This window comes from Streptomyces griseus (assembly GCF_001715295.1).
Lineage (GTDB): Bacteria > Actinomycetota > Actinomycetes > Streptomycetales > Streptomycetaceae > Streptomyces > Streptomyces griseus_G.
Map to the genome: position 1 here is coordinate 290994 of NZ_MDKB01000005.1, position 56408 is coordinate 347401.

The 56408-nt window shown below is 72.6% G+C and carries 54 protein-coding genes (2 of these 54 cut by a window edge); 29 read left to right on the forward strand and 25 right to left on the reverse strand.

Annotated elements, in window-relative coordinates; all coding sequences use genetic code 11:
* On the reverse strand, positions 1 to 95 hold the 5' portion of the coding sequence (locus BA175_RS26080; protein WP_069173963.1) for a cation-translocating P-type ATPase. Its footprint begins 2611 nt before the window's first position; 95 of the gene's 2706 nt are visible here — the first part of the coding sequence; it begins with the start codon at positions 93 to 95; the stop codon falls past the left edge of the window.
* Between the two features lie 437 nt (positions 96 to 532).
* Between BA175_RS26080 and BA175_RS26085 the strand changes: the two genes are divergently transcribed.
* On the forward strand, positions 533 to 1117 hold the full coding sequence (locus BA175_RS26085) for an Rv1733c family protein (RefSeq protein ID WP_069173964.1): 585 nt from the start codon (positions 533 to 535) through the stop codon (positions 1115 to 1117).
* Positions 1118 to 1180: 63 nt separating this feature from the next.
* Complete coding sequence (locus BA175_RS26090; protein ID WP_069173965.1) at positions 1181 to 1834, forward strand: CBS domain-containing protein; 654 nt, start codon at positions 1181 to 1183, stop codon at positions 1832 to 1834.
* A gap of 139 nt (positions 1835 to 1973) precedes the next feature.
* On the opposite strand, the gene BA175_RS26095 is transcribed toward BA175_RS26090, so the two are convergent.
* Positions 1974 to 2867, reverse strand: coding sequence for a universal stress protein (locus BA175_RS26095; RefSeq protein WP_069173966.1), 894 nt, complete (start codon positions 2865 to 2867; stop codon positions 1974 to 1976).
* Positions 2868 to 3147: 280 nt separating this feature from the next.
* Between BA175_RS26095 and BA175_RS26100 the strand changes: the two genes are divergently transcribed.
* From BA175_RS26100 to BA175_RS26110, 3 genes are read left to right on the forward strand one after another with little or no spacing between them, the layout of a single operon-like run.
* A complete protein-coding gene (locus BA175_RS26100; protein ID WP_069174277.1) occupies positions 3148 to 4509 on the forward strand; it encodes a nicotinate phosphoribosyltransferase in 1362 nt (453 codons plus the stop codon).
* A gap of 50 nt (positions 4510 to 4559) precedes the next feature.
* Entirely contained in the window at positions 4560 to 5465 is a 906-nt protein-coding gene (locus BA175_RS26105) for a universal stress protein (RefSeq protein WP_069173967.1), read from the forward strand.
* Entirely contained in the window at positions 5465 to 6460 is a 996-nt protein-coding gene (locus BA175_RS26110; RefSeq protein ID WP_069173968.1) for an Acg family FMN-binding oxidoreductase, read from the forward strand. Before BA175_RS26105 ends, BA175_RS26110 begins: the two co-directional genes overlap by 1 nt.
* A 150-nt stretch (positions 6461 to 6610) precedes the next feature.
* Here the strand turns inward: BA175_RS26110 and BA175_RS26115 are convergent, their stop codons facing one another.
* The 3 genes from BA175_RS26115 to BA175_RS26125 all read right to left on the reverse strand — a co-directional run bounded on the left by BA175_RS26115 (position 6611) and on the right by BA175_RS26125 (position 11186).
* Complete coding sequence (locus BA175_RS26115; RefSeq protein ID WP_069173969.1) at positions 6611 to 7300, reverse strand: helix-turn-helix domain-containing protein; 690 nt, start codon at positions 7298 to 7300, stop codon at positions 6611 to 6613.
* Between the two features lie 255 nt (positions 7301 to 7555).
* Entirely contained in the window at positions 7556 to 10249 is a 2694-nt protein-coding gene (ppdK, locus tag BA175_RS26120) for a pyruvate, phosphate dikinase (protein WP_069174278.1), read from the reverse strand.
* 61 nt (positions 10250 to 10310) lie between these two features.
* Complete coding sequence (locus BA175_RS26125; RefSeq protein ID WP_069173970.1) at positions 10311 to 11186, reverse strand: universal stress protein; 876 nt, start codon at positions 11184 to 11186, stop codon at positions 10311 to 10313.
* Positions 11187 to 11453: 267 nt separating this feature from the next.
* On the opposite strand from BA175_RS26125, the gene BA175_RS26130 reads away from it, so the two are divergent.
* Positions 11454 to 11909 carry a universal stress protein gene (locus BA175_RS26130; protein WP_069173971.1) on the forward strand — a complete coding sequence of 152 codons (456 nt, stop codon included), beginning with the start codon at positions 11454 to 11456 and terminating at the stop codon, positions 11907 to 11909.
* 42 nt (positions 11910 to 11951) lie between these two features.
* On the opposite strand, the gene BA175_RS26135 is transcribed toward BA175_RS26130, so the two are convergent.
* The 3 genes from BA175_RS26135 to BA175_RS26145 all read right to left on the reverse strand — a co-directional run bounded on the left by BA175_RS26135 (position 11952) and on the right by BA175_RS26145 (position 15533).
* Positions 11952 to 12623, reverse strand: a complete 672-nt coding sequence (locus tag BA175_RS26135; RefSeq protein ID WP_069173972.1) for a CBS domain-containing protein — start codon at positions 12621 to 12623, stop codon at positions 11952 to 11954.
* Positions 12620 to 13534, reverse strand: a complete 915-nt coding sequence (locus BA175_RS26140; RefSeq protein WP_069173973.1) for a universal stress protein — start codon at positions 13532 to 13534, stop codon at positions 12620 to 12622. The genes BA175_RS26135 and BA175_RS26140 overlap by 4 nt, the downstream gene beginning before the upstream one ends.
* A 259-nt stretch (positions 13535 to 13793) precedes the next feature.
* Entirely contained in the window at positions 13794 to 15533 is a 1740-nt protein-coding gene (locus BA175_RS26145) for a GAF domain-containing sensor histidine kinase (RefSeq protein WP_069173974.1), read from the reverse strand.
* 191 nt (positions 15534 to 15724) lie between these two features.
* Here BA175_RS26145 and BA175_RS26150 point away from each other — a divergent pair, with 191 nt between their 5' ends.
* Positions 15725 to 16423 (forward strand): response regulator, encoded by a 699-nt coding sequence (locus BA175_RS26150; RefSeq protein ID WP_069173975.1) that lies wholly within the window; start codon positions 15725 to 15727, stop codon positions 16421 to 16423.
* 45 nt (positions 16424 to 16468) lie between these two features.
* Here the strand turns inward: BA175_RS26150 and BA175_RS26155 are convergent, their stop codons facing one another.
* From BA175_RS26155 to BA175_RS26175, 5 genes are all read right to left on the reverse strand, one after another.
* Complete coding sequence (locus BA175_RS26155) at positions 16469 to 17539, reverse strand: alcohol dehydrogenase catalytic domain-containing protein (protein WP_069173976.1); 1071 nt, start codon at positions 17537 to 17539, stop codon at positions 16469 to 16471.
* A 210-nt stretch (positions 17540 to 17749) separates the two neighbouring features.
* A complete protein-coding gene (locus BA175_RS26160; RefSeq protein WP_069173977.1) occupies positions 17750 to 18148 on the reverse strand; it encodes a DUF302 domain-containing protein in 399 nt (132 codons plus the stop codon).
* A gap of 298 nt (positions 18149 to 18446) precedes the next feature.
* Positions 18447 to 19214 carry an FAD:protein FMN transferase gene (locus tag BA175_RS26165; protein WP_069173978.1) on the reverse strand — a complete coding sequence of 256 codons (768 nt, stop codon included), beginning with the start codon at positions 19212 to 19214 and terminating at the stop codon, positions 18447 to 18449.
* Positions 19207 to 19635 (reverse strand): FMN-binding protein, encoded by a 429-nt coding sequence (locus tag BA175_RS26170; RefSeq protein WP_069173979.1) that lies wholly within the window; start codon positions 19633 to 19635, stop codon positions 19207 to 19209. Before BA175_RS26170 ends, BA175_RS26165 begins: the two co-directional genes overlap by 8 nt.
* A gap of 11 nt (positions 19636 to 19646) precedes the next feature.
* On the reverse strand, positions 19647 to 21011 hold the full coding sequence (locus BA175_RS26175) for a ferredoxin reductase family protein (protein WP_069173980.1): 1365 nt from the start codon (positions 21009 to 21011) through the stop codon (positions 19647 to 19649).
* Between the two features lie 173 nt (positions 21012 to 21184).
* Here BA175_RS26175 and BA175_RS26180 point away from each other — a divergent pair, with 173 nt between their 5' ends.
* Both BA175_RS26180 and BA175_RS26185 read left to right on the forward strand, forming a co-directional pair.
* Complete coding sequence (locus BA175_RS26180; protein ID WP_069173981.1) at positions 21185 to 21919, forward strand: response regulator transcription factor; 735 nt, start codon at positions 21185 to 21187, stop codon at positions 21917 to 21919.
* Positions 21916 to 23340, forward strand: a complete 1425-nt coding sequence (locus BA175_RS26185) for a sensor histidine kinase (RefSeq protein ID WP_069173982.1) — start codon at positions 21916 to 21918, stop codon at positions 23338 to 23340. The genes BA175_RS26180 and BA175_RS26185 overlap by 4 nt, the downstream gene beginning before the upstream one ends.
* Positions 23341 to 23451: 111 nt before the next feature.
* Here BA175_RS26185 and BA175_RS26190 read toward each other — a convergent pair whose 3' ends face one another.
* Positions 23452 to 24786, reverse strand: a complete 1335-nt coding sequence (locus tag BA175_RS26190; protein WP_069173983.1) for an MFS transporter — start codon at positions 24784 to 24786, stop codon at positions 23452 to 23454.
* Between the two features lie 262 nt (positions 24787 to 25048).
* On the opposite strand from BA175_RS26190, the gene BA175_RS32040 reads away from it, so the two are divergent.
* The 6 genes from BA175_RS32040 to BA175_RS26215 all read left to right on the forward strand — a co-directional run bounded on the left by BA175_RS32040 (position 25049) and on the right by BA175_RS26215 (position 28770).
* Positions 25049 to 25222 (forward strand): rhodanese-like domain-containing protein, encoded by a 174-nt coding sequence (locus BA175_RS32040; RefSeq protein WP_254667988.1) that lies wholly within the window; start codon positions 25049 to 25051, stop codon positions 25220 to 25222.
* The gene (locus BA175_RS32045; protein WP_254667989.1) at positions 25219 to 25359 is read left to right on the forward strand and encodes a rhodanese-like domain-containing protein; all 141 of its coding nucleotides are present in this window, start codon (positions 25219 to 25221) and stop codon (positions 25357 to 25359) included. The genes BA175_RS32040 and BA175_RS32045 overlap by 4 nt, the downstream gene beginning before the upstream one ends.
* Before the next feature lie 104 nt (positions 25360 to 25463).
* Complete coding sequence (locus tag BA175_RS26200) at positions 25464 to 26855, forward strand: MBL fold metallo-hydrolase (protein WP_069173984.1); 1392 nt, start codon at positions 25464 to 25466, stop codon at positions 26853 to 26855.
* A 116-nt stretch (positions 26856 to 26971) separates the two neighbouring features.
* The gene (locus tag BA175_RS26205; protein ID WP_079159814.1) at positions 26972 to 27556 is read left to right on the forward strand and encodes a rhodanese-like domain-containing protein; all 585 of its coding nucleotides are present in this window, start codon (positions 26972 to 26974) and stop codon (positions 27554 to 27556) included.
* Complete coding sequence (locus BA175_RS26210; protein ID WP_069173985.1) at positions 27553 to 28455, forward strand: sulfite exporter TauE/SafE family protein; 903 nt, start codon at positions 27553 to 27555, stop codon at positions 28453 to 28455. Before BA175_RS26205 ends, BA175_RS26210 begins: the two co-directional genes overlap by 4 nt.
* 51 nt (positions 28456 to 28506) lie before the next feature.
* The gene (locus BA175_RS26215; protein WP_069173986.1) at positions 28507 to 28770 is read left to right on the forward strand and encodes a metal-sensitive transcriptional regulator; all 264 of its coding nucleotides are present in this window, start codon (positions 28507 to 28509) and stop codon (positions 28768 to 28770) included.
* Between the two features lie 358 nt (positions 28771 to 29128).
* Here BA175_RS26215 and BA175_RS26220 read toward each other — a convergent pair whose 3' ends face one another.
* Together BA175_RS26220 and BA175_RS26225 are read right to left on the reverse strand one after the other, a co-directional pair.
* Positions 29129 to 29839, reverse strand: coding sequence for a B3/B4 domain-containing protein (locus BA175_RS26220; RefSeq protein ID WP_069173987.1), 711 nt, complete (start codon positions 29837 to 29839; stop codon positions 29129 to 29131).
* A 421-nt stretch (positions 29840 to 30260) separates the two neighbouring features.
* Positions 30261 to 30536 carry a hypothetical protein gene (locus BA175_RS26225; protein ID WP_069173988.1) on the reverse strand — a complete coding sequence of 92 codons (276 nt, stop codon included), beginning with the start codon at positions 30534 to 30536 and terminating at the stop codon, positions 30261 to 30263.
* Between the two features lie 465 nt (positions 30537 to 31001).
* On the opposite strand from BA175_RS26225, the gene BA175_RS26230 reads away from it, so the two are divergent.
* Entirely contained in the window at positions 31002 to 32396 is a 1395-nt protein-coding gene (locus BA175_RS26230) for an MFS transporter (RefSeq protein ID WP_069173989.1), read from the forward strand.
* Between the two features lie 61 nt (positions 32397 to 32457).
* On the opposite strand, the gene BA175_RS26235 is transcribed toward BA175_RS26230, so the two are convergent.
* The 4 genes from BA175_RS26235 to BA175_RS26250 all read right to left on the reverse strand — a co-directional run bounded on the left by BA175_RS26235 (position 32458) and on the right by BA175_RS26250 (position 36075).
* Positions 32458 to 32937 carry an NUDIX hydrolase gene (locus tag BA175_RS26235; RefSeq protein WP_069173990.1) on the reverse strand — a complete coding sequence of 160 codons (480 nt, stop codon included), beginning with the start codon at positions 32935 to 32937 and terminating at the stop codon, positions 32458 to 32460.
* Positions 32938 to 32946: 9 nt separating this feature from the next.
* Positions 32947 to 34569, reverse strand: a complete 1623-nt coding sequence (lnt, locus tag BA175_RS26240) for an apolipoprotein N-acyltransferase (protein ID WP_069173991.1) — start codon at positions 34567 to 34569, stop codon at positions 32947 to 32949.
* A gap of 74 nt (positions 34570 to 34643) precedes the next feature.
* On the reverse strand, positions 34644 to 35219 hold the full coding sequence (locus BA175_RS26245) for a hypothetical protein (RefSeq protein ID WP_069174280.1): 576 nt from the start codon (positions 35217 to 35219) through the stop codon (positions 34644 to 34646).
* Positions 35200 to 36075, reverse strand: coding sequence for a glutamate racemase (locus tag BA175_RS26250; RefSeq protein ID WP_079159841.1), 876 nt, complete (start codon positions 36073 to 36075; stop codon positions 35200 to 35202). The genes BA175_RS26245 and BA175_RS26250 overlap by 20 nt, the downstream gene beginning before the upstream one ends.
* 58 nt (positions 36076 to 36133) lie before the next feature.
* Here BA175_RS26250 and BA175_RS26255 point away from each other — a divergent pair, with 58 nt between their 5' ends.
* A complete protein-coding gene (locus BA175_RS26255) occupies positions 36134 to 37315 on the forward strand; it encodes a glycosyltransferase (protein WP_069173992.1) in 1182 nt (393 codons plus the stop codon).
* An 18-nt stretch (positions 37316 to 37333) separates the two neighbouring features.
* On the opposite strand, the gene BA175_RS26260 is transcribed toward BA175_RS26255, so the two are convergent.
* Both BA175_RS26260 and BA175_RS26265 read right to left on the reverse strand, forming a co-directional pair.
* Complete coding sequence (locus tag BA175_RS26260; RefSeq protein ID WP_069173993.1) at positions 37334 to 38611, reverse strand: TerD family protein; 1278 nt, start codon at positions 38609 to 38611, stop codon at positions 37334 to 37336.
* Positions 38612 to 38990: 379 nt separating this feature from the next.
* Positions 38991 to 39704, reverse strand: a complete 714-nt coding sequence (locus BA175_RS26265) for a hypothetical protein (protein ID WP_069173994.1) — start codon at positions 39702 to 39704, stop codon at positions 38991 to 38993.
* Positions 39705 to 40743: 1039 nt separating this feature from the next.
* Between BA175_RS26265 and BA175_RS26270 the strand changes: the two genes are divergently transcribed.
* The 4 genes from BA175_RS26270 to BA175_RS26285 all read left to right on the forward strand — a co-directional run bounded on the left by BA175_RS26270 (position 40744) and on the right by BA175_RS26285 (position 45629).
* The gene (locus BA175_RS26270; protein WP_069173995.1) at positions 40744 to 41229 is read left to right on the forward strand and encodes a DUF6643 family protein; all 486 of its coding nucleotides are present in this window, start codon (positions 40744 to 40746) and stop codon (positions 41227 to 41229) included.
* A 46-nt stretch (positions 41230 to 41275) separates the two neighbouring features.
* Positions 41276 to 42100 (forward strand): MOSC domain-containing protein, encoded by an 825-nt coding sequence (locus BA175_RS26275; RefSeq protein WP_069173996.1) that lies wholly within the window; start codon positions 41276 to 41278, stop codon positions 42098 to 42100.
* Between the two features lie 249 nt (positions 42101 to 42349).
* Positions 42350 to 42967: an Rv1733c family protein gene (locus tag BA175_RS26280; protein WP_069173997.1), complete on the forward strand. Its 618-nt coding sequence runs from the start codon at positions 42350 to 42352 to the stop codon at positions 42965 to 42967.
* Positions 42968 to 43193: 226 nt separating this feature from the next.
* The gene (locus BA175_RS26285; protein WP_069173998.1) at positions 43194 to 45629 is read left to right on the forward strand and encodes a right-handed parallel beta-helix repeat-containing protein; all 2436 of its coding nucleotides are present in this window, start codon (positions 43194 to 43196) and stop codon (positions 45627 to 45629) included.
* On the opposite strand, the gene BA175_RS26290 is transcribed toward BA175_RS26285, so the two are convergent.
* Positions 45599 to 48007 carry a hypothetical protein gene (locus BA175_RS26290; RefSeq protein WP_069173999.1) on the reverse strand — a complete coding sequence of 803 codons (2409 nt, stop codon included), beginning with the start codon at positions 48005 to 48007 and terminating at the stop codon, positions 45599 to 45601. The genes BA175_RS26285 and BA175_RS26290 overlap by 31 nt on opposite strands.
* Before the next feature lie 241 nt (positions 48008 to 48248).
* Between BA175_RS26290 and BA175_RS26295 the strand changes: the two genes are divergently transcribed.
* Together BA175_RS26295 and BA175_RS26300 are read left to right on the forward strand one after the other, a co-directional pair.
* Complete coding sequence (locus BA175_RS26295) at positions 48249 to 49079, forward strand: DeoR/GlpR family DNA-binding transcription regulator (RefSeq protein WP_069174000.1); 831 nt, start codon at positions 48249 to 48251, stop codon at positions 49077 to 49079.
* A gap of 228 nt (positions 49080 to 49307) precedes the next feature.
* On the forward strand, positions 49308 to 49742 hold the full coding sequence (locus BA175_RS26300) for an SRPBCC family protein (protein ID WP_069174001.1): 435 nt from the start codon (positions 49308 to 49310) through the stop codon (positions 49740 to 49742).
* A 60-nt stretch (positions 49743 to 49802) separates the two neighbouring features.
* On the opposite strand, the gene BA175_RS26305 is transcribed toward BA175_RS26300, so the two are convergent.
* On the reverse strand, positions 49803 to 50936 hold the full coding sequence (locus BA175_RS26305) for a PLP-dependent cysteine synthase family protein (RefSeq protein WP_069174002.1): 1134 nt from the start codon (positions 50934 to 50936) through the stop codon (positions 49803 to 49805).
* A 231-nt stretch (positions 50937 to 51167) separates the two neighbouring features.
* On the opposite strand from BA175_RS26305, the gene BA175_RS26310 reads away from it, so the two are divergent.
* The 4 genes from BA175_RS26310 (at position 51168) to BA175_RS26325 (ending at position 53630) form a co-directional block, all read left to right on the forward strand.
* Positions 51168 to 51533 (forward strand): hypothetical protein, encoded by a 366-nt coding sequence (locus tag BA175_RS26310; protein WP_069174003.1) that lies wholly within the window; start codon positions 51168 to 51170, stop codon positions 51531 to 51533.
* 169 nt (positions 51534 to 51702) lie between these two features.
* On the forward strand, positions 51703 to 52227 hold the full coding sequence (locus tag BA175_RS26315; RefSeq protein WP_069174004.1) for an ATP-binding protein: 525 nt from the start codon (positions 51703 to 51705) through the stop codon (positions 52225 to 52227).
* A gap of 235 nt (positions 52228 to 52462) precedes the next feature.
* Positions 52463 to 53032, forward strand: coding sequence for a TetR/AcrR family transcriptional regulator (locus BA175_RS26320; protein ID WP_254667991.1), 570 nt, complete (start codon positions 52463 to 52465; stop codon positions 53030 to 53032).
* Between the two features lie 10 nt (positions 53033 to 53042).
* On the forward strand, positions 53043 to 53630 hold the full coding sequence (locus tag BA175_RS26325) for a DUF4865 family protein (RefSeq protein ID WP_069174006.1): 588 nt from the start codon (positions 53043 to 53045) through the stop codon (positions 53628 to 53630).
* On the opposite strand, the gene BA175_RS26330 is transcribed toward BA175_RS26325, so the two are convergent.
* Entirely contained in the window at positions 53631 to 54845 is a 1215-nt protein-coding gene (locus BA175_RS26330; protein ID WP_069174007.1) for an ROK family protein, read from the reverse strand. It abuts the gene before it with no gap.
* A gap of 122 nt (positions 54846 to 54967) precedes the next feature.
* Here BA175_RS26330 and BA175_RS26335 point away from each other — a divergent pair, with 122 nt between their 5' ends.
* Both BA175_RS26335 and BA175_RS26340 read left to right on the forward strand, forming a co-directional pair.
* Complete coding sequence (locus BA175_RS26335) at positions 54968 to 56227, forward strand: MFS transporter (protein ID WP_069174008.1); 1260 nt, start codon at positions 54968 to 54970, stop codon at positions 56225 to 56227.
* A gap of 81 nt (positions 56228 to 56308) precedes the next feature.
* Positions 56309 to 56408 carry the beginning of an SCO4225 family membrane protein gene (locus BA175_RS26340; protein ID WP_069174009.1) on the forward strand. The gene runs 266 nt beyond the window's last position, so 100 of the gene's 366 nt are visible here — the first part of the coding sequence; its start codon is at positions 56309 to 56311; the stop codon falls past the right edge of the window.

A 56408-nucleotide genomic window follows, 5' to 3' on the forward strand; every position in this document is an offset into this window, starting at 1 on the left:
TCACCGGTGCCCAGCTCCTCGCGGAGCCTGGGCAGGGACTCGCGGGGGTCAGGCTCCTTCTCCGCGATAGGGCTCGGCTCCCTGCCGTGCGCCATGCGCCACCTCCGGACTTCCGTCGTCAGGCCCGCACCGGCCCCGAGCTGCCGTCGCCGTAGGACCGGCTGCCTCGGGCCCGGCCGTGGGGACTCACCGCCGCACCGCCGTCGTCGGCCCCGGACATCCAGTCTTGGGACGCGTCCTGTCCCGTGCGAGAGACATACGGGGTAACCGGCGGGGACGTTCGGTCCCCACCCGGACGACGACCCGGCCGTCCGATGCGTCCGGGGACCGTTCGGCCCCCTCGGATGCATCGGACGGCCCTTCGTCGTCTCCCGGTGGACGCCCACACTGGACAGCGGAGCCCGGCACCCCCGCGGAGAACGGACGGAAGACGCGGTCCCCGGAGAGGACGGGTCCGACGGACGCCACCGGCACCGTCGGGTTCCAGGCGTCAGTTCAGCGATCACAGCGCGGCCAGAAGGACTGTGAGCCCATGCGCGGAACGATGTGGCACTGCGGACGGAACACCCACCCCTTGCGCCGGCGCGTCGACGTCCTCGAGGCACGGCTGCTGCTCGTCCTGTGTCTCCTGGTGATCGGATGTGCCTCGGTGTTCGGCGTGACGAAGGGCTGGGCGGCCTACGACCACGAACGGTCGGTGGCCGCGGAACAGCGCGCCGCGCGGCATCCCGTCCGCGCCCTGGTCCTGCGGGACGCCCCGGGGTCCAAGCCGTGGGCGGACGAGTCGGGCCGCACGGAGAAGGTGGTGGTACCGGTCCGCTGGACCGGCCCGTCCGGTGCCCATGTCACGGGAAAGGCCCTGGTGGCCCCGGGCACCGAACGGGGGGAGCACACGACTCTCTGGGTGGACCGGCGAGGAGACACCACCTCCGCCCCGCCGGGGAGCCGGGACGTGTGGTCCGGCGCGCTGACGGAGGGGCTGAGCGGCGTCGCCGTCGTGGCGGGCGCCGGAGCCGTGGCCGGTATCGGTCTGCGCAAGGTGTGCAACCGGTTCCGTGCGGTCCACTGGGAGACCGAGTGGAGCAGAGTGGAGCCCGAGTGGAGCCGCCGTGTCTGAAGCGCCTCCCGCGGCCCGGACGACGCGGGAACCAGCCCATGTGCTCTACAGGAGGATCCCAAGATGACGACCTCGCCCCACACCGTGAGCGACCTCATGACGCATACCGCCGTTGCCGTGGGCAGCCGGGCCTCGTACAAGGACATCGTCAGGCTTCTGGACGAGTGGAAGGTGAGCGCCCTGCCGGTGCTCGCCGGCGAAGGGCGCGTCATAGGGGTGGTGTCGGAGGCGGATCTCCTGCCCAAGGAGGAGAACCGCCCCGACGAGACCTCCGCACCCGGCGACCGCCCGTTCGCGGACGCCTCCAAGGCCGAGGCCCTCTACGCGGAACAGCTCATGTCCAGCCCTGCCGTCACGGTCCACGCGGACGCGACCGTGGCCGAGGCGGCCCGGATCATGGCACGACGGCAGGTGAAGCGCCTGCCGGTGGTCGACAGCGGCGGACTGCTGCAGGGGATCATCAGCAGAGCTGACCTCCTCAAGGTCTTCCTGCGGTCGGACGAGGACATCGCCGACGAGACACTCGCCGTTCTGGGCGGACTCCCGGCGGCCGCCGACATGGCCGTCCACGTCGACGACGGGGTGGTCACCCTGGGCGGGAGTCTGTCCGACCGGGCCCTGGTCCCGCTGATCGCCCGCGCCGTGCGGGCGGTGGAAGGCGTCGTGGACATACGCCTCGACCTTCTCGGCCACCGTGAGGATCCGCCGGCGGGGTGAGCGGGGCGGGCGAGCCGAAGCGTGAGGGCGCAGGGCGGAAGCCGGCGCCTCGGGCCTGCCTCGGGACGGCGCGGCCGCCGTCCCCTCCGCCGTCCCCGGCTCGGGCGCTGCCCCCGGCCCTTCCCGTAACCCGTTCCGCTCAGGGCGCCTCGCCGGGAACGGTGATCACCGGACACTCGGCCCGGTGCAGGAGTCCGTGGACCACCGACCCGAGCCGCATGCCCGTGTACCCACCGCGCCCGCGCCGTCCGACGACGACCGCGTGCGCGGTGGACGACGCTCGGGCGAGCTCCTCCACCGGATGCCCCCGGCGCACCTCCTGCGTCAACCGCACGTCCGGGTACCTGTCGGACCATCCGGCAAGCACCTCGGCGAGAAGGCGCGTACGCTCCTCCAGCTCGGCTCCCCCTTCGCCGAGCTGGACGGTGGGCCGGGTCCCGCCGAAGACGGTGGGCCGGGGCCACACCCACACCGCGTGAACGACCGCCTTGCGGACGTCTGCCTCCTCGAACGCGAACCTCACGGCCTCGTGCGAGGAAGCGCTGCCGTCCACCCCTACGACCAGGTGGGGAGGATGCTCCGCCGTGTGCTCGGGTGCCCGCACGACGACCACGGGGCAGCTCGCCTGGGCGCTGAGCGGCGCTGCCACCGAGCGGGTGCTGAGCAGTTCCGCCGGGCGGCTGAGCCGCCGGGAGCCGACCACGATCATGGGGGTGCGATCGGTCGCGCGCCGGCCGAGCACCACCGCCGGCTGGCCGTCGACGAGTTCGGTCACCACGTGGGCGTGGGGGCTGAGCCGGAGGATCGTCTCACCGGCGGCGGCGAGCGCCTCCCGCCCCTGCGCCTGGAGGAACATGTGGTGCGGCGTCGAGTCCACGTGCTGGGTGTCGTGCAGGAACGGGACCGCCAGTACGAGCCGCAGCGGCAGGTTCCTGCGGTCGGCCTCGTCAGCCGCCCAGGCGAGCGTGGGCACCGAGGGATCGGCCGGATCGACGCCTACCACGATGTGCTGATCCGCGAAGGGGTGCGTCATCGTTCCTCCTCAACCGAGCACCGGGGGCATCCGCACCGGACACGCTCCCCGGGCCGCGTACGCTGCGTCTCCACGCTCCTGTCCGCGGTGCCGCGGGCGGAAGGGGCACGGCGGCCCCACCCGGGGGCCGAAGGTCCCCGGGACCCGCACGGCTCGACTCCCGAAGGTGCCCCACTCGGCCCTTTACGCGACCGTAGCCCCACGGAACCCTGTTAAGCGTGCACGGGGCGCCGATCCGGACCGCACTCCGTGACCCCGGCGAGAAGAGGTGATGAGCGCCGTGTCGCACGTCACGACCACGGATCTGTACGAGGCGTCGATGGCTCTCTCCTACCTGCGGGAAGGCATGACCGCCGACGCCACGTTCAGCCTGTTCGTACGCGATCTGCCTCCGGGACGCGGCTTCCTCGTGAGCGCGGGCCTGGAACCGGTCCTCGACTTCCTGACCGATTTCCGCGTCACCCCGGACGACGCGCGGGACTTCGCCGTGGCCCTCGGCTGCTCACCCCACGAAGTGCGGCCGCTTGTCGGTATGGGCTTCGACGGCGAGGTGAGAGCCGTACCGGAGGGGCGGACGATTCTGCCCGGTGAGCCCCTGCTCGAGGTCACCGCTCCGCTGCCCCAGGCCCAGCTCGTGGAGACCTGGCTGCTGAGCCAGGTCAGCCACCAGACGGCCGTCGCGTCCAAGGCGGCACGATGTGTGACAGCCGCGGCCGGCCGTCCCGTCATCGACTTCTCCCTGCGCCGCGGACACGGCCCGGCGGCGGGGATGCAGGCGGCCAGGGTGGGGGCGATGGTCGGCTTCGCAGGCACCAGTAACGTCGCCGCGGCCCTCCGGTGGAACATGACCGCCTCCGGCACCATGGCGCACTCGTACGTCGAGGCCTTCGGCGACGAGCGGGCCGCGTTCGAGGCGTTCGCACGCAGCCGGGCCGGACCGGTCACCTTCCTGGTCGACACGTACGACACCGCTGACGGTGTCACCACTGCCGCGGACGTGCTCAACGACCTGCGGCGCGGACCGGGGTCCGCGATCAGACTCGACAGCGGCGATCTCGCGGCGCTCGCACGGCAGTCGCGCGGCATCCTGGACGACGCGGGGCTGCGTGACGTCGCCATCATCGCGAGTGGCGGTCTCGACGAGTACCGCATCGACCGCCTGGTGCGTTCCGGCGCCCCCATCGACGTGTACGCCGTGGGCACCAGGGTCGGGACCGCTGCCGACGCCCCTTACCTCGACACCGCCTACAAACTGGTGGAGTACGACGGCCGGCCGATGATGAAGCTCTCCGCCGCCAAGGTGACCGCGCCCGGACGCAAGCAGATCCTTCGCTCCCGGGGTGTGGGAGACGTGATAGCGCTGGCGGACGAGGACGTACGGGCGGACCAGGAACCCCTCCTGCGGACGGTCATGGCCGAAGGACGCCGTACCGGTGCGCCCGACACTCTGGCCGCGGCGCACGAGCGGTTCGTCGGCGATCTGGCCGCCCTCCCCCGCTCCGCCCGCGAGATACGCGATCCGGAACCACCCGTGCCGGCCGTCTCCCCCCGCCTCGCGGACCTGACGTCCGAGGTCCGTCGCCGCCTGGAGCGGGACGTCGGGGAACGACGGGCGGCATGGGGCCGCCGAGGAGCACGCTGAGGCTCGACTCTCCGGCCCGGACCGATACGCGGCAACGCGAGGAGACCACCATGGCAGGCAACGTGACGGTAGGACTCAACGGAACGCCGGAGAGCCTCGCAGCCGTGAGATGGGCTGCGCGGGAGGCCGCTCTCCGGCAGCTGCCCCTGCGGATCGTGCATGTCCGGGAGTGGCCCTTCACGCCGGAGGTCCCCGTACCCACCGAGCGGACGGACGAGGACGAGGACACGCTCGCGGAGGCGGCCCGGCTGGCGGAACTGGACCAGCCGGGCCTGGCCGTGACCACGGACAACCTGTCGGGGCACCGCCCCACCCAGGTGCTCATGGCCGAGGTCGACGCGCCGGGGCGGGTGGATCTGCTGGTGCTCGGTTCGCGCGGGCTCAGTTTCGCCGGCTTCCTCGTCGGTTCCACGTCGTTGCCGCTCGCCGCGGCGTCCGAGCGGCCGGTCGTACTGGTCCGCCCCCTGACGCCACGGGAGGAGGAGCGGAACGCCCCCGTCGACACCGACGACGTGCTCATCGGCGTCGAACTGAAGGAGGGGTGCGACCAGGAGGTACTGGAGTTCGGTTTCACCGAGGCCGCCCTGCGGCACAGCCGCCTGCGGGTGGTGCACGCGTGGTCCCTGCCGGCGATGTACTCGTACGCACAGACCGCCGACCCGGGACTGGGGAACGAACTCGCCGGTCATGTCACGCGCGATCTGGAGCGGGCCGTCGCTCCGTGGCGGACGCGGTTTCCCGACGTGACCGTCGAGACGAAGGCCGTCGTGGGCACGCCCGGTGCCGAGCTCGTCTACGCCTCGCCCCATGCCGGGCTGCTGGTGGTGGGCCGGCGTCCGCGACGGCACCTGGCCGGTCCCCGGCTCGGGCACGTGGCGCACGCCGTCATCCATCATGCCGCCTGCCCCGTGGCGGTCGTCCCCGCGAGTGCCCCCTCGTCCGGGAAGGAACACTGATGACTCGACACCCTGAGGTGGCGGCGGTGACCGCGTGGGTCCGGGACGCCACGATGGCGCCCTCCATGCACAACGCGCAGCCCTGGCGTTTCCGGTACGCATCGGCGGTGGGGACGCTCGATCTGCGGATGGACACGGCGCGCTACATGCCGGAGACCGATCCCACCACCCGCGGCATGCACATCAGCTGCGGGGCGGCCCTGTTCAATCTCCGTGTGGCCGCCGCCCACGCCGGGTGGGCTGCGGACGTCCGCCTGCTGCCCGATCCCGCCGATGCCGAACTGCTCGCCACGGCCGTGTTCGCCGAGTCCGACGGTCTCGGCGCCACGGCCGGCCTGTACCCGGCGATCACCCGTCGGCGCAGCAGCCGTCACCCCTTCACGGACGAGGCGATCCCCGACGCCGTACTCGACCGGCTCCAGGGCGCTGCGCGGTCCGAGGGCGCGGGCATGGCCGTGCTGAGCGAGTGGCAGGTCGACGCGGTGCTCGACGTGGTGAAGGAGGCCGAGGAGGACGAATCCCTGTCCCCTGCCGTCCGGCGCGAGATCGCCCGGTGGACGGGGGGCGGCGCCGAGGTGTCCGAGGGGATCCCCGACTACGCCTTCGGGCCTGCACGGCACGACGGCCGGGCGCCGGTGAGGGACTTCGCGATGGGCCGTCCGGTCCCCGGCCGCGAGTCGGCGGTCTTCGAGCAGTCCCCCCGCCTCGTCGTGCTCGGAACCTCGGACGACCGCCCTCAGGACTGGCTGCTCGCCGGCCAGGCCCTGGAACGTCTTCTGCTCCAGGCCACCCTGGACGGACTGTCCACCTCGCTCAACTCACAGGCCATCGAACGAGCCGAACTGCGCTGGCTGTTGAGGGATCCGGTGTCTCCTTCCCTCACGGCGTTCCCCCAGATGCTGCTCAGGCTGGGATACGGCCCCCCGGTCCCGCCGACCCCGCGCCGGGCGGTGAGCGACGTGCTCGAGATCGAACAGCCTTCGCAGCCGGGCTGATACGCCGGCCGGGTGGCCCGGGCTCCCCTGTTGCGTGAACTGTCGTGCGGACGTCTGAACTGCCGTGCGGACGTCTGCCGGTGTCACGGCCGGTGTCCGTGGACGGCGGTCGGTCCGGTGTGGACGGCGGTCATGTCAGCGGGAGGTCGGTCAGTTGTCGCGCACGACGATGCGGCGGCCCGTCACCCTGCTGGGTGTCACCACGATCCAGCTGTCCCGTCGCCCGCCGGCCCACGGCGTGGCGGGACGCGGCATCGTCTCGAGCCGTCGGACCTCCTCCGGGTCGGTGACCGTGCGTGCCGGACCCACGAGCAGGACGCTCCACCCGCGGCTGAACGCCTCGTCGATGTGGTCCACCTCGAAGGCCGTCTCGTGCCCCGCCGCGTGCAGCGGGCCGGAGTCCGGCGCGGTCCGGTAGGCGATCGTCCCCTCGGTGGTGACGTAGTTGACGGGGAAGACAGCGGGCCCCCGCTCGCCGGTGACGACCACGCGGCCCACTCCGTGGCTGCCGAGCAGTCTCCAGCACTCCTCCTGGCCGAGCTCGACCAACTCGGGGTGGTAGGCGGCTCTGCCCACACCGGGAGGAAGGTCGACCGTGCCGCCGGCGAGTTCGTCCACGGTCGTCTCGAGGGCGTTGGCCAGGCGCAGCATGAAGCCCGTCCCGTGCGTGCCCGGCTGCGTCTCCACGTACTCGATGTAGCCGGGTGCGGAGCCGGTGCGGAGTGCGACGTCCGCTCTGGTCAGTCCGAGTTGCTCGCGGCGCGCGGCGACACGTCTGCCGATGTCCCCCACCGCTCCGGCCTCGGGCTCGGGGGGCTCCTTGCGTGACCTGTCGGCCATGACGGTTCACCTTCCTGGTCGGGGGGCGGTCGTGGCGGCTTCCCCACCTGGAGGGGCGGGGATCGGGAGCGGGCGCGCCGGTACGCGTTCACGCTAAGGGCTGTCCCGCGCTTCCCGGCGGATCAGCGCGCGGCGTCGGACACGGCACGTCCCGATGCGGAGGGAAGGCCGCGCACCGGACGGAGGTGGACGGTCCGGCGACGCGGCCGGAACAGCCCGGGCCGTGGACGGGGGCACCGCATCGCGTGGCAGCATTCAGTCGCCCTCGCCCTCCGGAGCGGGGCGGAGCGCGGCGCGTCCCGCCTCCAGTCGTGCGACGGGGACGCGGAAGGGCGAGCAGGACACGTAGTCCAGGCCGGCACGGTGGAAGTAGTGCACGGACCGGGGGTCTCCGCCGTGCTCTCCGCACACGCCGACCGTGAGGCCGGGCCTCGCCCTTCGGCCCTCGGACACGGCGATCTCGATCAGACGCCCCACTCCCTCACGGTCGATCGTCTCGAACGGCGAGACGTCGAAGATACCCTTGTCCAGGTAGGCGGAGAAGAACGCGGCCTCGACGTCGTCCCTGGAGAAGCCCCAGGTGGTCTGGGTCAGGTCGTTCGTCCCGAAGGAGAAGAACGCGGCGCTCCGCGCGATCCGCCCGGCGGTGAGAGCCGCCCTCGGCAGTTCGATCATCGTGCCGACCGGACAGGCCACGTTCATCCCGGCCTCGGACATCACCAGGCCCCACACCCGCTCGACCTCCTCGCGCACGAGGACGAGCTCCTCCACCGTTCCCACCAGGGGAACCATGATCTCGGGCCGTGGATCTCCGCCGGCCCGTACGCGCGCCACCACCGCCTCGGCCACGGCACGGGTCTGCATCTCCACCAGTCCGGGAACCACCAGGCCGAGCCGTACGCCACGCAGACCCAGCATGGGGTTGCTCTCGTCCATCCGGGTGACCGCCGCCAGCAGCTTCCTGTCGTACTCCCCGAGCGGCTCCCCTCGTTCCTCCCGCCGTGCGGCCTTCACCGCCACCTCCGCGCGGTCGGGCAGGAACTCGTGCAGGGGCGGGTCGAGAAGGCGAATGGTCACCGGAGCACCGTCCATCGCCTCGAATATCGCGGTGAAGTCCAGCCGCTGGTGAGGCAGCAGCGCTGCCAGCGCGGTCTCCCGTTCCCCGTCGGTCTGCGCGAGGATCATCGCTTCCACCAGGGGGCGCCTCTCCCCCAGGAACATGTGCTCGGTGCGGCACAGTCCGATGCCCTGCGCCCCGAACCGGCGGGCCCGGGCAGCTTCCTCGGGCGTGTCGGCGTTGGCCCGCACCTCCAGCCGCCGAGCGGCGTCCGCCTGCGTGAGCATCCGGTGCACATCCCGGACCACCTGCGGGGAGTCGTCGCCGGGCTCCGGTGAGCCCGACTCGAGGTGGTTCATGACGGCGGAATCCGCCAGCGGTGCCGCGCCGAGGTAGACGAAGCCCTCCGATCCGTCGACGGAGATGACCGTCCCCTCACGCACCGTGTCGCTCGCCGTCAGGAACAGGTGCTCCTCCACCGTGATGCCGTCGGCCCCGCAGACACAGACCTTTCCCATGCCGCGCGCCACCACGGCGGCGTGGCTGGTCTTTCCTCCGCGGCTCGTCAGTACCGCCTCGGCCGCCATCATGCCCGGCAGGTCGTCGGGGCTCGTCTCCTGGCGGACCAGTACCACCTTCTCGCCCTCGGCGGACCGGCGGACGGCCTCCGCGGAGTCGAACACCGCGGCTCCCACCGCGGCTCCCGGCGAGGCCGGGATGCCCCGCGCCAGCACCTCGGTGGTGGCGGACGCGGCGAACCGGGGGAACATCAGCCGGGACAGTCCCTCCCCGTCCACCCGGAGCAGCGCCTCCTCCATGGTGATCAGGCCCTCCTGTGCCAACTGCGCGGCTATGGCGAAGGCCGCGCGGGAGGTGCGCTTTCCGACGCGGGTCTGCAGGAGCCACAGCGTTCCGCGCTCGACGGTGAATTCGATGTCGCACAGATCCCGGTAGCGGGCTTCCAGCCGCCGCATGTGGTCGAGCAGCAGGGCGAAGGAGCCGGGGTCGGTCCGCTCCAGCTCCTGTACGGGCACGGCGTCCCGCACACCGGACACGACGTCCTCGCCCTGGGCGTTCGCCAGGTAGTCGCCGTAGGCCCCGGGCCGCCCGGAGGCCGGGTCACGGGTGAAGGCCACACCGCTGCCGGAGTCGGGGCCGAGGTTCCCGAACACCATCGTCTGGACGGTGACCGCCGTGCCCAGGTGGCCGGGAATGTGTTCACGGCGCCGGTAGATGCGCGCTCTGTCGCCGTTCCAGGAGGCGAAGACGGCCAGGATCGCACGACGGAGCTGTTCGGCGGGTTCCTGCGGGAACGCCTCTCCGGTGCTCTCCTCCGTCAGGTCCTTGTACTGCCGGACGAGGCTGACGAGTTCGGGTGCGTCCAGACGGGTGTCGTCGGCCGCGCCGCACTCCTCCTTGAGGCGGGCGAGGGCGTCCTCGAAAAGGGTGCCGTCGACGCCCATGACCGTGCTCCCGAACATCTGCACGAGGCGTCGATAGGAGTCCCAGGCGAACCGTTCGCTGCCGGTCGCCCGGGCGAGTCCGAGCACGGACTGATCGTTCAGCCCGATGTCGAGGATGGTCTCCATCATGCCCGGCATGGAGTACCGGGCTCCGGAGCGGACGGAGAGCAGCAGGGGGTCGGATTCCTGCCCGAGGCGCCGGCCGGCGGCCCGTTCGAGCGCCGTCAGGTGCTCGTGCACCTGACGGTCGAGTTCACCGGGCACCCGGCCCGTCTCCAGATACTCCCGGCAGGCGTCGGTGGTCACCGTGAAACCGGGGGGCACGGGCAACCCCATCCGGACCATCTCGGCCAGGTTGGCCCCCTTGCCACCGAGGAGACCGGCCATGTCCTTGCCGCCCTCGGCGAAGTCGTACACGTACCTGGTCATGGAGCGCACCCGCCGTCTCTCGAGGTGGTCACGGCCGCCGCCGGACATCCGCGCGTGCCGGTCATCCGTGCGGCACGACCGCCACCGGCGCCGCCGTGTGGTGCAGTACGGAGTGGACGACCGGACCTACATGGCCGCCCAGACGTGAGGCACGTTGCCGCAGGCCCACGACGACCAGTCGCGCTCCGGGCGACGAGTCGACCAGGATCTGCGCCGGATGCCCCTGGACGCACTCACGGCTCACGCGCACCCCCGGATGGGCCGCGGTCCACGGTGTCAGTGCCGCGTCCATCTCCTTCCGTCGTGCCTCCGCCGTCTCCTGCATGAGCACGGGCACCACATCGGTCGTACCCGGCCCGTACATCGGTGGCAGGGACCAGCTGTGGACCGCGCGCAGTCCGCATCCGTACCGCTCGGCGGCGGCGAAGGCGAAAGCCAGGTGGTCCTCCCGGCCCGTCCCCGGAAGGTCCAGCCCCACGATCACGTCACCGGCCGAGGGCGGCGGGGCGGAGCCGTCCGGGGCTCCGGCCCGGACGAGGACGAGGGGACAGCGCACCCGGGCCAGCACCGCCAGGGAGACGGAGCCGACGACGAACCCCTTGACGCTGCCGAGTCCGCGGGAACCGAGGACCAGGATCTCCGAACGGTCCCCGACCGCCCTGAGCTCCTCCACGGGCGCGCCGGCCTTCTGCTCCGTCTCGATCCGCAGCTCCGGATGGTCGCGGCGCAACTGCCCGGCCGCCTCGTGCAGCAGCCCTTCGGCCGAGCGCCGCCTCGTCTCGAGGTCGGCGTAGTGGGCCGCAGAGGGGTCGTCGTCCCTCCACACGTGTACGAGGCGGAGGGGGCAGCCGCGGATCAGGGCCTCGCCGGCTGCCCAGTCTGCAGCCGCGAGACCCTCGCGGGATCCGTCGATTCCGGCCGTGACGGTGCGGGACATGGTGCGCTCCTCACGAGAACGGTTCCTTCCTCAGGGTGTACCGGACCCGGCGGCCCCCGGAAGGGGCCGGAAGGGCACAGGCACGGACCGGTCGGCCCCGGACGGCCTGCGCACACCGGCCCGGTGTCCGGTCCGGCGTGCGCCGCCGGGTCGCCCGCGCGGCGTGCTCCCGGCCGCCCCGGCAGGACGGAGCCCGCCTGACTGGCGCGGCCCTCCGGGCGCGGGCACTGTGGTCGAGCGGGGTCCCGAGCGAACGGTGAGGCGGTCATGGACAGCAACAGGGAAACCACCCCTCGTGTCGTGGTGGGTGTCGACGGCTCCGAAGCGTCCCGGGAGGCGCTGCGCTGGGCGGTGCGCCACGCCGAGCTGACCGGCGCTGCGGTGGAAGCGGTGTGCGCCTGGGACACCCCGTCCGAGATCGGGTGGGCCGGGCCGGCCACGGAAACCGGTTTCGACCTGGAGCGCGCCCGACTGCGCTACGCCGAGGGGATCCGCGAGGTGTTCGGCGACAACGAGCCCGCCCGGCTGCGCCGGATGCTGGTCCAGGGTGATCCCTCCGAAGTCCTGGTGAGGGCGTCGGAGGGAGCGGACCTGCTCGTGGTCGGAAACAGGGGGCGCGGCGGCTTCGCCCGGGCCATGCTGGGCTCCGTCAGCCAGCGATGTGCTCAGCACGCCAAGTGCCCCGTGGTCGTGGTACGGGCCAGGCCCACGGAGCACCGCTGACGCCGCCGCGGCCGGACCACGGGCGTCATCCGGACCCGGGGGTCATGGTGCCGCCGTGGCGGTGGGCTCCGGTCCGGTGAGGTGGCACTGCACGTCCACCACGCCCTCCACCGCCCTCGCCAGCCGTTCGGCGACGGGGATCAGGGTGGCGTCGCGCACGTCCCCCGTGAGGGACACGCGGCCCTCGGTCACCTCGACGCGGATGCCCCGGTGCGAGACGGGGAAGAGCCGCTGAACGACTTCCTGCCGCACTTCTCCGGCAAGGTCCTCGTCGGTCCGCAGGAACACCTTCAGCAGGTCGGCCCGGCTCACGATGCCCTTGAGAATGCCGTGCTCGTCGACGACCGGTAGCCGCTTGAGCGTGTGCTGCGCCATGAGGCGGGCGGCTTCGGGAAGAGTGGCGTCCACGGGGACGGTGACGGCGGGGGACGACATCAGATCCCGCGCGGTGACGGCTCCGGCCTTGGCGTAATCCGCCAGGCGCTGTTTCTGGCCGATCATGGTCGAGTCCTGGCCCCGCAGTTCCTCCTTCACCAGGAGATCGGCCTCGGACACCACCCCCACCACCCGGCCCTCACCCTCCAGCACGGGCACGGCGGTGACCTGCCACTGTTCGATGGTGGTCACGATCTCCTTGAAGAGTGCGTCGAGACCGACCGCGACGACCGTCCGGGTCATCACGTCATCCACCCGGTGGGGCGACCGGTGACTCATGGCCCTGTCCCTTCCGGTGCGCTCGGACCGCTGCGCGGGACGACGGCCACGGGGCAGGCTGAATGGTGCAGGACGGTGTGAGCGACCCTGCCGAGCTGCATGCCCATCCGGCTGTGCCGCCGCTGTGCTCCGACGACCAGCAGGTCGGCCACCGCGGATCGTTTGAGGAGTACCTTGCGCGCGGGCCCCTCCGCGGTGACCCGCCGCACCCGTACCCCGGGGTGGGCGGACACCGCCGCGGCCAGAGCCTCGTCGAGCAGGGCGGACGCCTTCTCCTCGTGACGATGTGCGGGTTCGCCGGCCAGGAGCGGATGGTCGGCCGTCTCGTGGGACGGACAGCGCCACGCGTGCACCACGTCCAGCCCGCACCCCCGCAGCCGAGCCTCCTCGAAGGCGAACCGCACGGCCTCGGAGTCGATGTCGTCCTCCCCGACGCCGAGCAGAATCCGTTCGTGCGCCCTTTCCAGGCCGGCCTTGTCGCCCCGCACGACGACGGCGGGGCAGCGGGCCCTCGCCGCGACGGCGAAACCGACCGAACCCAGGAGCATCCCGGTGAACTCGCCCCGCCCACGGGAGCCGGTCACCAGTGCGAACGCGTCGTCGCCTTCTCTGAGCAGCGCGTCGACGGCGTCCTCATGAGGTACCTCCGTCGTCACGTGCACCTCCGGCGTGCGCAGGCGGATGCGTTCCTGGATGGAGCCGACGATGTTCTCGGCCATCACCTGCCCGTCCGGACGGGACAGCCGGGTCGCGAGCGCTGCTCCCTCGTAGCGCTGCCACAGAGCGGCGTACACCACGCGCAGGGGCAGACCGTGGAGCAGCGCTTCGTCCGCAGCCCACTCGGCGGCGGCGATGCTGGGCTCACTCCCGTCCACACCGACAACCAGGGGAGGAAAAGCCATGGTCCTCATCGTCCTTTCCGGGCACGGTGTCCGCTTTCACCACCGTCCCACCGGTGTCGCGCCCGTCCCAGGGCCGACCGGACCCCTCCGGTGCCCGGTCGGCCTCGTACCGGAGGCCGGACGGCGGTTGCGACCGCCCCGCTCGCCGCTGACGGACCGCCCCCGGCGACACCGCCGGCCAGGGCGCAGCCGCGACGGCGTCCGGATCCGCGCGCGTTGCCCGGCGTGCCGCCCGACCGGTGGAGGGCGCCGAGGGCCGCCTTGGCGGTCATCTCCCGGGCGCGGCATCGGGAGGGTCACCTGCGGTGCGGGGACGGGCGCCTTCCGAGGCCAGCGGCACGGACCAGGTCAGCCGCGTGCCACCGCCCTCGGGGACTTCCCTCTCCAGGGTTCCCCCAGCCGCCCGGGCACGCTCCTCGATGTTGTGCAGCCCGCTGAACACCGCGCCTACCGGGATGCCCACACCGTCGTCGGTGACCGTCAGCGTGAGCCGGTCAGGGGTGACGGACAGATGTACGTCGACCCGGTCCGCCCGCGCGTGACGTGCGGTGTTGCTCAGCGCCTCGGCCAGTACGGCCACCGCGTGGTCGGCCGTGGCCGCCGGGACGCGGGTGTCGGCGAGCCCCTCGACCCGCAGCGCGGGCGCGAAGCCCAGGGGGGCGGCGGACGCTTCGGCCGTCTGCGCGAAGCGGGTGCGCAGACCCTGCGGGCCCGCATCGGCGGTGTCGTGGGCGCGGAGGCCGAAGATGGTCGACCTGATGATCTTGATGGTGGTGTCCAGGTCGTCCACCGCCCTGCGGAGCCGCTGCTCCGCCTGCGGATGGGTCACGAACCGCTGTGCGCTCTGGAGCGTCATGCCGGTGGCGAACAGCCTCTGGATCGCCAGGTCGTGCAGATCCCGGGCTATGCGGTCCCGTTCCTCCAGCAGCACCGTACGCTCCGCTTCCCTCCGGCGTTCGGCCAGTTCCATGGCCAGCGAGGCCTGACGGGCGAACGCCCGCAGGGGCTGGGCCTCGTCGGAGGAGAACGTGCTGCCCCCCTTCTTCCTGGTGAGCAGCAGGACGCCTCGCGCGACGTCCCCCGAGCCGACGGGGACCGCCACGGCGGGCCCGTATCCACACCACCGCGCGTCCTGCGCGCTTCGCGGATCGTTCTCGATGTCGGGGCTTTCGGAGAGCCCGGCGTGCGTGAAGGCGGAGCCGAGATACCCCCCGTGCCTGGGCACGATCGCCCCGTGATGCCGTTCCGCCCCGTCGCCGGTCGCCAGGGCGACACGCAGCTTGCCGGACCCCTCCACGGGTACCGCGATCATGCCCAGGTCCGCGGAGACGTTGGCACGGGCGCGTTCGAGGATCAGGGCGAGCACCTCGGCGCGAGGGCTGCCGGACAGCAGACTGTTCGTGACCTCGGTGCCCGCTGCCAGCCAGCGGCCACGGCGACGGGACTCCTCGTAGAGTCGTGACTTCTCGATGGCGATGCCCGCGGCCCCGGCCAGGGTCACCAGAACGGACTCGTCCTCCGCGTCGAACTCGGCAGCGCCGCGCTTCTCCGTGAGATAGAGGGTGCCGAAGAGGTGTCCCCGCACCCGGACGGGGACACCCACGAGGGAACCCGTCCGGGAACGACCCGGTGACGTACCGTGCGCCGCCGCGTGTCCGGACAGCTCGGCGGTCCGAGGCGGCCCGGAGCGGCGTATCAGATCCTCCAGGGGCCCGAGTCGCGCGGGGAGGGTGCCGGTGGGGGGCTCCTGCTCGTCGCGCGCACCCACCGTTATGAACTCCGAGAGCCGGTGATCCTCGCCGACCACGGCGAGAGCGCCGTACCGGGCGTCCACGAGCGCGGTGGCCTCCTCGACCGTGCGCCGCAGCACCCGGGAGAGTTCGAGTTCGCGGTCGACGGACAGAACCGCCTCGAGGAGACCGCGGACCCGGTCCCGGGAGCCGGGCGTGCGGGGCCTGCTCGGCAGCTCGTACGTCCTCGGCTCGGCCCCCGTATCGCCTTCGCTCACGAGAGACACCCTTCTGTCACGGCGCGCACAGGCCTGCCTCCACGGTATGGCCGCCGTCGGCGGCCCGCTCGTCCCGGCGGCCGGGCCCCGCGCCCCACGCGCCGAGCCGGAAGGACGGGGTGGGGGGATACTGCCCCTGTAAGCGGTCACACCTGGTGTGTGGCGGTGCCTCGATCGGAACAGGGGCGGCGATGACTGAGACAGCCCTCAGCACTGCTACCGGGAAGGGGCCCACCCGGGTCTTCGTACTGGACGATCACGAGGTCGTCCGCTGCGGTCTCCGGGACCTGCTGGACGCCGAACCGGACCTCACGGTGGTGGGGGAGGCGGAATCCGCGGAACAGGCCCTGGCGCGTGGCCCGGCGTTGCGGCCCGACGTCGCCGTCCTCGACGTCCGGCTGCGGGACGGTGACGGGATCACCGTCTGCAGGGAGCTGCGTGCGCGCATGCCGGGGCTTGCCTGCCTCATGCTGACCTCGTTCGACGAGGAGGAGGCCCTGCTCGACTCCATCATGGCGGGAGCGGCGGGCTATGTGCTCAAGGAGGTCAAGGGCGCCGACCTCGTGGCAGCGGTGCGGACGGTGGCCACCGGGCAGTCGATGCTGGACCCGGCGACCACGGCCCGGCTCATGCACTCGCTGCGTGTGCCCGGTCCGGCGCCCTCCCAGGGGGACGGCGAGCTGGCCCTGCTGTCCGATCGGGAGCGGGCCGTACTGGACCTCGTGGGCGAGGGTTTCACGAACCGGCAGATCAGCAAGAAGCTCTATCTCTCCGAGAAGACGGTCAAGAACCACATCTCCCGTGTCCTGGCGAAGCTGGGAGTGGAGCGCCGGGTCCAGGCGGCGGTCATCGCAACCCAGGCGCACGACCGGCAGCAGCCGGGCCGCTGACGCCCGCGACCGCGCAGGGTCGGTCCCCGCGGCGGGCGCGGGGCGTCAGGTGGGCAGCGACACCACGTCGTGCGTGGGCTCCCCGAGGACCACCTTCAGGGCACCTGTGCCGGCGGCGCGCGAGAAGGTGTCGTACGCCTCCTCCATCTGCGACAGGGCGAAGCGGTGGGTGACCATCGCGGACGCGGCCGGCAGCCGCCCGGCCGCCATCATCTCCAGCAGCAACGGCGTCGAGAAGGTGTCGACCAGCCCGGTCGTGATGGTCACGTCCTTCGACCAGAGGCTCTCGAGATGGAGTGCCGCCGGGGCGCCGTGCACCCCTACGTTCGCGACCCGGCCGCCCGGCCGGACCATCCGCGTGCACTGCTCGAAGGCCTCCGGGACACCGACCGCCTCGACCACGACGTCCGCGCCCAGACCACCGGTGAGGTCGGCGACCAGCGTCTCGGGGTCCTCGTCCGCGCCGACGGTCACGTCCGCGCCGACGCCTCGCGCCGCCTCCAGCCGCTGCGGCGCGAAGTCGACGGCGATCACCCTGCGCGGGGTGTACAGGCAGGCCGTCGCGACGGTGGCGAGCCCGATGGGCCCCGCCCCGACCACGGCCACCGTGTCCCCCGGCCCCACGCGCCCGTTCAGTACACCCACCTCGTACGCCGTCGGGAGGATGTCCGCCAGCAGGACGGCGTCCTCGCTGGTCACCGCGTTGGGCAGTGGGTGGACGGAGAGGTCGGCGAACGGCACCCGGACGTATTCGGCCTGGGTGCCGTCGATGGTGTGGCCCAGGATCCAGCCTCCGCCCCCGAGGCACTGGCCCTGGCGGTTCTCGCGGCAGAACCGGCAGCGGCCACAGGCCGTGATGCATGAGATCAGCACGCGGTCGCCGGGCCGGACGGTCCGTACGTCGCCTCCCGTCTCGACGACTTCGCCCACCGCCTCGTGCCCGAGAACGGTGCCCGGCCGCACCTCGGGTACGTCTCCCTTGAGGATGTGCAGGTCCGTTCCGCAGATCGTGACGGCATCGACGCGGATCACCGCGTCGCCCGCCTCCTGGATGCCGGGGTCCGGGACGTCCTGCCAGGACTTCTGCCCCTTGCCGTGGAAGACCAGTGCCTTCATGACGCGTCCTCTCCGGTGTCCGAGTGCCTGGCACCAGAGTCGCAAGGTGCGAACCGTGGCGCTTGGGCCGTTCGGTATCCGACCGGGGACTCGATGGCCCTCCGACGCGTCCGGCCAGGGCGCCGTCGCGCGGCACCGGTCCCGCGCCGGTCCGAGGTGCCGGTACGTTCCGCACGGCACGGGGCCGCCGCGGCGCCCGGCCCTCCGGTGTCACACGGGGGCGTCCGTGAGGGACGCGAGAGCGGCGTCGAGGCGACGGGTGGCTTCCTCGGCGACGGGTGCCAGCGCGTCGAGCCCGGTGAGCGTGACCATGGTCCCGGGGTCGAGGGCCTGCACGACGGTCCGGTCACCCTCGGCGCGGACGACGACGTTGCAGGGCAGCAGCAGGCCGATGGAACGGTCGGCGTCCAGTGCCCGGCGGGCCAGGGGCGGATTGCAGGCGCCGAGGATCAGGTACGGCTCCATGTCGTGGTCGAGCTTGGCCTTGAGGGTCGCCCGCACGTCGATCTCGGTCAGGACCCCGAATCCCTGGTCGGCCAGGGCCTGCCGGACGGCCGGCTGCGCCCGCTCGAACGGTACCCCCAGAATCACGGTGCGGTCGTACGGCACGGTCTCCCACCTCATCTCTCCCACGGCCCGCGTCGGCGGGCGCGCTACGCACGTGGCGGCTGCCACCAGGGAAATATGCCCCGGGGGCACGTGGGCTGCCGTGACCGACGCGCCCCGGGGCCGTGAAGTGCACTCCCCCTTCGAGGCGGTCGGCGAGCTCGGCTCCCGCACGGCGTGATGATCCCCGGGCCTGGTGGTCCCGCCGAGCGCCGGGGCCGCCGGGCCGCTCGCCGTGGCGCGGTGGGAGCTTCGCCGTCGAGCGCGGCCGGCTCCGTGTTCCCTCAGGAGTCCTGAGCCCTCACGAGCCGTAGTGGTGGAATCCCCGTGTCCGCCATTCGCGGCCGTCGGGCAGGACGGCCAGCGCCTCGTAGCCGTCGAGTGCTTCGATCCATTCCCGCGCGCCGTCGCCTCGGGCGAACGCGGCGGTGGCGTAGGTGTCGGTGGGTGTCAGCCGGGGTCCGACGAGGGTGAGCGAGGCGAAGGGGGCGGTGGGGGTGCCGGTGTGCGGGTCGATGATGTGGGCCCCGCGTTCGGCGGTGCCGGAGGTGGCGACGGCCAGGCCGTCGGCGGCGGTGACGACGGTGACCAGTGCGCCGGGGCGCAGGGGGTGGGCGATACCGATGCGCCATGGGGTGCCCGGGCCCGGCCGGCCGCGGAGCTGCAGGTCACCACCGCCGTTGACGCAGGTGTCGAACGCGCCCGCCTCGTGGAGGATCCGGGACGCGGCCTCGGTGGCCCAGCCCTTGACGAGCCCGGAGGGATCCAGGCTTCCCGCGGGGGCGGCACTGAACCAGCCGTCGCTGTCACGGGTGGCCCGTGCGCACAGCGACAGCACTTCCCCGACCTCCGGGGGACAGTCCTTGAGGCGGATCTCGCCGCGGCCGAGGCGGCTGATGTGGCTGTCGTGCCGGTAGGTGGAGAAGACGGCGTCGACGTGGTGAAGGTGCCGCACCGCCTCGGCGAGGGCGTGGCGGACGGCGGGGGTGGGCCGGTCGCGGATGTCGAAGGAGAAGACGGTGCCCATGACGTGCTCGACGTGGCGCAGTCCGGATCCGGTGTCAGACATGGGCCTGGTCCAGGGCGCTCTGCAGGGACTGCATGTAGCCCTGGCTGGTGTAGCTCGCTCCGGAGACGGCGTCGATGTGCGCGTTCTGGGCCGCCAGCGCCTCCTGGGTGAGGCGGGGCAGGGCGTACGAGGCGATCTCCCGGTCGCGGCCGTTCTGGTCAGGGGCCTGGAGGACCCTGACGTCGGTGATCTTCCCCTTGACCAGGGTGGCGGCCACCTGCACCGTCCCGTACTCGGTGTCGACGGGACTCCCGGTGAACGTGCCCGTCCCGGCGGAGGACCCCGGCGCGGTGCCCGCGGAGTGCGACGCCGCGGGGGGACGGGGAGCCTCCGCGAGGGAGGCGAGGTGGTGGGGTTTGAGGGCGAGCAGGGCGAGGACCAGGGCGCTGGCCCCGGTGGTGGTGATGACAGCTCGGCGCATGGGGGTACTCCTCAGAACGCGAACGACTCGTGGTGGATACGCCGTGCCGGGACCCCGGCGTCGCGCAGGGCGGTGATCGCGGCCCGCGTCATGCCGGACGGCCCGCAGAGGTAGACGTCGTGCGCGGCCAGGTCCGGCACGAGGGCGCTCAGCGCCTGGGCGGTGAGGGGGGAGGAGTAACCGGCCGGCTCGTCGACGACGTAGTGCACGGTGGCACGCCGCCGGGCGGCTATCGCGTCGATCTCACCGCGCAGCGCGAGGTCGTCGGCGCGGCGCGCCCGGTAGACGAGGGTGACCTGGCCGGGCAGCGTCTCGAACAGGGCGCGCAGGGGCGTGATGCCGACTCCGCCGGCCAGCAGGAGCACCTTGGGGGCGGTACGCCGGTTCGCGGTGAACCCACCGTAGGGGCCCTCGGCCCACACCCTGGTGCCGGGTTTCAGGCGGGCGAGTGCCGTGCTGTGGCCGCCGGCCGCCTTCACCGTGATGCGCAGGTGCCCGGGCCGGGCGGGGGCGGACAGGGAGTAGGGGTTGGCGGTCCACCACAGGCCGCGGGCCAGGAAACGCCAGCGCAGGAACTGTCCCGGCTCACCTCCCAGATCTTCCAGGTGCTCGCCGGTGAGGTGGACGGAGACCACGCCCGGCGCCTCGGGATGGACCGCGGTGACGCGGAGGCGGTGGCGCAGGCCGCGCCGGACGGGTACGGCGAACCGGTACCAGGCCACCAGCGCCGCGACGCCGAGGTACAGCGTGTACCAGGCCGCCTGCGCGGGACGGTTGCCGACGAAGTCGGCTCCGTTGGAGAGCTGGTGCCCGAAGGCGAGGAAGACCGCGAGGTAGGTGGCGAAGTGCAGGTAGTGCCAGGTCTCGTAACTCATCCTGCGGCGGGCCGCGCGGGCGGAGAGGATGCCGGTGGCCAGGAACAGCAGGAAGCCGGCCGTGCCCTTGAGGAGGTCGGGGTAGTGCAGGACGAGCGTGGAGGTCTGGCTCACCACGTTCGTGTGCGAGGTCAGCGAGTAGCCCCAGATGATCAGCAGGGTGTGGGCGAGCGCGAGGGATACGGTGCAGCGGCCGCCCCAGGCGTGCCAGCGGGCGAGACGGTCGGTCCCGACGGTGTGGTCCAGGAGCGGGACGCGGGCCATCAGGGCCAGCAGGATCGCGCAGGCGTAGCCGGCCAGGAGACCGGTGATGCGTCCCGCTCCGGTGAGCCAGCCCGCCGGGCCGACCACCGAGGCCGTGTCGCTCCACCAGAGGGCCAGTACTCCGGCGGCACCACCCCAGATCACCAGCTGGGCCACGAGGGGCACGGCGTTGCGGCGGGGGCGCCGGTGGCGCACGCTCCGGCCTGCGTCCGCGGTGGTGGTGTACGTGCTGGTCATAGGACTCCTCCGGATGGGGGCTCACTTCCGGTGACGAGCGGCCAGCCTCACAGTCCCGCCTCTGAGTACCCTCTGAAAGTCGCTCCGCGGGGCGGTCCGAGAGCGGATTCAGAGGAAACTCAGAGACGTGGCTCGCACGGCCCGGACCCGCGCCGGGGGATGCTGGAGGAACCATGGACGAGTCACCTGCGCCCTCATCTCTGCACCGCCCCGACGGAGAACCCGTGCGGGTCCTGGTCGTGGACGACGAACCCGACGTCACCGATGTCCTGTCCGGAGTCATGGGCGGCGAGGGGTGGCGGGTCCGCACGGCCGCCGACGGTGCGACCGCGCTCGCCGAGGCCCGTGACTTCCGGCCGGACGCCGTGGTCCTGGACTGGATGCTGCCCGACCTCGACGGCCTGCAGGTCCTGCGTGCCCTGCGGCGTGAGGCACCCGGCGTGTGCGTGCTGTTCCTGACCGCACGCGACGCGGTCGAGGACCGGGTGGCGGGCATCACCGCGGGCGGCGACGACTACGTCGTCAAGCCCTACAGTCTGGAGGAGGTCCTGGCCCGGCTGCGCGGACTGCTCCGGCGGGCCGGCATGACGGCGGAGCCGGGCGCGAACTGGCTCACCGTCGGTGACCTCGCCATGGACGAGGAGGCCAGGGAGGTCCGGCGCGGCGGAGTCACCGTCGAGCTGTCCCGTACCGAGTTCGAACTTCTGCGGTTCCTGATGCGCAATCCGCGCCGTGTCCTGTCCAAGGAGCAGATCCTCGACCGGGTCTGGGCGTACGACTTCGGTGGCCGCGCCCACGTGGTCGAGCTCTACATCAGCTATCTGCGCAAGAAGATCGACGCCGGACGGAACCCGATGATCCACACGGTGCGCGGTGTCGGTTACGTCCTCAAGCCGGACACCCCGTGAGGCGGCCGCCACCCCGCACCCTTCGTGGCCAGCTCACCGCGGGACTCGTCACCCTGCTCGCCCTGGCCTGTGTCGCCGTCGGCATCAGCACGGCCCTCGCGCTTCGCGGCTTCCTCATGGGACGCCTGGACGAACAGCTCGCCGCCTCCGGCGGCCGGTTCGCCGCGAGCCTGGAGCACGAGAGCGAGCGCGATGCCGACAACAGCTCCGACACCCGGGGCCAGGCCGAGTCGACCTTCGGCGCCCGGCTGCTGAACGGCGTCGTCACCCAGGCCGCCGTCGTCGACGACGCCGCGGACCGCCCCGTTCGTCTCACCTCCGAGGACCGGCACGCGCTGGCCGGAGTGCCGGTGGACGGGAACGGGTACAGCATCCACCTCTCCCGTCTGGGGACGTACCGCGTCTCGGCTGTCCGGGGCGACGACCGGGACACCCTGATCACCGGCCTGCCCCTGCACCCGGTGGAAGAGACGGTCCACCGGCTCGCGGCGGTCGAGGCGGCGCTGTTCGGCGCGGCCCTCGTGGCCACGGGCTTCGCCGGGGCCCTCTGGGTCAGGGTCTCCCTGCGCCCGCTCCGCAGAGTCGCCGCCCGGGCCACCGAGGTGGCCGGCCTGCCGCTCGCCAGCGGGGAGATCGCCATGCCCGGGCCGCTGCCGGACACCGACCCCCGCACCGAGGTCGGCCAGGTCGGCGCCGCCCTCAACCACATGCTCGGCCACGTCGAGAACGCCCTCACGAGCCGCCAGGCCAGCGAGGAACGGCTGCGGCACTTCGCCGCGGACGCCAGCCACGAACTGCGCACCCCCGTCGCCAACATCCGCGGCCACGCCGAACTCGCCCTGCGCCGGCACGGCCCCGTCCCCGCCGCCGTGCGCCACGCGCTGGAACGCATCGACGGCGAGTCACGGCGCATGACCCGCCTCGTCGACGACCTGCTGCTCCTCGCCCGCCTGGACGCCGGGCGCCCCCTGGAGCACGAGCCGGTGGACCTGACCCTGCTGATCCTGAACGCGACGGACGACGCACGGGCGGCGGGCCCCCGGCACCACTGGCTTCTCGACCTGCCCCGGGAACCCGTCACGGTGACCGGCGACGCGCACCGCCTCCAGCAGGCCGTCGGGAACCTCCTCGCCAACGCCCGCACCCACACCCCGCCCGGCACCGACGTCACCGTCGCCCTGACGACCGACCGGACCGGCGTGACCGTGGAGGTGAGCGACAACGGCCCCGGTATCCCCGAGGAGATCCTCCCCGAGGTCTTCGGCCGCTTCGTGCGTGCCGACCACGCCCGCTCCCGCGCCACCGGCAGCACGGGGCTCGGCCTGGCCATCGTCCACGCCGTCGTCACCGCCCACGGGGGGACGGCGACCGTCACGAGCAGCCCCGGACGGACGGCTTTCCGCCTCACCCTCCCCCGCTGACACCGTCGGTGTCCGCTCCTGCGTGCCGTGCGCGCCGAGTGCGGTCCGCCCTGGCGCCGCCGGGCGGGGGCCGCACGAGGCCGGTTCGGCGGACCGGCCTCGTGCGGGCGTTCACCCCGCCGAGCCGTCCCCGTCCCCCAGGTGCCCCTCGGCCCGTCTCACCGGGGTGGCGGGCCGACGCTCGGTGATCCAGCGGGCGGCGAGGAGTCCCGATCCCGCGGTGAGGACGGCCGCGGCGATCACGGTGGCGTTCAGACCGAGCCGGTCGGCGAGGACTCCGGCGACCAGGGCACCGGCGGCGTAGCCGATGTCACGCCAGAAGCGGTAGGTGCCCAGGGCATTGGCGCGCCACGCGGGGTGCGCGTGGTCGGAGACGGTCGCGAGGAGGGCCGGGTAGACCATGGCGGTGCCCAGGCCCAGGAGGACCGCCGAGAGGACTCCGGCGAGCAGGGGGCGGTCCAGGAGGGCGAGGGCCACGACGAAGCCGCCTGCCTGGACGAGCATGCCGGTCACGATGAGGGGCTTGCGGCCGACGCGGTCCGCGAGGTGGCCGGCCGGGATCTGGCCGATGCCCCACAGGAGGGGGTGAAGCCCCTTGATCAGGCCCACGGCGGCCAGCCCCAGACCGTGGTCGGTGAAGAGCAGGGGGAAGACGCCCCAGGTGAGGCCGTCGTTGAGGTTGTTGACCAGCCCCGCCTGACCGGCACCCCGCAGGGAGCGGTCCCGCCAGGAGGTGCGGGTGAAGGTGGCCTTCCAGCCGGTGTCCTCGCCGGTGTCCGGCGGTGTGGAGTGGTGGGCGAGTTCGAGGGCGACGTGTGCGGCGGTGTCGCGGACCAGGAGGGCGAGAGCGAGGCCGGCGACGACGAAGACGACGCCGACGAGCTCGGGGAGAGGGCGCAGGCCGTAGCCGGTGGCGAGGTAGCCGGTGACCAGGGCGGTCACCCCGAGGGCGGTGTATCCGGCGGCCTCGTTCAGGCCGGTGGCCAGTCCCCGGCGGGCGGGGCCCACGAGGTCGATCTTCATGGTGACGGTCATCGACCAGGTGAGGCCCTGGTTCAGGCCGAGCAGGACGTTGGCGGCGACGATCCAGCCCCACGAGGGCGCGTACGCGAGAGCGAAGGGGACGGGTACGCCGATCAGCCAGCCCGTCACGAGCAGCTGTTTGCGGCGGTAGCGGGCGGTGAGCGCCCCGGCCGCGAGGTTGGTCAGGGCCTTGGTGAGTCCGAAAGCGATGATGAAGGAGAAGACGGCCAGATCACTGGTCAGGCCGAACGTCTCGGAGCCGATCAGCGGCACGGTCGTGCGTTCCGAGCCGACCAGAGCGCCCACAGCCGCGGTCACGACGACCAGCAGGGTGAACTGGAGCCGGTTCTCGCGCAGACCCAGCCGTACCGGACGGAGGGACGCGCCGGCCGGTGCGGCGGCCGCGGTGGGGGTGCTTCTCACGGGCGGGGGTCCTCGCAGCCTGGGTCGGAGCAGCGGCGGTGAGCGGCCGGGTGTCCGGTCCGCAGAGAACCGCACCGTCCAGCGGCGCGGTCCGCATACATGCACTCCAACATACCCCCACCCGTATTTTCACGAACCTCGGGACAGCGCGGTCCACCTGTGATCCAGGATACCCAGGGGGGTATTTGACTTCGCGGTCGGAGCAACCTTACGGTCGAGTACGTAAATACCCCCCGGGGTACCGCGAGGTGAGGGAGCTCCCATGCACGAAGTAGACGTGGACGTCTTCGCCGCCGCACTGGCCGGCGGTGCGTTCGCCATCGACGTCCGCGAGCCCGACGAGTACGCGGCCGGTCATGTACCGGGCGTCCACAGCGCACCGCTGTCCGCGTTCGGCTCCGCTCTCGACGTCCTGCCCGCCGGCCGGTGTACGTGATCTGCGCGAGCGGCAACCGGAGCCTCCGGGCCGCCGAGCACCTCGCGGCCCGCGGCGTGGACGCGCTCTCCGTCACGGGCGGCACCGCGGGCTGGGCCCGCACCGGCCGGCCCCTGGCGGGCGGCTCGCCCGCCTGACCACCGGCCCGGCAGGCCGGCCCCGGCCCGCCGGGCACACGACCGCCCCGCCCCCTTACGCACCCGCGATCGCGGGGTGCACCTTCCACCAGGAGGAATTCGCCGTGTTCTTCACCCAGTACTACCTCGACTGCCTCTCCCAGGCCTCGTACATGATCGCCGACGAGACGACGGGGAAGGCGGTGGTCGTCGACCCGCGCCGGGACGTCTCCGAGTACCTGGCCGACGCCCGCGCCCGTGGGCTCACCGTGGTCGGCGTGATCAACACCCACTTCCACGCCGACTTCGTCGCCGGTCACCTGGAGATGGCGGACGCGACCGGCGCGTGGATCGGCTACGGCCGCCGCGCCGAGACCGAGTACCCGATCCGCAAGCTGGCCGAGGGCGAGCGGCTCTCGCTGGGCGACGTGACCCTGGAGATCATGGAGACCCCGGGCCACACCCCGGAGTCGATCAGCGTCCTGGTGTACGAGAAGGCCGATGACACCGTCCCGTACGGCGTCCTGACCGGCGACGCGCTCTTCATCGGCGACGTGGGCCGGCCCGACCTGCTCGCCTCGGTGGGCGTGACCGCCGAGGAACTGGGCGGGATGCTCCACGACAGCGTGCAGCGCAAGCTGATGGGGCTGCCGGACGAGGTCCGGGTCTTCCCCGCCCACGGCGCCGGATCGGCCTGCGGCAAGAACCTCTCCACGGAGAAGCAGTCGACCATCGGCGAGCAGCGTGCCACCAACTACGCCTGCGCCCCGATGAGCCGCGAGGAGTTCGTCGCACTGGTCACCGCCGGCCAGTCCTCCGCGCCCGGCTACTTCGCCTACGACGCGGAACTCAACCGCAAGGACCGCGTCCGCTACGACGCGACGGCGACGGCCAGGCCGCTGACGCTCGAGGAGTTCACCGGGCTGAGGGAGACGGGTGCGGTCGTCGTCGACGCCCGCGACCCGCAGGAGTTCGCCGCCGGGCACCTGGGCGGCGCGGTCAACGTACCCGCCGACGGCCGGTTCGCCGAACAGGCCGGCACCGTCCTGGACCCGGCCGACGAGCTCGTCGTCATGGCCGCGCAGAACCGCGAGGAGGAGGTCGTGACCCGCCTCGCCCGCATCGGCTTCGACCGGGTGGTGGGCTACCTGCGCAACCCCGAGGACGCCCTCAGGGTGATGGAGAGCGAGGTCGTCCCCGCCAGCCGCCTGACCGCCGCCCAGCTGAAGGCCGCCCTCACCGGAGACAACCCGCCCGTCGTCGTGGACGTCCGCACCTGCGGCGAGCGCGAGGCCAACGGCTTCATCCCCGAGGCCCTGCACATCCCTCTGAGCGAACTGACCGCGCGCACCGCCGAACTGCCCGCGGACCGGCCCCTGGTCCTGCACTGCGCGGGCGGCCACCGCTCGTCCATCGCGGCCAGCCTGCTGCGCAGCCGCGGCGTGCAGGACGTGTCGGACATCCTCGGCGGCTACGCGGCCTGGGCGCTCTCCAGGCAGTCGGCCGACACGGTCTGACCGCAGCACCCCGGCCCCTCGGGGCCTGCTCACCGGAGCCCGAGGCCGCGACCGGCCTCGGCACCCCACACGCCACGCGTACCCCCCGTACGCGGGACGACCTGAAACGGAATCCCATGAACAACACCCCCGCCCCTGCCCTCTCGATCGGCCCCGCCGTGCTCCATCGGCTCACCCAGGAAGGACGGGCGCCGCGCCTGCTGGACGTGCGCACGCCCGGCGAGTTCCGTACGGCGCACATCCCCGGCTCGTACAACGTGCCCCTGAACACGCTGCGCGAGCACCGTGCGGAGCTGCTGGACCACCTCGACGAGGATGTCGTGCTCGTCTGCCGCTCGGGCCAGCGTGCCGCCCAGGCCGAGAAGGCGCTGTCCGAGGCCGGTCTGCCGAACCTGCGGGTGCTGGAGGGCGGGATCGTCGCCTGGGAGACCGCCGGTGCGCCCCTCAACCGAGGGCCCGAGCGCTGGGACATGGAGCGTCAGGTCCGCCTCGTCGCCGGGTCGATCGTCCTGACCACCGGCCTCGTCGGGATCTTCGTCCCGGGCGCACACCTGATCGGTACCGCGGTCGGTGCCGGCCTGACGTACGCCGCGCTCAGCAACTCCTGCGCCATGGGCGTCCTGTTGTCGAAGCTCCCCTACAACCGCGGCCCGCGAGCTGACATCCGTACGGTGATCGCGGAGCTGCGGAGTACGCCGTGACCGCCCTGGTCCTGGCCGCTTCCCTGCTCGTCGGCGTCAGCCTCGGTGTGCTCGGCGGCGGCGGGTCGATCCTGACAGTGCCGATCCTGGTCTACCTGGCCGGGCAGGGCACCAAGGAGGCGATCGCCACCTCGCTGTTCGTGGTCGGGGTCACGAGCCTGGCCGCGCTGGTCCCCCACGCCCGGGCCCGCCGGATCCGCTGGCGGACCGGTCTGCTCTTCGGCGGGTTCAGCATGGTCGGCGCGTACGGCGGCGGACGTGTCGCGGAGTACATCCCGGGCACGGTACTCCTCGTCGCCTTCGCCCTGATGATGCTGGCCACCGCGGTCGCGATGCTCCGCAAGCCACGCGAGGGCCGGAGCAGGACGCGGCCCGCCCACCACGACCTGCCGGTGAAGCACATCGCGGTGGAGGGTCTGGTCGTCGGCGCGGTGACGGGCCTGGTGGGCTCCGGCGGCGGATTCCTCGTCGTCCCGGCCCTGGCCATACTCGGTGGGCTCCCGATGAGCATCGCGGTCGGCACCTCGCTCCTGGTCATCGCGATGAAGTCCTTCGCGGGCCTGGCCGGCCACCTCTCGGGCGTCGAGATCGACTGGCGCCTGGCTCTGACCGTGACGGCCGTCGCGGTGGTGGGCAGTCTGATCGGCGGCAGGGTGGCGGGCCGTATCCCCCAGGAGACGCTCCGCAAGGCCTTCGGCTGGTTCGTCGTGGTCATGGGCGTCTTCGTCCTCGCCCAGCAACTCGACACCGGCGTCTGGACCCACCCGGCCACCTGGGTGGGGCTCGGTACCGTGCTGGCCGCCGCGGTGACGGCCCGGGTACGGCGGACCTCCAAGGGCGGTGAACCTGATCCGGCCGTCACCGCGCAAGGACACGAGCACACCTCGGTGAAGTCCTGATTCATACCCCTTCGGGTATCTTTGTTCAGGGGGGGTGAAGGAGGAACTGTCATGCAGGTGGACGAAGAATCGGTCAGGCCTGTACTGAACCGTCTACGCCGGGCGCAGGGACAGCTGGCAGCAGTGATCACTGCGGTCGAGAGCGGCCGCGACTGCAAGGACGTCGTCACCCAACTGGCCGCCGTCTCCCGGGCCCTGGACCGGGCCGGGTTCAAGATCGTGGCGAGCGGGATGCGGCAGTGCCTCGCCGAAGGCTCCGACGCTCCGCCCATGACGCAGGAGGAACTGGAGAAGCTCTTCCTCGCCCTGGCCTGACAGGAAGGCCTGCGGAGAGGTGGTCAGCATTCCTCGGCAGGCTTGTCCGGCCCCTCCTCCCGCACGGTGCTTTCGCCGGGCGGGAGGAGGGGCCGTCAGCACGTCCGGGCTCCCGGTCGGGCCTCCGCCGGCGTGTGCCCCTCAGACGCGCGGAGGCTCCGGTCCGCGCCGCGGTGCCCCCGGCCCCTGTCTCCGGCCCCTGTCTCCGGCCGGCCAGGCGTGAGCGCCGGCCACCGGCCGGTGCGCCCGCCTCCGCACGCACCGTCGCCCGCCTCGATCGCTTCGCGTCCGAGGCGGTCCCGCTGCCGGGGGTACACGCCCGGCGCGGTGGTCGACCGGCCCGGTGCGGGGACGCGGCTCAGCAGATGGCGGCCTGCGGGTGCGTCGGGCTGAGGTAGTGGACGGCGCTCTGCGCGCAGTGTCCGTCGAGCAGTTCCTGCAGTTCGCCGACGGCGGCCTTGAGGAGGTGTCCGTCCGCAGTGGCGCGGAGTGTCTCGAGGACGAAGGCGACCTGGGTGGAGTCCTCGGTGACGCGGGTGCGGTGCGCGTCGCGGTGGTTCCAGTGCCGGGTGAGGACGTCGGTGCTGTCGGTGCAGATGATCTCGCCCGCCTTGGGGTGCTCGACGGCGTCGGGTTCCCCGAGGGGGGTGAAGGTCTCACCGCCGTCGGCGTAGCGGATGTCGACGTCCCCCGTGACCTGGCCGAGGTCGAAGGCGCCGACGGGCAGCCCGTGGCGGACGGAGACGACGTTGTAGGAGTCGACGGCGGGGCTGATACGCGGCAGGGTGCCCTTCTTCGTCAGACGGCGTCCCAGGGCGTCGACGCTGGGCCGGATGCGGCGGGGGTTGGTACCGAAGGAGCGGTAGGCGGTGTGCCACGCCTCGATGCGGGGGTCGGTCTCGTCCGCGGGCTGCCAGGTGCCGTCCGCGAGTTGCTGCTCCAGTTCCTGCTGCGCGGCGGTGGTGGCAGGCCAGGGCTCCCGGCCCCGCAGGCCGGTGGCGGTGAGGACGGCGATCAGGGTGTCGGGAAAGGCGTCCGCGACGGCGGCGTCGATGCGGAAGGTGGTCATCAGGGAGTCCGTTCCATGGTGGGTGCGGGCGGTGCGGCGAGCGGGGAGTCAGATGTCCAGATGCCTCCGGGCGGCGGTTACGCGGCCGGGTCGTGTGATGCCGTACCGCACAACAACCCGGCCGCCGGACTCCGGCGGCCGGGACGTACTCCTGATACATGCAGCAACTGACGCCCGATCATGCGGCGTGAGGACAGCGGGATGTGTTGTCGCATTATCCGGACCGCGTCACCCCGGTCAAGACCGGCAACCACGGTGGTGGCCGACGTGCGGCACGAGCGATTCCCGGGCACGGCGCCGCCCACCGGCACGGGAGGGGCCACGCCCCACCGCCGAGCGCTGTGCGCGCCTCGGCCGGATCACTACTGCCACGGCTGCTGCGTGCTCGCGGGGAACGGGGTACCCGAAGGGTGGGGTTCTTCTACTGCGTCAGCGTTGGTGTGCGCCGGTTTCTCTCGGCCCGCACTTCGATCAGGGACACCGCGATCGCGGCCAGGAGCAGGGGGAAGGCGACCGCGTTCGCGACCTGGGGGATGTCGGCGGCTCGCAGCAGGCTTGCTGCGATGGACAGCACAAGAAGGCTGATGGGGAGGAACCTGCGCCACGCGGGCAGGCCGCGCATTCCGGCGACGCGCACCGAGTACCACAGGGTGAAGCCGAGTATGCAGATTCCGATGATGGCGATGACGAACAGCATGAGTGTCTCCCGTGCGGGGGTTGATGCATCGTGACCAGACGCAGCGCCTTGCCCGTGCCGACAGCGTCTGAGCGGCAAGGCCGGACTCGGTCTCTCAGTCCGGTCACCTGCCACGCAACGACTCTGAGTCGATCAATCCCAGATGCCCGAGTTCAACGGAGCGTAGTCAGCACCATGTCAGCACGGGACAGGTGAGGACGGATGATGACGTGGGATTTTAGTCAGCACCAAACCAGCACGGGAGTCAGCACGGCACCGTCAAATCGTGCTGAACTACGCGTCCCGGACGGCACTCGTTTCGACCACCACCGATGCCCTGAGACGCCTTTCCACGAGCCGGCATGGTGGCCGCACGCACACCCGGCCCTCCAACTATGTTGTCCCGCCACATGTGCGCCTGACCTGCGGATTCCTACGGTGTGGCGACACGCAACCGTCCCCGTTACACCCCAGGAAGTGGTGCCGATGTCGTCGCCCGCAGCCGCTCCACCAGCCCCGAACAACCTCAAGCGCATCGTCGCCGCGTCCCTCATCGGCACCACCGTCGAGTGGTACGACTTCTTCCTCTACGGATCGGCCGCCGCGCTGGTCTTCAACAAGTTGTTCTTCCCCGACTCCGACCCGCTCGTCGGCACCCTCCTCTCCTTCCTCACCTACGCGGTCGGCTTCGCCGCCCGCCCCCTCGGAGCCCTGGTGTTCGGGCATTACGGGGACCGGCTCGGGCGCAAGAAGCTGCTGGTGCTCAGCCTGCTGATGATGGGCGGCGCGACGTTCGCCATCGGGCTCCTGCCGACGCACGCCACCGTCGGCTCCGCCGCCCCCGTCCTGCTCACCGTCCTGCGACTGGTTCAGGGGTTCGCCCTCGGGGGCGAGTGGGGCGGCGCCGTGCTGCTGGTGTCCGAACACGGGGACGCCCGGCGGCGCGGGTTCTGGGCGTCGTGGCCTCAGACGGGCGCGCCCGCCGGTCAGTTGCTCGCCACCGGGGTGCTCTCCGCCCTCACCGCGCTCATGTCCGAGTCCGCCTTCGAGTCGTGGGGCTGGCGCATCCCCTTCCTGCTCTCCGGGGTGCTGGTGATCCTCGGCCTGTGGATCCGTCTCTCCGTCGATGAATCACCTGTCTTCAAGGCCGCGCTGGCCCAGGCCGCGCAGCGCAAGGCCGACGCCGCGCCCGCCGAGAAGATGCCGCTGGTGGCCGTGCTGCGGCACCACTGGCGTGATGTGCTGATCGCCATGGGCGCGCGCATGGCCGAGAACATCAGCTACTACGTGATCACCGCGTTCATCCTCGTGTACGCGACGACAGCCGCCGATCTGAGCAAGCAGACGGCGCTCAACGCCGTACTCGTCGCCTCCGCCGTGCACTTCGCCGTGATCCCGCTGTGGGGCGCGCTGTCCGACCGGGTGGGGCGCCGGCCCGTCTATCTGATCGGGGCGGTCGGCGTGGGGCTGTGGATGTTCCCGTTCTTCGCGCTGATCGACAGCCGGAGTTTCGGCAGCCTGCTGCTCGCCGTCACCGTGGGGCTGGTCTTCCACGGCGCGATGTACGCACCGCAGGCGGCGTTCTTCGCGGAGATGTTCGCGACGCGGATGCGCTACTCGGGCGCGTCGATCGGCGCCCAGTTCTCTTCGGTCGCGGCCGGGGCCCCGGCACCCCTCATCGCCACCGCGCTCCTCGCCGAGTTCGACAGTTCGACGCCGATCGCGCTGTACGTGATCGCGGCCGCGCTGATCACCGTCCTGGCGATCGTGTGCGCCAAGGAGACCAGGAACCGGGACCTCGAGGACCTGGAGGCAGGCACCGGAGCGCCCGCGGATTCCGGGGACCGGACGGCGCTGCCCACCGACGCGCGCCCGGTCTGACACCGGACGCCGACAACCGACGGGCCTGCGTCCGCCGTACGGGCGGAGGCAGGCCCGTCGCTCACCCGCGGGGCGTCGGCTCGAACCAGGTGGGCCCGTCGGTGAGTGACTGCTTGATCCGGAACAGTGAGAACTCGCTGAGCGGCGGCAGCGCGTCGACGGAGAACCACGCGACCTCCAGCGACTCGTCGTCGTTCACCCGCGCCTCGCCGCCGGTCGCCCGGCAGCGGAAGGTGACGTCAAGGTACTGGCACCGGTCCCCGTTGGCGTACTGCACCGGCTTCAGGGCCTGGGTGAGCACGACCCGCTCGGCGACGCAGCGCACGGCCGTCTCCTCGTACACCTCTCGCTCCGCCGTCGCCGCGGGTTCCTCCCCGGGCTCGGAGATGCCGCCGATCACCGACCACTTGCCGGTGTCGGACCGGCGGCCGAGGAGGACCCGCCCTTCGTCGTCGAACACGACCGCGGTGACGCCCGGCAGCAGGAGCAGCTGATGTCCGGCGGTCGCGCGGATGGCGCGGATGAAGTCGGGAGTAGCCATGCGACGAGCCTACGTGGCCGCCGGGACCTCACGCGGCCCTGTCCGCCGGTCCTTCCCGGCGCGCACCGCCCGGGCGGCCGCCCGGCCGAGCCCGGCGACGGCGACCAGCGCGAGGAGTCCCTCGGGAAGCGCCCCCATCCGGGTGGCGGGCGTGAGCGAGGAACGCAGCGGCACCTCGTCGACCAGGGCGTCCGGGGTGAACATCCTGGTCTTCCGCACGATCGTGCCGTCCGGCCGGATGACCGCGCTCACTCCGCTGGTGACGGGCACGACGACGGAGCGCCCGTGTTCGACCGCCCGGACCTGGGACATCGCGAGCTGCTGGTAGGTCATCTCGCTGCGCCCGAAGGTCGCGTTGTTGCTCGGTACGGCGATCAGCCGGCCGCCGTGCTCGACGGTGTCCCGTACGGCGTCGTCGAACGCCGCCTCGTAACAGGTGACGAAGCCGACCTTCGTGCCCGCGAGATCGAACACGCCGACCTTGCTCCCGGATCCGAAGTCCCGCTGGACCCGGTCGACGTCCTTGCTGAAGAGGCGTACGAACGACCGCATCGGCATGTACTCGCCGAACGGCTGGATGTGCCGCTTGTCGTAGGTGTCGACGGGGCCGTTCTCGGGGTCCCACTGGATCAGGGTGTTGCGGAGGGGCCCGGTGTCGGGCGTCAGGACGGCGCCGACCACGGTGGGGACGCCGATGGCGCGGACGGCCCGGTCGATCGCCTCGCGGGCGTCGGGATTGCGGTACGGATCGAGGTCGGAGGAGTTCTCGGGCCACAGGACGAAGTCGGGCCGGGGCACCTTGCCCGCCTCGACGTCCTGGGCGAGCTGTTCCGTACGGCCGGCGTGGTTGTCCAGTACGGCCCGGCGCTGGGAGTTGAAGTCGAGCCCCAGGCGCGGCACGTTGCCCTGGATCGCGGCCACGGTGGCGGTGCCGTCCTCGGCCGAGTCGTCGACGAGCGGGAGGGTGGCGAGCGCGGCGGCGACGGGGGCGGCGACGGTGACGACGGCCACCACGGCAGCGGTGCGTACGACGGTGCCGTCGGCCCGGTACGCGCGGATCTGGCGCAGGACGGCGAGGAGACCGAAGCCGCACAGCACCACGGCGAAGGAGAGCAGGGGCGTGCCGCCGAGCGCGGCGACGGGCAGGAACGGGCTCTCGGCCTGGCCGAAGGCGATCTTGCCCCAGGGGAAGCCGCCGAACGGGACACGGGCGCGGACCGCTTCGTCCAGGGTCCAGACGGCGGCGGCCCAGACGGGCCAGTACGCGAGGCGGGACACCGCGGCGATCCCGACGCAGCCCACGGCGACGAACAGGGCCTCGGCGAAGGCGAGCGCGAGCCACGGGACCGGGCCGACCTCCTCCCCCGTCCAGTGGAGCAGCGGGAGCATGAACCCGAGGCCCGCGAGGAGGCCGAGGCCCAGCGCGGCCCGCAGTCCCCGGGCGGACAGGACCCAGCCCAGCAGGGCGAAGCCGGGCAGGACCAGCCACCACAGGGGGCGGGGCGGGAAGCTCGCGTAGAGCAGCACGCCGGACAGGACGGCCGCGGCCGGCCGGACGAACCGCTGCCACGGCTTGCTGCCGCGCGGCGCGGGGGCGGACGACGGCTCGACGGTGGTGATGGTGGCGCTCACCTGCCGGAGTCTACGGCGGCCGGCTGTGTGGGTGGCAGCCGCTCCGTCGCGGGCCGTGCCCGGCGGGCCGCCGTTCAGGCGCCGGCTCCGCCGGTGGACTTCCGGGTGGCGGCCGGCAGGTGCAGCCGGTCGCGGATGAACCGCACGGCAGCCTCGGCGTCGTCGACCGTCACGGTGAAGGTCCGGCCGTCCCCCAGCCTCAGCACGAGGGCCTCTCCCCGGCGTACGACGACCGCGGTGCCCTGCTCGGGACGCCAGCGGTACCCCCAGCCGCCCCACTGGCGCGGGGTGACCCTGGGAACGAAATCCGCGCCCACGACATGGGTGAGCAGGATCCGGCGCCGGGGCAGCCCCACGTGGCCGCAGCGCACCTCCAGGGCGTCGCCGTCGACCTTGACCGCCACATGGACGAAGGCGAGGGTGCCGAAGAGGATCAGGAGCCCGGCGGCGAGACAGCCGATGACGGCCATGAGCAGCGGGGCGATCCCCGTGGTCCACGCCGACTCGACGGCGAGCGTGACACCGAGCGCCAGGCAGCCCGCCCCCGCGGCGGCGAGCAGCCACTGGAAGCGGTTGGTGGCCCGGCCCGTCCAGACCGTGGGCGGGGCCTGGCTCGAACCGTGCCGTGCGTTACCGGGGTGGTCCTCCATGCCCAGCAGCGTACCCACGTTCGCGGCTCGCGGCGGGGTGTCCGGGGGCGCACCGGATCGCCGGGGCGGGCCGGTGCGCCGGACTGACGGCCTTCAGGAGGAGGCCTTCGGCGTAGGTCAGAGCGGCTTCCGGCAGGACGGTGGCCTGCCCGCCGTGGAGGACGGCGAGACTGCCGCCGGGTTGGGCCGACGGAGCGGGTACGGCACCGATGCGGCGCAGCGCCTGAGCGGCGACCGCCTCGGCGGAGCCGTACAGGAGGACCGGCGCGCGGCCGGGCCGCCGTACGGCGGCCCGGATCCGTTCGGCGACCAGTTCGTAGTGGGTGCAGCCGAGGACGATGTGCTCCACGTCGTGCGGGGTCAGGGCGGCGGCTGCGGCGACGGCACGGTCGATCGCCGCTTCGTCGGCGTGCTCCACGGCGTCGGCGAGCCCGGGGCAGGGCACCTCGGTCACGCCCACGGAGCCGGCGAAGTCGCGGATCAGCCCCCGCTGGTAGGGACTCCCCGTGGTGGCCGGGGTCGCCCAGATGGCGAGGGGACCGCCGCCCGCGGCGGCGGGCTTGATCGCGGGGACCGTGCCGATGACCGGCAGGTCCGGCTCCAGCTCGGCCCGCAGGGCGGGCAGGGCGTGGACGGAGGCGGTGTTGCACGCGACGATCAGGGCCTGCGGGCGGTGGTCCGCGGCGGCGCGGGCCACGGCGAGGGCGCGGTGGGTCAGGTCCTCGGGCGTACGCGGACCCCAGGGCATCGACCCCGGGTCGGACGACAGCACCAGATCGGCGTCGGGCCGCAGGCGGCGTACGGCGGCCGCGGCCGCCAGGAGGCCGATTCCCGAGTCCATGAGTGCGATCTTCACCCGGTCACCATAGTCGACCACCCTTGCGCTCCCGCCGCAGTGGTGCAGACTTCGGCGGATGAGCGACGTTGCCTGGATCGCCGTGGGTTCGCTGGTCGTGTGGGTGTGGCTGCTGCTGGGGCAGGGGTTCTTCTGGCGGACCGACCAGCGGCTGCCGCGCCGTGCCGACCCGGTGCGCTGGCCGTCGGTGGCCGTGATCGTGCCCGCTCGGGATGAGGCCGAGGTGCTGCCGGTGAGCCTTCCGTCGCTGCTCGCCCAGGACTACCCGGGGAAGGCGGAGATCGTCCTCGTCGACGACTGCAGCACCGACGGCACCGGGGACCTCGCCCGCGCGATGTCCGTACGGCTCGGAGGGCTGCCGCTGACCGTGGTGACGCCGGGAGCGCCCGAACCCGGCTGGACGGGCAAACTCTGGGCCCTGCGGCACGGCATCGCGCTGGCCCGGCGGCGGAAGCCCGAGTTCCTGCTGCTGACGGACGCCGACATCGCCCATGAGCCGGACAGTCTGCGGGAGCTGGTGGCAGCGGCCGGGAGCCCCGGAGCAGGAGGCTTCGACCTGGTGTCGCAGATGGCGCGGCTGAGGGTGACGAGCACCTGGGAGCGGCTGGTCGTGCCGGCCTTCGTCTACTTCTTCGCCCAGTTGTACCCGTTCCGCCGGGTCAACAGCGCGAGGTCCCGGACGGCTGCGGCGGCGGGCGGCTGCGTCCTCCTGCGGGCCGGGGCGGCCGAGCGCGCGCGGATCCCCGAGTCCATCCGGCAGGCGGTGATCGACGACGTGTCACTGGCGCGCGAGGTGCGGCGCGGCGGCGGGCGGATCTGGCTGGGACTCGCGGACCGTGTGGACAGTGTCCGGCCCTATCCCGGGCTGGGCGACCTGTGGCGGATGATCTCGCGCAGTGCGTACACCCAGTTGCGGCACAGTCCCGGGCTGCTGGCGGGCACGGTCCTGGGACTGGTCCTGGTCTACGTGGTGCCGCCCGTCACCCTGGTCACCGGGCTGCTGACGGGGGACGCGCCCGCGGCGTGGGCGGGCGGGGCGGCGTGGGCGGTGATGGCGGGGACGTACATGCCGATGCTCGGGTACTACCGGCAGTCGCTCTGGCTGGCGCCGCTGCTGCCGTTCACCGCGGTGCTCTACCTCCTGATGACGGTGGATTCCGCCGTCCGGCACCACCGGGGGCGCGGGGCGGCCTGGAAGGGGCGTACGTACGCCCGTCCCGAGGCAGCGCCGGAGCCCTGAGGCGGACGGAAGGCGGGGTCACTTGCGGCCGGGAGTCCAGTTCATGCCCCAGCCGTAGGCGGTGTCGACGGTGCGCTGAGGGCTCACTCCGCGCTGGGGGACGAGGTAACGGGCCTCGCGCTGCACGGTGAGGTCGTGGCCGTCGTTGGTGATCAGCGCGAGTGCGCAGACGGTGGAGGGCACCGTGCACTCGTCGAGCGAGAAGTCGATCGCCGCGCCGTTCTGCGGTTGCAGCGTCACGGAGGCGTGCAGGTCGGCGAAACTCCGGGCGCCTTCGTAGATGGTCACGAAGATCAGGACGCGGCGCAGCCGGTCCTGGTGGTCGAGGTTGACCGTGAGGTTCTCGCCCGTGGTGAGAGCGCCGGTGCGGTCGTCCCCGTCGAGGTGGATGTAGGGGGGCCGGCTGAGCGAGCCGAAGGCGTTCCCCAGGGCCTGCACCACCCCCTTGCTCCCGTCGGTGAGTTCGTAGAGAGCGCAGAGATCGAGGTCGAGGTCGGCGTGCATGGCGACGGCCCGGCCGAGTTTCGCGCCCCAGCCCTTGAACTGCTTGCGCACCTCCCAGTTGAGATTGACGCGCAACGCTCCGGACGTGCCGCCCTGTTTCGTCAGCGAGACGGAAGGGGTCTCCTTCGTGAGAGTGACCTTGGTCAGCCTCACCGGTGGGGCGGCGGGGGGAGCCGTCGGGGGTGCGGGGTGGGACGCCGGGGCCGGGCGCTGCGGGGCCGGTTGCCTCGGCGCAGGCTGCCGGGGCGGTCGCTGGGGTTCGTCGACGGAGATGCCGAAGTCCGTGGCCAGGCCTTCGAGCCCGGTGTCGTATCCCTGCCCCACGGCCCGGAACTTCCAGGCGCCCTGACGCAGGTACAGCTCGCCGAGGATGAAGGCGGTCTCGACCGTGGCGTCCGTGCTCTCGAAGCGCGCGATCTCCGAGCCGTCCGCCGTGTCCACGATCCGCACGTACAGGCCGGCGACCCGGCCGAAGGCGCCGCCGTCCGCCGAGGCGGCGACGACGACACGGTCGATCACGGGTTCCATGCGGGAGAAGTCGACGGTGAGGGTGTCCGTCACCCTGTCCGCAGCGGACCGCTTACCTTCGTGGCGCACCGCTCCGGACGAGTGGGCCGGCTGGTTGTAGAAGACGAAGTCCGCGTCGTCGCGTACCTTGCCCGAGACGAGAAGGAGCGCGGAGGCGTCCACGTCCGGGGCACCCGGAGCAGCGTGCCAGCCCAGTTCGACCCGGACGGCCCGAGCCGGTACCGGGACGTTGGTGCCCTTGTGCATGATCATGATCGCCCCCATCTCGAGTCCGGCTTCCCGGAGAGTCTCCCGCCACGCGTGTGACCTGGTTCCAGCGGCTCACGGTCAGGAGTGCGGCGGCCGGCACCGGGCGGCCGATGAGACTCGCGCACTCGCTCCTCACTCGATCATAGGGGCGGTCGGTGCCCGTTCTCCGGAGGTCGCGCGCGCTCTCCGTGCCGGTCCGCAGTGCGGTGCCGTCGCACCGGACGCGACGCGTCGACCGCCCCGAGGGCGCCGGTACTCGTGCCTGTCCGTCGACGGCCGGACGACGGCCGGGGGTGTCCGCCGGTTCCCCGGGCGTGCCCGCGCCGTGGCCGGCCGTCGGCGTCCGGACGACGACGAGGACGGTCGGCCGTCGGCGGCACCGGAAGTGGCGGGGTTACCGGCCGTGCAGCCAGATCCGCAGCGGGCCGACCGGCTCGAAGCCGTGCCGGACGGCTGCCGCCAGGTCCTCTCCCTGTTCGTAGCCGACCACCGGCAGGGCGGGGAACAGCGTGTGCAGCGCGTCCAGTACGACCGGCCAGGCCACGTCGGGGTCGCCGCCCCGCGCGAAGACGTTCGAGACGCCGACCACCCGGCGGCTGCGGCTCGCCACCGCGCCGGCGGCCACTCGGCCGTCGGCGGTGTGTCCGGCGAGCACGAACGTGGCCGGGTCGTCGAGCAGTTCGGGCCGGAAGAGGTCCGCGTTCCCCTCCCCGTCGTCCCAGGCGAGCGCCCAGGCGCGCAGTGTGTCCGGGTCGTCCGCGACCGTCCAGTGGAGCTTGGGCGGCGCCGAGGGTGCACGTGGCGGCCGGTGGATCCACTGTGCCTCGAAGAGGAGGTGGAAACCGGCCGCCCTCAGGTCGAGATCGGCGAAGCTGTCCTTGACCGAGGCGCCGGGCCGGGTGGTGTCGATGCGGGCCGCCAACGCCGTCCCGTCGGCGCCCGGCACGAGCGTCACCGCGTCGGGGTGGAAGAGCGGCGTGCGCGAAGGAGCCGCCCAGATCTGGGGCCCGAACGCGCCCTCCACGCCGTGCGACCGGCTCATCGCCGCGCACCACTCGGCGTTGTTGTGGGCGGCGGCCTGCACCATGAACTGCTCTGGATCTGTCACGAGTCCGGATCATGACGGCCCGGGCCGGGCCGGTCGAGTGCTTTTCCGTCCTCGCCGCCGGGTGCGGTCGGGCCGCGTACCTCCGGGCGTCCGTGGCACTTCCTGCCGGAGGCGGCGTGACAGGGACGTCGCCGGCGCCGACGGGGCGGGGACCGGTCAACAAGGTCTTTTGCGCGGGCTGTTCGGGGGCAGGGCGCGTGGCCGCCGGGAGGCGTCGGTGTCGACCGGTGGCTCAGGTGATCAGGCTCACGTCTTCCCGCGCGGGCCACTGCACCGATAGGGCAGGCCGGTCCCGGCCGGTCCGGACTCCACCACGTCCGCCGGGTCCTCTTCCGGGCGCCGCGTTCACCGTGGGGGCCTACGGGCTCCGCCCGTCCCCGCCCGGCCCCCTCTCCGGTGCGGCCGTACTCTCTCGTGCCGCTTGCACGAGCCGCTTTCCGTGGAGGGACGGCAGTGCCTGTCCGAAACCTCCGGGCGGGCGGGCCGGTTCGGTGCGTCCGGAGCCTGTTCATGGAACTCCCGGCGCCCCCGAAACGTTTTGCGACCCCCGCAATGGCATGGCGGGCCCTCGGCAGAAAGAAGGGGAGTGATCGTCCAGCGGCCGGCCGGGAGTGGCGGCGTAAGGGGAGGCCGCTTTCCCGAAACACGGTGGATACTTCCCGGAAACAGGTGCACGGCACCGCCCGCCGGCCATGGGTGATCGTATGCGCCGGGGCGTGGCGACCGGGCCGCCCGGCGGGGCGCCCGGGGCGGCAAGTAGCCGTGACACGAGGTGTTCTCGTGAAGATCCTGCGGCCTGTGGTCGCCCGCGCCCGGCGGCGAAGCTGTCCCCTACAGCGGGTGACACGTGAATGTGGCCCTTTGTAGCCTCTCCGCCACTTCCCGTCAGCCGAGGACAGCCGTCGACGGAAAAGCCAGCCGTTGTTAACAGGGGCTTTAACCGTGTTTCTGGAGGTCGGACAGACAGAACCAGCATAAAACGGATAACCCCAAAACTGGGACTCCCCAATCAGCACATCGTGGGCTTAACTTATGTGTCATGACCTCCCCCCGCTCCACCTACGGCGGCGGCTACTACGCCGCGCCGTCGTTCCCCGACACCCCGATCTACGACTCCCTGGTCGCCGAGCGGGGTACCCCTCAGATCGCACCGATCCGAGTCCCCGCCGCCTACGACACCGGCAACAGCTACCTGCCGGCCCTGCCGTCGGCGCTCCCGGCACTGCCCGCCGCCCCGTCCCAGCCCACCGGGTCCTACGGCTACCCGCAGCAGACGGCGCAGCCGCAGTACCAGAACGCGGGGATGCAGCAGGCACCGATGATGCAGCCCGCACAGCTGCAGCACGCACCGGCGCCGTACATCCCGCAGCAGCCCGCCGCGCCCCGCGGTTACCAGCCGCAGCCCCAGCAGCCGCGGCCCGGCACGGGGTACGAGGCGATGCGTCCCGCCGCGCCGAGGCCCGCCCCGGCGCCCTCCGCCTACGAGGACCCGTACAACCGCCCGTACCAGGGCCGGGGGTACTGAGCGGGCACGACGGCCCGTCACCGGAGGTGACTGGCACAATGGGCGCATGATCTCTCCCGTGGTCAGGGACGTCTGCGTCCACCCGGTGAAGGCGCTGGCGGCGTGCGCGGTCGACGAGGCCGCCGTCGAGCCATGGGGACTCGGCGGTGACCGGCGGTGGATGCTGATCGACCGCGACGGCACGGCGGTGACGCAACGTCAGGAGCCGCGGCTGGCCCTGTTGTCGGCCCGGCCGCTGCCGGGCGGCGGAGTCACGTTGTCGGCGCCCGGCAGCGCGTCGCTGGTGGTGGACGTGCCCGATCCGGTCCGCACGGTGGTCACGGAGCTGTTCAGGAGCAAGGTCGAGGTCGTGGAGGCCGCCGAGGCCGCGCACGCCTGGTTCGGCGCCCGTCTGGGGGCAGAGGTCCGGCTGGTCCATCTCGACGCGCCGGCCCGTCGCAGGCCCATCGATCCGGCCTTCGCGCGCCCGGGCGAAACCGTCTCGCTCGCCGACGGTTTCCCCCTGCTGCTCACCACGCGCGCATCGCTGGACGCCCTGAACGAGCTGGTGGCGCAGGGCGATCACCCGGCGGAGGGCCCGCTTCCGATGAACCGCTTCCGGCCGAACGTGGTCGTGGACGGCACGGCGCCGTGGGCCGAGGACACGTGGCGGCGGATCGCCATCGGGGAGGTCGTGTTCCGCGTGGTGAAGCCGTGCGGTCGCTGTGTCGTCACCACGACCGACCAGCGGACGGCGGAGCGGGGCAGGGAACCCCTGCGTACGCTCGCCCGTCACCGGCGGTCGGGCCAGGGCCCGCTGTTCGGTCAGAACCTCGTTCCCGACACCACGGGCGTGATCCGGGTGGGGGACGCGGTGCGCGTCCTGGACTGACGGCCGCGTCCGCACACGACACCGGCACGTACGACACCGGCACCTGCACACCGGCGCGGGCACGGGCACGGGCACCCACGGCAGCCCCTGCGAAGCCGGGCCGGTGCGCCACCCGCCCCGGGAACCGGCGGGCGGGGGCGGGGCGTTGGAGTGCGTGAGGGTTCCGGCCTCGTGAGGTTGCTCTCTCCTCACCGCTCACGCGGGCACGCCGGAGCCGAACCGGGTCATGACGGATACGGAAGGGGGCGCGTGGCCGTGCGAGCGCTTCTGGGGATCCGGCGGTGGCGGCACAATCCCCTGTGCAGGCCCACCGACCGCCACGAGGCATGGGCGGCGCTGGCCGCTCTGCTCCTGATGGTTCTGGGGGCGCCCGCTCTCGGGTTGCTCTGCGGATCGTTCGCCGACGGCGCCCTCCAGCAGGCGGCACGCGCGCAGCGCGCACACCGCCACCTCACCACGGCCGTCGTGCTGCGCGAGCCCTCCGGGGCGTCGCGCTTCACCCAGGACCAGGAGTCCGCCGTCGCGGGAGACGTCACGCACACCTCCCTGACGGCCGCCTGGAAGGCCCCGGACGGTTCCGGCCGTACGGGCAGGGTCTCGACGGCCTCCCGGGCCACCGCGCCCGGCGACCGGATACGGATCTGGACCGACGACCGGGGCCGCCCCGCGCTGCGCCCCATGGACGCGTCCACCGCCCGCACCCACGCGGTGCTGGCGGGCATCGGCGTCACGCTGCTCGCCGCCGGTCTGGTGGAAACGGCCCGCAGACTGACCGTCCGGCGCATGACGCGGCTGCGGTACGTCCGGCTCGACAGGGCGTGGGCCGCGGCGGGGCCCGACTGGGGCAGGACGGGGACGGGCGGCTGACACCGGGGTAGGCGGCGGACGTATCCCCGGCATCATCCTCACGAACCGTCCGAAGCGGACGCGACGACGGCCGCCCCGTCAACCCTCGTCCCTCACGCGCGCTACGGTGGACCGGCCCGCCCGACTCCTCGGCAGGCGGACCCGGAACCGGCGGCACACGGCGGCATCGGCATGCGGGCGGGCACGAGGCAGCGCACACGGCACGAGGCGGGGGCACATCAGCACCATGGCACAGGGCACGGTCCAGGTGACGCACACCGGCACATCGCGATGGCGGCGCCGCACGGGCGAATACGCTTCCCTCACCGCAGCCCTGGAGGCCGCGGCGGACGGTGACGTCCTGACCGTCGCGCCCGGCACCTACCGGGAGAACCTCGTCCTCCACCGCGCGGTGACCCTGCGCGGTCCCGAGGGGTCCGTCGGTTCGGTGCGGATCGCACCGGTCGACGGTGTACCCCTGACCGTCCGGGCCTCCGCCGTCGTCCAGGACCTCCACCTGGAGGGCCAGGACTCCGCGGCACCGGCCCTCCTCGTCGAGGACGGCGCTCCCGAGCTGTCGGACCTGCGCATCGTGACGAGGTCGGCCGTGGGCGTGGAGGTACGGGGCGCCGCCCGGCCCACCGTGCGCCGCTGCACCGTGGACAATCCGGCCGGCGTGGGTATCGCCGTACTCGACGGCGCCGGGGGCGTGTTCGAGGAGTGCGAGATCGTCTCGGCCGGGCAGTCGGGCGTCTCCGTACGCGACGGCGCCCACCCGAGGCTGGAGCGGTGCCGCGTGCACCACGCGTCCGGAGCGGGCCTGAGCGTGACCGGGGAGGGCAGCGGCCTGGAGGCCGTCGGCTGCGAGATCTACGAGATCAAGGGCAGCGGGGTGCAGGTCACCGCCCGCGGCGCCGCGCACCTCACCGAGTGCACGGTGCACCGCACGTCCGCGGACGGGATCACGCTGGACACCGACGCGGTCCTCACCCTCGCCGACTGCGACATCCACGACATCCCGGAGAACGCGGTCGATCTGCGGTCGCGTTCCGTCCTCACCCTGACCCGTTCCACCGTCCGCAGGTTCGGCCGCAACGGCCTCTCGGTGTGGGACCCGGGCACCCGGGTCGACGCCAACCAGTGCGAGATACACGACAGTACGGGCGACTACCCGGCGGTCTGGGTCAGCGACGGCGCCACGGTGATACTCGACTCCTGCCGCGTCCACGACGTCCCGGACGCCCTCTTCGTCCTCGACCGCGGCTCGCGCGCCGACGTCGTGGACAGCGACCTCTCCCAGATCCGCAACACCGCCGTCTCCGTGAGCGACGGGGCCACCGCCCAGCTCGACGACTGCCGGATCCGCGAGGCGTCCACCGGGGCGTGGTTCCGGGACCACGGAAGCGGCGGCACCCTGAACAACTGCACCATCGACGCCGCGCAGACCGGCGTCATCGTCACCAAGGGCGCCGATCCGACCATCGAACGGTGCACGGTCACCTCACCGGCCGAAGCCGGTTTCTACGTCTCCGCCGAGGGCCGGGGAACGTTCCACAGCTGCCGTGTCACGGGCAGCGAAGGCTACGGCTTCCATGTGATGGACGGCTGCCGCTCCACCCTCACCCGCTGCCGCACCGAGCGATGCGCCCGCGGTGGCTACGAGTTCGCCGACGGCACCACGCTGCACGGTGAGGGACACCCCGGCGGTCCGGTGGTGGAGGAGTGCACGAGCGACGAGAGCGGGCTGCGCACCGCTCCCCCGGCCCCCGCCGTCCTGACGGCGACGCAGACCGCACCCGGTCTGCTGGGCTCGATGCCGGAACAGCGGACCACCACCCCGGCCCCCGTCCCCGCCCCTGCGACCGAACCGGTGCGCGATTCCAGTGCCGTACTCGGCGAACTGGACGCGCTGGTCGGCCTGGACAGCGTCAAGCGCGAGGTCCGGGCGCTGACCGACATGATCGAGGTCGGCCGGCGCCGCCGGCTGGCGGGGCTGAAGGCGGCCTCGGTGCGCCGGCACCTCGTCTTCACCGGATCGCCCGGCACCGGCAAGACCACGGTGGCCCGGCTGTACGGCGAGATCCTGGCCTCGCTCGGGGTGCTGGAGCACGGCCATCTCGTGGAGGTCTCCCGGGTCGACCTGGTCGGTGAGCACATCGGTTCCACAGCCATCCGGACCCAGGAGGCGTTCGACCGGGCGCGCGGCGGGGTGCTGTTCGTCGACGAGGCGTACGCGCTGTCGCCCGAGGACTCCGGACGTGATTTCGGCCGTGAGGCCATCGACACGCTGGTCAAGCTGATGGAGGACCACCGGGACGCGGTGGTGGTGATCGTGGCCGGGTACACGCACGAGATGGAGCGCTTCCTCACCGTCAACCCCGGTGTCGCCTCCCGTTTCTCACGCACGATCACGTTCAGCGACTACCTGCCCGAGGAACTGCTGCGGATCGTCGAGCAGCAGTCCCAGGAGCACGAGTACCGTCTGGCGGAGGGGACGGGGGAAGCGCTGCTCACGTACTTCACCGCGCTTCCCAAGGGCCCGGCCTTCGGCAACGGCCGGACGGCCCGGCAGACCTTCGAGTCGATGGTCGAGCGGCACGCGGGCCGGGTCGCCCAGCTTCCGGAGCCGAGCACGGACGACCTCACCATGCTCTATCCGGAGGACCTCCCCGGGTTCTCCTGAGACTCCTCTCCGGGCAGCCGGGCCGCCTCCCCGGCCTGTCCGGCGCCGGCACCCGCCTGCTGCGGCAGCACGGGCGGCCCGAGGCGTTCCAGGAGAGCGGCGCGCTCCACGGCGAACACGGGGTCCGCCTGGTAGTCCGAGTGCCCCAGCACCGGTTCCGGCAGGGGGTGTTCGGGGGTGCGGCCGTAGACCAGCGGGTCCTTCAGCGGGCCCCGGTCCACCTCCGGTCCCTGGCCCTCGTCGATCAGGACCGGGCCGCCGATCGGGTCCGTCGCGCGCCACAGGTTGCGCCAGCAGTGCACGGAACGGTGCAGCCCGTCCAAGGGAACCGGCCCGAAGTAGGCGGGGAACCAGCGCCCGTACAGCCGCTCGATGGGCGAGCCGTAGGTGAGGAGCGCGACGCGTCGGCGTGCCGTGGCGGGCAGCTGCCAGACCGCGGCGGCGGCGAGCACACTGCCCTGTGAGTGACCGGAGATGACGAGCCTGCCGCGGGTGCGGGCCGTCCAGGCGCACATCCGGGACGAGAGGTCGGGAACGGCGCGCTCGGCGTAGCAGGGAGGTGCGAAGGGATGTGCGGCGCGCGGCCAGAACGTGCCCACGTCCCAGAGGATGCCGATGGTACGGCGGGCGGAGACGTCACGGTAGGCCCTGCGCCCCCAGGTGACGAACAGTATGAAACCGAAGCCGATCATCCACGACCCGGTCGATTGCGCGGCGTCGGCGAGCGATTCGACGAGCGGTCCCGCACCCTCCATCGCCAGACCGGGCACCTGGCCGCTGAGCCATGAGCCGGCCACGGCCACGGCACCGAGCAGCAGGGTGGCACCGGAGAGCAGGCCCACGATCCTGGGCGCGGAGTCGGTGAGCGCGGCCGTGGCCCTGATGCGGGCGATGTGCCGGGTACGGGCCTGGTCGGGGTGTTTCTCGCCGTACTCCGCCTCGATGCGGGGGCCCAGCCGGCGGGCGCGCCGCGCGGTGCGCACCGCGAGCCAGGTGACGGGGACGAGCAGGAGCAGCAGGAGGAGGGGGATGACGGACGCCTGCCAGCTGAGGAGTACGGGCGGGCCGGGTATGGCGGAGCCGCTGCCCATGCCGGGGGTGCCGGGACCGTCGAGCCAGTCGGCGACGCGCTGGGCGATCCCGCCGGTCATCACCCCGCCGAGGGCGCAGGCGAGCATCGCGACCGCGGGTCCGCCGAGGCCGTGGAGGGTGGTGCGCGGCTCGGGGGCACTGCGGTACAGGTTCAGCGCCACGACGGCGAGTACCACCACGAGGACGCCCTGCCCCAGTGCGAGGAGACGGAACGCCGTCTCTCCTGGCAGGGCGCCGGCGGAGGCCCATCCCGGACGTGACCAGGCGGCGTACACCGCGGCGAGGAGCAGCAGGGCCAGCGCGGCCCCGGGCAGGAAGGAGACGGCGGCGCGGTCGAGCCGGTTGTCGAGGCGCCGCTCGCTGCGTCCGCGGCGGCACACCACCGCGACCACGACGAGTCCGCACAGGATCAGGGCCGCCTCGAACAGTCCGCCGGCCACCGCGGGCACGGGCCCGTCGGCGGCCCGGTCGTGCCGGGCTGCGGCTCCCCCGACGGAGGCCGCGATCGTGAGGAACCCCGCCGCGGTGTGCGCTGCGCGCAGCCGGGCCACGAGCCGCCGGCCGTACCAGAAGCCGGGCCGTCCCAGCGCGGGCCGGACAAGGGGGGCGCCGGGCGGTGCGGGCTGCGGCGCCGGGTCCTCGTCGGGTTCGTCCCAGCTCAGCGGGCGCTGCGACTCGTAGGCGCTCCAGGTGCGGTTGGAGAGGTACCACAGGAGCCCCACCAGCGCGGCGGGTACGAGGGAGGCGAGCGCGAGCCGGCGGCCGGGCTGGGACCACCAGCCGTCCTGCCGGCTGGAGAGGAAGCCCAGCCAGGAGTACTCCCCCGCGCACCGGTCCACTCCCGCGCACTGCCAGGCCACCAGGTCGAGGGCCACCTCGCAGGCCGCGGCGGTCAGCAGCACGGTGAGGCTGAGGGCGACGAGCCGTACGACCGTCCCGTACAGGCGGACTGCGGCGGTGCGCTCCCGGGCGGTGGGCCGCATCCAGTGGGCGAGGTTGACGACCATGAAGGGGAGGAGGAGGAGCCACAGGGCGCGGGAACCGTTGCCCGAGGTGAGGTTGGACCAGCAGTAGGCCTCGGCGACGGGTCCTTCCCGTCGCCGGTCCGGGTGCTGCTCGGCCGCGATGTCCTCCGTGCGCCGGTAAATGGCGGCCGTGGTGTCACCGCTGACCCTGGTGGTGCGGCAGTCGCCGAGCATCTCCGAAGGGGTCGTTCCGCCGACGCCGTGGACGAGGAGTTCCAGGGCGGGCCCGGTGCTCTGCGGGGCCTGGGAGGCAGGGGGCAATTGAGGTGTCTCGCTCTCTGGTCCGTCCGGCTCCGCGGGCGGGGACCGGCCGGGAGACGGGTCCGCGCCGGGCCGGGCTCCGGGCTGATGCGCAGTCACCACTGTCCCGGACGGAGGGCCCCGGCGCACCGCTCTCACCGAATCTCCCCAGTGGCACGGCCGGCGGGGGTGCGTGGGAGGATGACGTCGTCCTGCAGGCCGCTGCCGGACCGTGCGGACAGAGGGAAGGGCCGGGCCGGCGTTGAGCGAGAACCAGAACCTGCTCGCCGAGCAGCGGCGTGCCCTCATTCTCGACGAGGTGCGCAAGCGCGGCGGGGTCCGGGTCAACGAGCTGACCCGGAAGCTGAACGTCTCGGACATGACCATCCGCCGGGACCTGGACGCGCTGGCACGCCAGGGGGTCGTCGAGAAGGTGCACGGCGGTGCGGTCCCGGTCGTCGACGCGAGCACGCACGAGCCGGGTTTCGAGGCGAAGTCGACGATGGAGCTCGGTGCCAAGGAGGAGATCGCCCGGGCTGCGGCCGTGATGGCGGTGCCCGGCAGCGCGATCGCGCTCTCCGGTGGTACGACCACGTTCGCGCTGGCCCGGCACCTGGTGGACGTACCGGGGCTGACGGTGGTGACGAATTCGGTGCGGGTCGCCGATGTGTTCCACGACGCGCAGCGTCCCCAGGCGTCCGGCGGTCTGCGGCCGGGGGCGGCGACGGTGGTGCTGACCGGCGGGGTCCGTACGCCGTCGGACTCGCTCGTCGGGCCGGTCGCGGACCGGGCGATCGGCTCCCTCCATTTCGACCTGCTCTTCCTCGGGGTGCACGGGATCTCGGTCGAGGCCGGCCTCTCGACCCCGAACCTCGCCGAGGCCGAGACGAATCGCCGTCTGGTCCGCGCCGCCCGCCGCGTCGTCGTGGTCGCCGATCACACCAAGTGGGGCACGGTCGGGCTGAGTTCGTTCGCCTCCCTCGACCAGGTGGACACGTTCGTCACGGACGCGGGGCTGCCGGCCGGCGTGCGCCAGGAGATCGAGGAGCAGCTGCCCGGCCTGGTCGTGGCGGGCGGTGCGGTGGACGAGTAGGGCGTGTTCGAAAGTAGCGTCGTCTGCCCGGAGGGCAGGCCCGGCGGCGTCCGGTGCGTGCGATCGCAAGGCGGAGGGTCGCCTCGATACCGGTGTATCGGGGCAATCCCGACAACGCGGCGAGTGTGCGTGCCAGGCGTGGCCGGGCAGACGGGACTTTCGAAACGCGCCCTGGTCCGGGCGTTCCGCTCAGCGGCCTGGGGGCCTCGGACGTCCTACTATCGGAGCGTGGCCATCTTCCGGATCGAGCGTTTCACTCCCCTCCCCGCCGCCGAGGCATGGCGCCGGGTGACCGACTGGGAGCGGCACGCCGGGGCGGTTCCGCTCACCTCGGTCGGCGTCCGGACGGACCCGCCCACCCGGACGGGCACGGTTTTCGTCGCGCGTACGGGAGTGGGGCCGCTCGCCGTCGACGACCCGATGGAGGTGGTGCGGTGGTCGCCGCCCGCCGCGGGGCGGGCAGGTCTGTGCGAGCTGGAGAAGCGCGGTTCCGTGGTGCTGGGCCGGGCGTCGATCGACGTCCGCCCGACCGGCTCGGGATCGCACGTCATCTGGGTCGAGGAGGTGCGGGTGCGGCTGCTGCCGCGGTGGGGTGATCCGCTGCTCTCGGCAGCGGGGCGGCGCGTCTTCGGCCGCGTGCTCGACACCCTCCTCGGGGACTGAGGCCGGCCTGTTCCGGACGGGCCGGGGCCCGTCCGGAACACGTCGCCGGACCGTGGGGCTTCAGCCGGCCCAGACCCCGGTGGCGAGGAAGCGCTCGATCGTCTCCGTGTACGGCCGGATGTCCAGGTTCTGCTCGTTCAGCCAGGCGTCGGAGTAGTACTTGTCGAGGTAGCGGTCGCCCGGATCGCAGAACAGCGTGACGATGCTGCCGGTACGGCCCTGCTCCACCATCTCTGCCACCAGCCTCAGCGCGCTCCACAGGCCCGTGCCCGTCGAGCCGCCCGCCCTGCGGCCGATGGCGCGCTCCAGTACGCGTACCGCGGCGATGGTCGCCGCGTCGGGCACCTTCATCATCCGGTCGATGGCGCCGGGCACGAAGCTCGGCTCCATGCGGGGCCGGCCGATGCCCTCGATGCGGGAGCCGCAGTCGCTGGTCGCCAGCGGGTCGTGGCGGGTCCAACCGTCGAAGAAACAGGAGTTCTCCGGGTCGGGTACGCAGATCAGCGTGTCGTGCTGCATGTAGCGGACGTAGCGCCCGATGGTCGCGGAGGTGCCGCCGGTTCCGGCCGTGGCGACGATCCAGGCCGGCTCCGGATACCGCTCCAGCGTGAGCTGCTGGTAGATGGACTCCGCGATGTTGTTGTTGCCCCGCCAGTCGGTGGCCCGCTCCGCGTAGGTGAACTGGTCCATGAAGTGACCGCCGGTCTCGGCCGCGAGAACAGCGGACTCCTCGTAGATCCTGCGGGCGTCGTCGACGAAGTGGCACTGCCCGCCGTGGAATTCGATCAGCCGGCACTTCTCGGGGCTGGTGGTGCGGGGCATGACCGCGATGAACGGAACGCCGATCAGCTTGGCGAAGTACGCCTCCGAGACGGCGGTCGAGCCGCTGGACGCCTCGATGACCGGCTTGTCCGGGCGGATCCAGCCGTTGCAGAGGCCGTAGAGGAAGAGCGAGCGCGCCAGCCGGTGCTTGAGGCTGCCGGTGGGATGCGTCGATTCGTCCTTGAGGTAGAGATCGATGCCCCATTCCTCGGGCAGCGGGAAGCGCAGGAGGTGGGTGTCCGCGGAACGGTTGGCGTCCGCCTGGACCTTGCGCACGGCCTCCTTGAGCCAGGCCCGGTATTCCGGGTCGCTGCGGTCGACGTCGACCGTCGCCTCGGCCCCGCTGTCACCTCTGTGCTCGCTCGCGTCCATCACGGGGTCTCCTTCTCACGACGGCGGTCTCCGGTACCGCCCACGGTATTCCCCCCACCTGCACAAACCTTCACTTTGATGCCCCATAGTCCCTCCTTGGCGTCCGCGCTCCCGGTGCGCGCCCCCCGGTGGGGAGGTCACGCCGATCCGGGGCCGACAGGCCCTGGCCGGGCGGCACCGGTACAGGGCACACTTCTCAGGAGATACCGGCGCGAGGGGGGCTGAGTCGTCATGGCCGAGGCAGAGTTCAGCGCGAGCGACGTCAGGATCGAGAGATGGCCCCGCTCCCTCACCAGGGCGGGCCAGGTCATCGTCAAGGACGGCCGGGTGGCTCTGCTGACCAGTAACGGCCGGGAGATCGTCAGCGCGCCGGTGGCCAGGGTGAGGGCCGGGCAGCGGTGGTTCCTGGCGGCCGACGCGGCGGTCGCGCGGATCGACGGGGTGCGCTACCGGCTGACCATGGGCCAGCGCAACCGCAGGCCGGGCGGCGCGGCCCCGGTCCGCAGGTTCCTGGAGGCGCTGCGGGCGGCCCGGCCGGCGGGAACCGACCCAGCGGTGCCGTACGCACACCGCGAGTTGCGGAGCCCAACCCCCTGAGTCACGCTGGTCACACGTCACTGAAGGTGTACCGGTGGTGACCGCGTGAGCCGCTCCGCCGGGACCGTCCAGGGCGGACCACGCACGACCAGATCCACACACAGCAGTCAGCCATCTGCTGGATCCGTTCCTTCGTCTTCTTCCGGACCTACTTCGGGGAGTCGCAGCCGTGATCAGCGAGCCAAGCAGGCACTGCACGGTGGAGCTCCAGGCCCTGCCGTCGCGGATCGGCCAGATCCGCAGAATCATCTCGGCGCAGTTGCGGTACTGGCATCTCGATCCTCTGATCGACCACGCGGCGCTCGGCGTCACCGAGCTGCTGACCAATGTCCACCGGCACGCACAGCCGGACAAGTCATGCACCGTCACGATCGAGCTGCTGCTCGACCGTCTGACCGTCTCCGTCCACGACCGCGACCCCCGCGTACCGACCGTGCACGACGCCGACGCGTCCGCGACCTCCGGACGTGGGCTGGCACTGATCGCCGCGGTCAGCGAGAACTGGGGCGTACGGCCGGGCGACGGCGCGGGGAAGGTCGTCTGGTTCACCCTCCAGGCCCCTTCCTTCTCCTCCGCGCTGCCGCCGCTGCCGGTGTACGGCTCGACGACCGACGGTCCCTTCGGCTCCGGCCCCGGGGTCCTCACGGAACCGGCGGCGGCCCGCACGCAGCCCCGGCCGACCGTCGTCGGCTGACGACCACGGCGGGGCCCACCCCCCTGCCACCGCGCGGGGACGCGGCGGCAGGGGGTGACCGGCACGCTCCCCCTGCCGGGGCTCCGTGCCCCGGACGGCCACGGTCACGCCGGCTCGCCCCGGCCGTACTCCCCCGCGGCTCGCCCTGGGGGAGTACGGCCCCGTCGACCTCTGTTTCCGGCCGGGTTCGCCGCCACGGGCGCCCACTGTACCTACTGGTATGTACAGTGGGCGCATGAGCACTCCGGACCGTCTCGTCGAGGCCACGCGGGAGCTGCTGTGGGAGCGCGGCTACGTGGGCACCAGCCCCCGGGCCATCCAGCAGCAGGCGGGCGTGGGCCAGGGCAGCATGTACCACCACTTCGCGGGCAAGCCGGACCTGGCGCTCGCCGCCCTCGTCCGTACGGCCGCGGAGCTGCGGGAGGCGGCCGGAAGCGTGCTGGACGGCCCCGGGTCGGCGTACGAGCGGATCTCCGCCTACCTGTTGCGCGAGCGCGATGTGCTGCGGGGCTGCCCGGTGGGGCGGCTGACGATGGATCCGGAGATCGTGAAGAGCGGCGAACTGCGCGCACCGGTGGAGGAGACGATCGCCTGGCTGCGGGCGCGGCTCACCGGGATCGTCCAGGAGGGCCTGGACGCCGGTGAGTTCAGGCCGGGACTGGTTCCCGAGGAGATCGCGGCCACCGTCGTCGCAACTGTCCAGGGCGGCTACGTCCTGGCCCGCGCCTCCGGCTCACCCGCCGCGTTCGACTCCGCGGTACGGGGTCTGCTCGCCCTGCTCGCCCCTGGTACACCGACGACCTGAGGAGTACGCCGTGCATGCGATGCAGTACGAGATCACCCTGCCCGCCGACTACGACATGGAGATCATCCGCAGGCGTGTCGCGAGCCGGGGTCACTTCCTGGACGACTTCCCCGGGCTGGGCCTCAAGGCGTACCTGGTCCGGGAACGCGGTGAGTCGTCGCCGGTCCATCAGTACGCCCCGCTGTACCTGTGGTCGTCCCACGAGGGTATGAACACCTTCCTGCGGGGCCCCGGCTTCCAGGGGGTGGTCGACGACTTCGGGCGCCCCGAGGTCCAGCACTGGTCGGGGCTCTCGTACCTGGAGGGGCGCGCGGCGGGCGCGGTCCCCCGTACGGCGCTCCGCCACCGTGTCCGGATCGCGGACACGGTGCGGCCGGGTGAGGCGGTGGACGCGGCGCTGGCGGAGCACCGCGCGCAGGCCACCACGCCGGAGGCCGTCGCCACGGCGCTCGCCCTCGACCCGCGGCACTGGGAACTGCTCCATTTCACGCTCTGGGAGGACGAGCCTCCCGAGTCGGCGCCCGGCGACCGCTACCAGGTGCTGCATCTGTCGGCCCCGGAGCGCGAGGGGTTGGCCCGGGTGGGCGCCGGGGCCTGATCAGGCCAGTGCGGCCAGCGGGTCGTCCAGCACGGGCTGCCAGGCCAGTTCGGCGGCGCCCACCAGGCTGTTGTGGGCCAGGGTGCAGGACAGGATCGGCACACTGCCGCTGCGGCCCCACAGGCTCCGGTCGGCCACCACCGCCCGGAGGCGCTCGGGATCGGCCTCCAGGAGGTCGCGGTGCAGCCCGCCGAGGATGATGCGGTCCGGGTTGAGGATGTTGACGAGGCCCGCCAGGCCGAGGCCGAGGCGGTCGATCAGCTCCTCGGCGGCGGCCCGGACACAGGGGTCGTCGTACTCCGTGCGCAGGAGGTCGCCCGCCTGCTTGAGGAGCGACTCCTCGGGGCCGGGGTCCCTGCGCGCCGAGGTGAGGAAGGCGAGCGGGTCGGTCTCGACGTCCAGACAGCCGCGTCCCCCGCAGTGGCAGGGGCGCCCCTCGGGGTTCACCGTGAGATGTCCCACTTCCAGGGCGAGCCCCGAACTCCCCGTGTGCAGGCGGCCGTCGAGGACGAGGGCGCCTCCCACACCCCGGTGGCCGGTGGCCACGCACAGCAGGTGCTGGGCCCCGCGGCCCGCACCGTGCCGGTGCTCGGCGAGGGCCGCGAGGTTGACGTCGTTGCCGGTGAACGCCGGACCGGCGATACCGGCCGCGCGCACGCGGGCGGAGAAGATCTCCCTGACGGGGGCACCCGCCGGCCAGGCAAGGTGCATCGGGTTGAGGGCGGTGCCCTCCGGTTCGGCGACCGCGGAGGGGACGGCCAGGCCGGCGCCCACGCAGCGAAGTCCGCTCTCACGCAGCAGCAGGGCGCCCGCCTCGACCACCTCGCCGAGCACCTGGGCGGGATCGGCCATGACGGTCACGCAGCCGGGCGCGGTGGCCACGATCCTGCCCCCGAGTCCCACGAGCGCGGCACGGAAGCCGTCGGAGTGCACCTGGGCGGCGAGGGCGACCGGGCCACCGTCCCGGACGGACAGCCGGTGCGAGGGGCGGCCCTGCGAACCGGCCGCGGAGCGTGGACTGGAGTCGACCCTGATCAGCCCGAGCGCTTCCAGTTCCGCGGCCACGGCACCCGCGGTGGCACGGGTGACGCCGAGTTCGGAGGTCAGGACGGCGCGGGTGGGCGCCCGGCCGGTGTGCACCAGCTCCAGGGCGGGCCCGAGCGCGCTGCGGCCCCTCTCCAACTTCGTCCGCGTGGTGGTCGCCTTGCCGTTCATGGGGGCGAGTCTCCCATGATCCGCAGCCGCTGCCGACGCTCCGGCGCCCCGTACCGTCCACCGGCCGGTCACGGGCGCCGACGGTCTTGCGTACGTTCGCGCCGCCACCCTATGCTCACTTTGTGCCGCCAGTGAACAAAATGCGGACGGCCCTGCCCGGGGGACTCGGCGGAGACACCGCCCCCCTCCCTCCGGCCCGCCTCCGTACCGCGCTGACCGTCTTCTTCGCCCTGGACGGCTTCCTGTTCGCCGGCTGGGTGGTCCGTATCCCGGCCGTCAAGCATCAGACGGGAGCCACCGCCTCCGCCCTGGGACTGGCGCTGCTGGGCGTCTCCGCGGGTGCGGTCGTCACCATGATGCTCACCGGCAGGCTGTGCCGGCGCTACGGGAGCCACGCCGTCACCGTGGTCTGCGGTGTGCTGCTCTCGTTGAGCATCACCCTTCCCGCGCAGACGCACACGCCCCTCGCCCTGGGGCTGGTCCTGCTGCTGTTCGGCGCCGCGTACGGCGGTATGAACGTGGCGATGAACAGCGCGGCCGTGGACCTGGTGGCCTCGCTCCGGCGTCCCGTGATGCCGAGCTTCCACGCGGCGTTCAGTATCGGCGGGATGGCCGGGGCCGGCCTCGGTGGACTGGTCGCCGGCGGGCTCTCCCCCTCGGCGCACCTCTTCGGCCTGGCCGGCGTCGGACTTCTGGTCACCGCGGTCACCGGCCCTGCCCTGCTCCGGAACCGGGTGGCCCCCGGACCGGGGGCCACGGAGCCGACCGCACCTCGACCGGCTGCCGGGGCACGGCCTCCGGGGGAGGCACGGGAGCAGCCGCGTGGCATGACCGGCCGCGTACGCCGGGTCGTCGTACTGTTCGGCGTCATCGCGCTCTGCACCGCGTACGGCGAGGGCGCGCTGGCCGAGTGGGGGGCGCTGCACCTCACGCAGGACCTGCACGCCGGGCCCGGTCCGGCCGCCGCCGGATACTCCCTCTTCGCCCTGACCATGGCCGTCGGCAGGCTCGGCGGCACGAGTCTCCTGGAGCGGTTCGGACAGACGCGGACGCTGGTGGCGGGAGGGGTGACCGCCGCGTCGGGAATGCTGCTGGGTGCCCTCGCGCCGGTCCTGTGGCTCGCCCTGCTGGGCTTCGCCGTGGCCGGCCTGGGGCTGGCCAACATCTTTCCGGTCGCGGTCAGCCGTGCGGGGGCGCTGGCCGGACCGGCCGGCGTCGCCGCCGCCTCGACGCTCGGATACGGCGGGATGCTCCTGGGACCGCCGCTGATCGGCTTCCTGGCCGACTGGATCTCCCTGCCCGTGGCGCTCACGACGGTCACCCTGTTCGCCGCGGTGGCCGCCGTGCTGGGCTGCACGGCCCGCACGGCTACGCACACGTGAGCGATTGAGTAGCCGTACTCAGGCGCGGGCGGCTCCCCCCGCGCACCCTGGAGGTACCGATCCGACCTACGGGAGCTGGACATGAACGACCTGATGAAGAACGCGCGGCTGCGGACCCTGGCCCGGCTGACCTTCGGCAACACGGCGTCACGCGTCTATCTCGGCCTCGTCGTGGCGGTCG

Coding starts and splice junctions, on each gene's coding strand:
- BA175_RS26085 (WP_069173964.1), top strand. CDS start 533: ATGCGCGGAACGATGTGGCACTGCGGACGGAACACCCACCCCTTGCGC.
- BA175_RS26090 (WP_069173965.1), top strand. CDS start 1,181: ATGACGACCTCGCCCCACACCGTGAGCGACCTCATGACGCATACCGCC.
- BA175_RS26095 (WP_069173966.1), bottom strand. CDS start 2,867: ATGACGCACCCCTTCGCGGATCAGCACATCGTGGTAGGCGTCGATCCG.
- BA175_RS26105 (WP_069173967.1), top strand. CDS start 4,560: ATGGCAGGCAACGTGACGGTAGGACTCAACGGAACGCCGGAGAGCCTC.
- BA175_RS26110 (WP_069173968.1), top strand. CDS start 5,465: ATGACTCGACACCCTGAGGTGGCGGCGGTGACCGCGTGGGTCCGGGAC.
- BA175_RS26115 (WP_069173969.1), bottom strand. CDS start 7,300: ATGGCCGACAGGTCACGCAAGGAGCCCCCCGAGCCCGAGGCCGGAGCG.
- ppdK (WP_069174278.1), bottom strand. CDS start 10,249: ATGACCAGGTACGTGTACGACTTCGCCGAGGGCGGCAAGGACATGGCC.
- BA175_RS26125 (WP_069173970.1), bottom strand. CDS start 11,186: ATGTCCCGCACCGTCACGGCCGGAATCGACGGATCCCGCGAGGGTCTC.
- BA175_RS26130 (WP_069173971.1), top strand. CDS start 11,454: ATGGACAGCAACAGGGAAACCACCCCTCGTGTCGTGGTGGGTGTCGAC.
- BA175_RS26135 (WP_069173972.1), bottom strand. CDS start 12,623: ATGAGTCACCGGTCGCCCCACCGGGTGGATGACGTGATGACCCGGACG.
- BA175_RS26140 (WP_069173973.1), bottom strand. CDS start 13,534: ATGAGGACCATGGCTTTTCCTCCCCTGGTTGTCGGTGTGGACGGGAGT.
- BA175_RS26150 (WP_069173975.1), top strand. CDS start 15,725: ATGACTGAGACAGCCCTCAGCACTGCTACCGGGAAGGGGCCCACCCGG.
- BA175_RS26155 (WP_069173976.1), bottom strand. CDS start 17,539: ATGAAGGCACTGGTCTTCCACGGCAAGGGGCAGAAGTCCTGGCAGGAC.
- BA175_RS26165 (WP_069173978.1), bottom strand. CDS start 19,214: ATGTCTGACACCGGATCCGGACTGCGCCACGTCGAGCACGTCATGGGC.
- BA175_RS26170 (WP_069173979.1), bottom strand. CDS start 19,635: ATGCGCCGAGCTGTCATCACCACCACCGGGGCCAGCGCCCTGGTCCTC.
- BA175_RS26175 (WP_069173980.1), bottom strand. CDS start 21,011: ATGACCAGCACGTACACCACCACCGCGGACGCAGGCCGGAGCGTGCGC.
- BA175_RS26180 (WP_069173981.1), top strand. CDS start 21,185: ATGGACGAGTCACCTGCGCCCTCATCTCTGCACCGCCCCGACGGAGAA.
- BA175_RS32040 (WP_254667988.1), top strand. CDS start 25,049: ATGCACGAAGTAGACGTGGACGTCTTCGCCGCCGCACTGGCCGGCGGT.
- BA175_RS26205 (WP_079159814.1), top strand. CDS start 26,972: ATGAACAACACCCCCGCCCCTGCCCTCTCGATCGGCCCCGCCGTGCTC.
- BA175_RS26215 (WP_069173986.1), top strand. CDS start 28,507: ATGCAGGTGGACGAAGAATCGGTCAGGCCTGTACTGAACCGTCTACGC.
- BA175_RS26220 (WP_069173987.1), bottom strand. CDS start 29,839: ATGACCACCTTCCGCATCGACGCCGCCGTCGCGGACGCCTTTCCCGAC.
- BA175_RS26225 (WP_069173988.1), bottom strand. CDS start 30,536: ATGCTGTTCGTCATCGCCATCATCGGAATCTGCATACTCGGCTTCACC.
- BA175_RS26230 (WP_069173989.1), top strand. CDS start 31,002: ATGTCGTCGCCCGCAGCCGCTCCACCAGCCCCGAACAACCTCAAGCGC.
- BA175_RS26235 (WP_069173990.1), bottom strand. CDS start 32,937: ATGGCTACTCCCGACTTCATCCGCGCCATCCGCGCGACCGCCGGACAT.
- BA175_RS26245 (WP_069174280.1), bottom strand. CDS start 35,219: ATGGAGGACCACCCCGGTAACGCACGGCACGGTTCGAGCCAGGCCCCG.
- BA175_RS26255 (WP_069173992.1), top strand. CDS start 36,134: ATGAGCGACGTTGCCTGGATCGCCGTGGGTTCGCTGGTCGTGTGGGTG.
- BA175_RS26260 (WP_069173993.1), bottom strand. CDS start 38,611: ATGGGGGCGATCATGATCATGCACAAGGGCACCAACGTCCCGGTACCG.
- BA175_RS26270 (WP_069173995.1), top strand. CDS start 40,744: ATGACCTCCCCCCGCTCCACCTACGGCGGCGGCTACTACGCCGCGCCG.
- BA175_RS26275 (WP_069173996.1), top strand. CDS start 41,276: ATGATCTCTCCCGTGGTCAGGGACGTCTGCGTCCACCCGGTGAAGGCG.
- BA175_RS26285 (WP_069173998.1), top strand. CDS start 43,194: ATGGCACAGGGCACGGTCCAGGTGACGCACACCGGCACATCGCGATGG.
- BA175_RS26305 (WP_069174002.1), bottom strand. CDS start 50,936: ATGGACGCGAGCGAGCACAGAGGTGACAGCGGGGCCGAGGCGACGGTC.
- BA175_RS26310 (WP_069174003.1), top strand. CDS start 51,168: ATGGCCGAGGCAGAGTTCAGCGCGAGCGACGTCAGGATCGAGAGATGG.
- BA175_RS26320 (WP_254667991.1), top strand. CDS start 52,463: ATGAGCACTCCGGACCGTCTCGTCGAGGCCACGCGGGAGCTGCTGTGG.
- BA175_RS26330 (WP_069174007.1), bottom strand. CDS start 54,845: ATGAACGGCAAGGCGACCACCACGCGGACGAAGTTGGAGAGGGGCCGC.